Raw genomic sequence first — 55,668 nt, 5'->3', positions numbered from 1 at the left:
CACGCCGACCTCTACCCCGACGCCAAGGGTCAGTAGAATGGTTGCGAGCACGGCCATGAAATCGGCCTTCGAGTAGTTCCAGCTATGTTTCAGGACGCTAAAGTCCACAAGGCTAAGCACCGCAACGATGATCGTTGCCGCCAGCGTGGCTTTGGGCAGGAAGAATACCAGCGGGGTCAGGGCAACGGCGGCAATGGCCAGCCCGACCGCGGTGAACGCACCAGCGGCGGGGGTCTCAGCCCCGGCATCATAATTCACAACCGAGCGCGCAAAGCCGCCGGTAACCGGGTAGCCGCCCGTGAAGGCCGCCCCGATATTTGCAGCCCCCAACCCGATCAGTTCCTGATCCGGATCGATCCGCTGCCGCTTTTTAGCGGCCAGTGTCTGGGCGACCGAGATGGATTCCACGAACCCGATGACCGAGATCAACAGCGCGGGCACCGCCAAATCGCGCAAAAGCTCTGGTGAGAATGATGGCATGGTCAGGGGCGGCAGGCTTTGCGGCACCTCGCCAACAATCCGAACACCCTGATCAGCAAGCCCAAAAGCCCAAACCGCCACGGTCGAGAAAACGACGGCCAGCACGGGGCCCGCTTTGGTCGCAACACCTGCGGCCCCGGCAGACAGACCCAGCCGCATCAACATGGGCTTCATCCCCATGCGAACCCAGAATAGAAAACCCGTAGCGGTCACGCCGATCACCAGCGTTGGCAGGTTGACCTGGCCCAAGTGCTCAAACAACGACAGGACAAGTTCCAGCAGGTTGTGGCCCGACGCGTCCACACCAAGAATGTGCTTCAATTGGCTTGCTGCGATGATGATGCCCGATGCCGTGATGAACCCCGCAATGACCGGGTGGGACAGGAAATTCGCAAGGAACCCCAGCTTGAAGACCCCCATCACCAGCAGAATGACCCCGGACATCAAGGCCAATGTCAGCGCGGCCAGTGCGTATCCCATCGTCCCCTGCGCCGCGACCTCGCCGATTGCAGCGGCGGTCATCAACGAAACGACAGCAACCGGCCCCACGGCCAAGGCGCGGCTGGTGCCAAAGATCGCGTAAAGAATGATCGGCAGGATCGAGGCATAGATACCGGCCTCGGGCGGCAGGCCTGCCAACAGGGCATAGGCCAGCGATTGCGGGATCAGCATGATCGTGACGATCACCGCGGCGATCAGGTCGTTCGACAAGGCCTGCTTATTATAGGCACGGCCCCAGTCGAGGATCGGAAAATAGGTTTTCAGCATCGGAATTGGCCTCATTCCCTTTATTAGAGGCTGGCGGAGCAGCGGGGATTGCTCCGCCAACCATTTCCTCACCCGAAAAAGGGAGATCGGGCAAGGAAGCCTTAGCTGGCAGTGCGCGCCAACTTTGGCATTACCAACTCAAACAAGGTGGTCGATCGTGCGCCGGACCGGCAGTAAGCCAGAACGGGGCCGGGGCTTGTGTTCAGGGCATCTGCGAAACCCTGAATGATCGCGGGGTCCAACGTACCTGGCTCTACAGGTAGATAGGCAAACTGAAGACCCGCCGCCTTTGCCGCCTCGGCGATCTCTGCATATGGCGGCTGGTGCGCTTCTTCACCGTCTGGCCGGTTGCAGATGATCGTGCGGAAACCCAGCTCTTTCAAAGGCTGAACATCGGCAGCAGTGATCTGTGGGCTGACCGAGAGGTCAGCCGTGAGTGCATTGATTTCCATGATTTTTCTCCTGCGGCGCTTAGAGGCCGTTGACTGGAACCTTCAGCATGGGAACACCGTCCTTATCGGTCGGCACCTCACCCGCGCGCATGTTCACTTGAAGCGACGGGATGATCAGTTTCGGCATGTCCAGTTGCGCGTCGCGTTCGGTCCGGAACTTGACGAAGTCTTCCTTGGACTTGCCCTGACCCACGTGGATATTGTGCGCTTTTTCATCGCCCACTGTGGTTTCCCACTCGATGTCGCGACCATTCGGGCCATAGTCGTGGCACATGAACAGGCGAGTCTCGTCCGGCAGGGACAGGACCTTCTGGATCGAGTCATAAAGCGTTGCCGCATCACCACCCGGGAAGTCGGCGCGGGCCGAGCCACCATCAGGCATAAACAGCGTATCACCCACGAAAGCCGCGTTCCCGTAGACATGAACCATGCAGGCCGGTGTATGGCCGGGCGTGTACATCGCGAAGGCAGGCATATTGCCAACCATGTAGGTGTCGCCATCCTTGAACAGCGCATCAAACTGCGATCCGTCACGCTGGAATTCGGTGCCTTCGTTGAAGATCTTACCGAAGGTATCCTGCACGACCATGATCTTGTCGCCGATGCCGATCTTGCCACCTAGTTGCTCCTGGATGTAGGGCGCGGCGGACAGGTGGTCGGCATGGACGTGAGTTTCGATGATCCACTGCAGGTCCAGACCACGTTCCTTGATCACGCGGATCAGCTCGTCTGCGTGGTCATAGGTGATGCGGCCCGCCGCATAGTCGATGTCCATAACGCTGTCGACAATGGCACAGGCGTTCGAGGTCGGATCCTTCACGATATAAGAGATCGTGTTGGTCGCCTCATCGAAGAAGGCGTCAACCTCGGGTTTGATGTCCATATTAACTGGATAGTCAGTCATAATCAGACCCCTTTCGCTTCAGTTGTTATGCGCATTCGCTGCGGCGCGAGTTTGCAGTGTTTTGGCAAGCAGGATGCCCACCACGAGGGCTGCGCAGAAGACGAGTACGTCTACGCTGCCAGTACCAATGGCTGGCAAGGCGCCACCCGGGCAGAAGCCCGCAATGCCCCAGCCAACACCGAAGACCAGCGAGCCGCCGATCAACTTGGCGTCAATGGTCCGGCTGGACGGCACGTGAAACTGCTTGTCACAGACAGGCGCTTCACGGCGCATAACCAGACGGTAGCCGATGAAGGTTACGATCAGCGCTCCGCCCATCACGAAGATCAGGCTCGGGTCCCAAGACCCGGCGATGTCGAAGAAGTTCAGCACCTTGGCCGGGTTGGCCATGCCAGACAGAGAAATACCAAGACCGAAGATCAGGCCGCCGATATAAGACAGGATCAATCGCATGCTCTTATCCTCCGATCACGTGGCGGATGACGTAGACAGTGACGCCAGTGCTGAACATAAACGCCAGTGTCGCCGCGATGGATCGAGGCGACAAACGCGCCATCCCACAGACCCCATGGCCTGATGTACAGCCCGACCCATAGGTCACGCCAACACCCACGATCACACCACCGACTGCCAACATTGGCATCGACACGGGAACCTGGACCGCTGGCATCTCTCCGGTCAGCAGCAGCATCGCCGCCGGACCAGTGATCATCCCAAGGAACAGGGCCAGTCGCCATCCAAGGTCAGAACTGGAACTGGGCGCGACGATCCCGGCCAGAATACCGGTCGCGCCAAAAACACGGCCCATGGTGGCCATCAGGAAAACCGCGGCAAGGCCAATCAGAACACCGCCTGCCAGCGATTGATAAGGCGTAAATGCTGTCTCGATCATTGGGCCACCTCGCAAGTCTTAAAGCCGAAGATGGAATAGATCGGGCAGACGCGAGTGGCCGACACCGTCAGCATCACCAAGCCCACTGCGACGGCGATGATCTGCAGCGCCATATTCTCAAAGATCGCCAAGTCGGCGGCTAAAGCCAGCGCCAGAAGGCTCACACCAATAGCCGCACGTATGACACGGTCTATTGTCCCCACATTTTTAGTCATTGTTCGCTCCGTTTCCGTTGATCTGGATTTAGGCACGGTCCGGCAGCGCTTCAGTGACCAAGTCACCAAACTTGTGAGATAAATGTATAATTACCCGATTTTATGGGAAAAAATCATCATCCCTTACGGCCATACGCACCTTGTACATTGAACTTACACTTATTTTACCTCGGCCAAGGCCTGCAGGTTTTCGCGGTCTAGGATCTCGATCGTCCCTCTGGACTGGGCCACCCAGCCACGCCGCTGAAATTCTTGCAGCTGCCTTGATACCACCTCGCGGGCAGAGCCCAGCTCTGCCGCCAATTTCTGGTGGGTGGTCTTCAGAACACCGCTGTCATCGGCCAAGGTCAAGATCTTCTGCGCCAGTCGGATGTCCAACCGTTTGAAAGCAACCTCGTCAATGATCATGAACAGGTCGGTCATCCGCTTGGAATAGGCATAGAAGACAAAGCTGCGGAACTCTGGTGACCGCGCAAGAAGATCGTCGAACACAGCACGTGGTATCGCCGCTGCTTTCACATCGGTCGCAGCAATGCCTTCAGCTGTATAATCTTCATGCGCCAAAAGGCAGGCCGTCGTCATCACGCAGCTTTCACCGGCAGTGACGCGATACAGAACAATTTCACGCCCGGTATCGGATCGCTGCTGAACCCGAACGGTTCCTTCCAGCAACAGCAGCATATGGTCCGGCGACTTGCCCGGCCCGAAGATCATCGTACCCTCGGAAACCTTGATCACCGTGCTGCGGTCCGCCAGAAAACGCCGCAGGTGGTCGGGCAGGTTAGCCAGCCCTGTGAACCGATCAATCCAACTTTCCAAAGTGACCACCTTCTGTTTCTTCACCTGTAGCATAGGCGTCTTTTTGCTTTAAGGTCGAGAGCCCTAAATGCCACCCCGAATCCTGTAGCATTTCAAGTACTTCCTCTATATATTCAAAAAAGCGATTATTTCTATCTGGGAGGATGTAAATGATTACTCGCAGGCGCTTTCTGCGCACGGCTGCTTCGGCCGGACTCGCCTCACAGCTTCCGCTTCTGTCGCACGCCAGCACCAGCTTTGGCTCGATGATGCTGGACACGGTCAGCGACGGGCATCTTGAACTGCCCGCCAGCTTTCTGATCGGCGAGATGCCGTCAGAAGAGGTCACCCGCATCCTTGCCCAGCATGGCGCTGATGGTGAGATCCTGAAGTCGCCCTGCAACCTGACCCTTGTCCGCGATGGTGAAAACACGGTCCTCTTCGACGCGGGCTCTGGCGCCGGGTTCATGCCCACAGCAGGGGACTTGCTCGACACGCTTGATGCGATCGGCGTCGCGCCTGACGACGTGACCCACGTGATCTTTACCCATGCTCACCCCGATCACCTGTGGGGCGTTCTGGATGACTTCGACGATCCGGTCTTTTTCAATGCCAGCCATCATATTGGCCGGGCCGAATGGGATTACTGGACCAACCCGGAAACCGTGAACACCATCGGAGAGGCACGCGCATCTTTCGCAGTGGGCGCCGCCCGCCGGTTGGAAGCCATCGAAGACGCCATCGACTTCTTTGACGCAGGCGATGAAGTTCTGCCCGGCATCATGGCCGTCGACAGCTCTGGCCACACGCCGGGGCATATGGCGTTCGAGGTCCGCTCGGGCAGTCAATCGGTGATGGTTGTCGGCGACGCCATCGGCAATGGGCACTTGGCATTTGCCAAACCTGAACTTGCGTCGGGTTCTGACCAAGACGCCGAAAAAGGGGCGGCCACGCGACTGGCGCTTCTTGATCGCCTTGCCACGGAACAGATGCCGATGGTCGGGTTCCACCTGCCCCAAGGCGGGTTCGGCCGGGTAGAGCGCCACGACGGAAATTACCGTTTCGTCCCGGAGAGCACCTAATGCGCTGGCTTCTTCTGTCCCTTCTTCCCACCGCCCTTCTGGCGAATGAGGATATTGCCGACCAATACCCCGGATCGGTCCTGTACCAGCATCCGGTAGAGGTTATTCCCGGTGTCTTTTCTGCCATCGGCGCGACGGCCCCGCCCACCTATGAGAACTCTGGTCACAACAACAACCTAAGCTTCATCGTAACCGGCGAAGGCGTGGTCGTTGTGAACAGCGGTGCGTCCTATCAGCTGGCAGAGGCGCTGCATTCTGAGATCAAAGAGGTCACCGACCAACCCGTCGTCGCCGTTTTCACTGAAAACGGCCAAGGCCATGCGATGCTGGGCAACAGCTATTGGGTCGGTCAGGGCGTTCCGGTCATCGCCCACAGCGAAGCCGCGCATGAATTCCAGGAATACGGCGCCCAGACGCAGCAGGCCCACCTGCGCACGATCAAGGAAAAGGCCGACGGTACCGAACTGGTTCAACCGACCGAGATCTTCGATGACGAATATGTCATGGAACTAGGCGAATTCCGGATCGAAGCCCGTTATTTGGGCCCGGCACACAGCCCCGGCGATATCGTTGTCTGGCTGCCGAACCAGTCACTGGTGATCTCGGGCGACATGGCCTTTCACGAGCGCATGCTGCCGATCTTTGAACACACCATGACCGCCGATTGGCTGGAGACCTGGGACACTGAATTCGAGGCGCTGAACGCGACCTATGTCATCCCGGGCCACGGCCATCCGACCAACATGGCGCAGGTGCGCCGGTACACGAAGGGCTACCTAGAGTATCTGCGTGAAAAGATCGGAGCGCATATCGACGAGGGCGGTGATCTGGCAGGGGCCTACTACGTCGATCAGTCACCCTATACCAACCTCGACACGTTTGAAGAACTGGCCACCAAGAACGCAGGCCGCGTGTTCGAACAAATGGAATGGGAATAAGATAAAGAAGGCGGCCTGCGGGCCGCCTTTTTACTAGGCCGTTGAGACTGCGACCCTGCGGGCTGAGATCATCAAACGCTGTGTCATCACCGCGCCAACCCACATAAAGAATACGGCCACCCAAGCGGTGAGCGAGAAGATCGCCCCGCCGGACACACCTGCGCCAACCGCGCAACCACCGGCCAGCATCGCGCCAAAGCCCATAAGTGTCGCGCCGACAAGGTAACGCTCCATCGGGGTGTCTTCGCCAAAGCGTTGAATACGGAACTCTCCGCTTAGCAGGGCCATAAGGCCGGACCCGATGAAAACGCCGGGCACCAGACCAATACCGAACGAGAACTCGATATTCGGGCTGTTGACCAATCCCATCAGGGTATCAGTTGCCGGGCCGGTAAAGGTAACACTGGACACGGGTACCGGATCAAACAGGGTCTGCGAAAGTTGATATGTCAGCACCCAGCCAAGCGCGACCGAGGCCCCGACAATCACAGCGCCCAACATGTGGGTTGGCTGTAGTTTCAAACGAACAGCCGCCCAGAATACTGTCAGCGCAAGCCCGATCAGGGAAACGCTAAGGACGACTGAAGAGGTAAGGCCCGTCAATGCCAACAGGTCGCGGGATGCGCCCCCGTCCACCAACCACAGTCCAGACAGTGTTTCGCGTGCTGGCGCCAACCCGCCACGAAGCGCAGCCTGAGCGACCAGTGTCAGCACAAGCCCGGTCATCAATGCACGAAGGTTACCGGTTGCTGACAAGACCAAAAGGCGGCTGGCACAGCCCCGCGCAAGGATCATGCCGGCACCGAACATCAGGCCGCCAATAATCGCCCCTGACATGCTGCCGGTCGAGGCGATCTGCGACGCGACATCGGTGTCCAGCCAGCCCAACAAGACAGCGCCTTGGGTTGCGGCGACAGCTGCCGTGAAAGCCAGCAACCAAATTGCCAGACGACCGCTTAGGATCCCTTCGGCGAACTCGGCCGTCGCTGCACGCAGGCAAAACCGCGAATGCTGTGCTGCCGCTCCAAAGATCAGCCCAACCACCAGCCCCGCCAAAAGCAAAGCCCAGCCATCGCCAATCGTTTCAATAAAATCGTTGATCATCGTCCGCTCCCGATTCCTTCGGGAATTCTTAAGAAAACAGGGACCAAGTTTCCTTGATCCCCGTCAAATTCGGTGGCCAATAAAGGTGTGAGTTACTGCGCCGCCAAGGGCATACGCGCCAATTGGCACTGGGCCCAGAGGTCTTCCAGCGCCTCGACCAGATGATCAAGGTCCTCAGAGGTGTGAACCGGCGAGGGGGTGATCCGCAGACGCTCGGTTCCCTTGGGAACGGTTGGGTAGTTGATCGGCTGAATGTAGACGCCGAAGTCGTCCATCAGCTTGTCCGAGATGAACTTGCACTTCACCGGGTCGCCAACCATCACCGGAATGATGTGGCTGGGGTTGTCGGTATGCGGGATGCCGATCGCATCCAGACGCGCACGCAATTCAGCAACACGGGCCTGCTGGCCTTCACGTTCGACCGAGCTTTCCTTCAGGTGGCGGATCGAGGCCGCCGCACCTGCTGCAACCGCCGGGGGCAGCGCGGTCGTGAAGATGAAGCCAGAGGCAAAACTGCGTACGAAATCGCACAGTTCGGACGAGGCCGCGATATATCCGCCGACGACGCCAAAGGCTTTGCCAAGCGTGCCCTCAATCACGGTCAGGCGGTCCATCAGACCTTCGCGTTCAGCCACACCACCGCCACGAGGGCCGTACATGCCGACCGCGTGGACCTCGTCCAGATAGGTCATGGCATTATACTGATCGGCCAGATCGCAAATCTCTTTGATCGGGGCGATGTCCCCGTCCATCGAATAGACGGATTCAAAGGCGATCAGCTTCGGCGTCTCCAGCGGCAGCTCTTTCAGCTTTGTCTCCAGATCGGCCAGATCGTTGTGCTTCCAGATCATGCACTTGGCACGACTATGGCGAATGCCTTCGATCATCGACGCGTGGTTCAACTCGTCAGACAGAACAACGCAGCCGGGGATTTTCGAGGCCAAAGTACCAAGCGCCGCCCAGTTCGACACGTAACCAGAGGTGAACAGCAGCGCTGCCTCTTTGCCGTGCAAATCAGCCAGTTCCTGTTCAAGCAGAACGTGGTCATGGGTCGTGCCGGAAATATTCCGAGTGCCGCCAGCCCCTGCACCGCAGCGGTCGATGGCGTCATGCATGGCCGCCAGCACCTTGGGATGCTGGCCCATGCCGAGATAGTCATTGGAACACCAGACCGTCACATCGCGTTTGCCCCCGTCATGGCGATTGATCGCCTTTGGGAAATTTCCGCGATGACGCTCTAGGTCTGCGAAGACACGGTAGTTACCGCTGTCGCGCAGATCATCGAGCGAGGTTTTGAAGAAGGTCTGGTAATCCATAGTTTATTGTCCTGCGGCTTCTCGTGCGATCTCATCCAACAGAGTTTGCACTTCCTGCATCGCGCCCTCGGGCAAGGTCCGATAGCCGATCGACACGTCGCCACCTTGATCGGTAACGAAGATGCCATACGGGCAATGGGCGATATTCATTGGGTCCGCTTCCATCACCTTGCGGGACAGAACGGCAGAGCAGAAGAGGAACGTGTCCGCTGCTGCAAAGATCTCTTTGTCACTGCCAACATCGGCGCCGGTGCGATTAAGCATCTCGCCCACGTGGCTGACATAGTCGATTACAAACCCGCGATCGACGATCGCGCTTTCGACACCAAAGGTGGCATCGTCAAAGCTACCGTCGAAGGGGTAAGTTACTGCCTCACCAGCAAAACCAGCGGTGGCAAAAGTGGCTGCGCAAACGGCGCTCAAAAACATACGTTTCATATTCATATCCTCCTGAACCTATCTGATCGCATTAAACCGGCGGCACCTTGATCCACATCAGATGCCGCCGGAAATCTTCAATTATCCGAACATATCAGAGGTGATTCCGGTGTACCAACCTTCGGATTCCTCATAGGTCGCCTTGCGAAGTTCGGCAGATTCGCCGGTCTTCGAGATGAAGCCACCGGTCGAAGCAATCTTTTCCGGGGTCGCTTCATAGTTCGCGCCTACTTTGATGCCGTCATTGGTGGTGATCAGCGACCAGCAAGTGTTCGAGAACTTCGCCGGGAAGACCTTAGAGCCGGTCAGCGCGCCGCGCACGGCCATGGCGCAAACCTTCGCCTGGCTGTTGGCCGCATAGCCCGATTTCGGCATGTCACCTTGGGCAGCTGCGTCACCCAGAACATGGATGTCCGGGTCGGCTTTGGACGACATATCTGCCGCGTTTACCGGAGCCCAGTTGCCATCGGTCACACCTGCGATTTCAGCAATCTTGCCAGCCTTCATCGCCGGGATCACGTTGCAGACGTCAACTTTGTTCTCTTCACCGTCGATGGTCACGGTCATCGCATCCGGGTTTACCGAAACAGAGTCACCACCAAAGTCCGGACCGATCCAGTCGATCATGCCGTCATAGTGGTTCCCCCAGCCCTCTTGGAACAGAGCCATTTTCGAGAACTTCGGCTTCGGATCGGCCACGATGATTTTCGCGGTCGGGTTATTCTGCTTCAGGAAATGCGCGATCATCGAGATCCGCTCGTACGGTCCCGGAGGGCAGCGATACGGGTTCGGCGGCGCGACCATTGCAAAGGTGCCACCTTCGGGCATCGCTTCCAGTTGCGCTTTCAGCAGTTCGGTTTGCGACCCGGCCTTATAGGCATGGGGCATCTTGTTCTGGGCGCTGATGTCCCAGCCTTCAACCGCACCGTCGACAAAGTCGATACCCGGCGACAGGATCAGCTTGTCATAGGGCAGTTTGCTGCCCCCGGCCAAGGTCACCATATTGGTGTCGCGATCTATGCCGATCGCCCAGTCATGCACGACGTTGATGCCGTATTCCGATGCCAGCTTGCCATAGGAATGGCCGATATCGTTGAATTGTTTGAACCCACCCAGATACAGGTTCGAGAAGAAGCAGGTGTAATACCGCCGGGTCGGTTCGACGAGGGTGACGTCGATCTCACCCTTGCTGTCCTTGGCGATATAACGCGCTGCTGTTGCACCACCGGCCCCGCCGCCAATGACAACAACCTTCGGCTTACCGTGTGCGGCACCCATAACCATCGGGGCCGACATGGACGCCCCCACGGCAACACCTGTGCCAAGGAATTTACGTCTGTTTAATGTCATAGTGCTGTCCTCCCTTTACGCTCTTAAAAATTACTTAGTGCAGTCAGTCTGTGTCCTACTGCTCGGGGTCTTTAAAATATGCTGCAAGCGACGCAATTTCGTCGTCGGATAGGCGACCCGCAATCATTTGCATGACCGGATGCGCCCGTTTTTTTGATTTGTAGGCATGAAGAGCGACGACAAAGTCCTCTTCCGGCCAAAAAGTAATAGATGGGATGCCATCGTCATCGCCATCGATCTGATGGCAAGTGACGCATTCGCTCGATAGGTATTGCCCGTATTCCGGGTCACCCTGAATGGCCAGAATCGCGGGATCAACATCGTGGTCTGTGCCACGTGCAGTCGGATCCGCTTCGGGAATGTCGCGCGGATTGTCCGAAAAGGTCCGCAGATAGGCGATCAAATCCGCCCGTTCATCGACATCTTTCATTCCCCGGAAGTTCATCCGGGTACCCGAAACAAGATTTTTCGGGTTTTCCAAATAGGCATGAAGCTGTTCGGCGTGCCATTCAAGGCCGCCATCCGCAGCACGGATCATGCCCTTAGAATATTTGAAACCTTCAACCGAACCGGCTTTGCGACCGAACAAACCGTTCAGTTGCGGCCCAACTCGGTTGGTGGCGCCGGGTCCAACCTGGTGACAGCTTTTGCAAAGCTTGAAGTGCTTCTCGCCCGCTTTCGCGTCACCAATATTGGCAGCCTGCACAGCCCCGGCAGAGGCTATGCAGAACGTCGCTATGGCAAGGACCCGGCGCATGTCTTAGTTGCCGTTGTTCTTGAGGAATTCGATGACAGCGGCGATATCGGCTTCCTTCTTCAGACCGTTGAACGACATTTTGGTGCCTTTCATGTACTTCCGGGGCGCCGCGAAGAAGGCTGCCAGTTCTTCCTCGGTCCAAGTCTGACCTGCTTCCGCAGCGGCCTTCATCGGCTTGGAATACTTGAAGCCATCGACCGCACCAACGGGCGCACCCACGATCATGTTCAGGCCGGGGCCGGTCTTGTTCTTGGCGCCTTCGCCAACGGTATGACAGGACTTGCACTTCTTGAAGACTTTTTCGCCTGCAGCGACCAACTCCATGTCCAGTGCAGCCATTGCCGGTGCCTCTTCAGCAGGTTCGGCAGCGGCAACTTCTTCCGCGGCCGGAGCTTCGGTCTCGGTCTGCGCCACTTCCTCTGCCTCTGTGCCTTCGTCTTCCGGCGTCACATCCAGAACGGCTGCGCGCATGGTGATCTCGACGCTCTCTTTACAGTCGCTCATGCAAGCAACGTTAAAGATCGGGTACTCGGTCTCGGCACGATCGTCGATGATGAAGCCTTCGGCGTTAGGCAGTTCGACGTCCATAAAGTTTTCGTTCGATAGAACGAAATCATCATCCACCAGGTCGTTCGAATACAGGATATACGCTGTGATCGCGTAAACCTCGTCCGCGGTCAGCGACTGTGCGTTGCCAAACGGCATCGAGCGGTTGACGTAATCCCATACGGTCGACAGGTACGGCCAGTAGGAACCGACAGTTTTCAGCGGGTCTTTGTCCGCCAAAGTACCTTCGCCACCTGCCAGCTTGGGCCAGTTGTCACGACCTTCAGCAAAGTCGCCGTGGCAGATTGCACAAGCTTCGGCAAAGACCTCTTCGCCGGTGAACGCATCACCCGAACCGGCCGGCAGACCGGTTCCATCGGGCGCGATGTCCACGTTCCACGCGGCGATTTCTTCGGGCAGAGCTTCGCGGCCCAGACCGAACTTCTCCGCCAAGGCGGGACCCGCAACCAGCGTCGAGGCCAGCGCAGTAGAGATAATCAGATTACGAGACTTCGACATTTTCCGCCTCTCCGTCTTTATTGACCCACCAGGTCTGAATGCAGTTGTTGTGATAGATCGAGTTCTCGCCGCGCACCTCGCGCAGTTGCGCTTTGGTCGGCTGAACGTAACCTGTGTCATCCATGGCGCGCGATTGCAGCAGCATCTCTTCGCCGTCCCATGTGGTATCCAGATAGAAACGGGTCAGGGCCATTTTCTCGCCCGGCTTCGCCAGACGTGCGGTTTCCCAGGTCTTACCACCGTCTTTCGACACGTCGACACGGGTGATCGCGCCACGACCGGTCCATGCCAGACCAGTGATGACCAGCGGGCCTTTGCCGTGTTTGATCGGCATCTGCGGCGAAGGCGAGGTGATGACGGATTTCGCATCCATCGCCCAGGTCCACTTGCGGCTGGTGCCATCTTCCAGAGTGTCGGTGTACTTCGAGGTCTCTTCGCGGCTTTCAACAGCGTGGTCGGTGACCTCGATGCGGCGCAGCCATTTAACCCACATGTTGCCTTCCCAACCGGGAACAACCAGACGGACCGGGTAACCGTGCTCCATCCGCAGGGCTTCGCCGTTGGCTTTAAACGCCACCAGACAGTCGTCCAGCGCCTTTTCCATCGGGATGGAACGACCGTTCGACGAGGCATCCGCGCCTTCGACATAGACCCACTTGTCTTTCAGGTCACCTGCGGTGTCCAGACCAGCTTCTTCCAGCAAGGTACGCAGGGTCACGCCGGTATATTCCATGTTGTGGACCATACCGTGGGTGAACTGGGCACCGTTCAACTGTGCGCCCGCCCATTCCATGCCGGTGTTCGCCGCGCATTCGCAGAAGTAGACGTGGTTTTCACGCGGGAAGCGTTCCAGATCGTCATAGGTGAAGATCAGCGGCTTATCGACAAGGCCGTTGATCATCAGGCGATAGTCTTCTTTGCGCAGCTCAATCGCACCCGAGTGGTGGCGTTCAAACGCACAGCCCTGCGGGGTGATCGTGCCGTCCAGCGCGTGGATCGGGGTGAAGTTGATCGAGCTGATCGGATCAGCTGTCAGCCATTCAACATTCCGGCGTACGACATCGCTTTCGTACTTGATCGGCAGACCATAGGGGGTCTCGTCTACGCCAGCCCCCAGTTCCTGCGCCCATGGCTGTTTTTCGGTGATCAGCGGGTCGGGACCCGCTGCGCTGGCGGCAGTACCCGCCACGGCCCCGGCGCCTGCTGCGGCAGCGCCTGACAGGAACTGTCTGCGCGAGGGCGCAAAGTCCTTGGTGTCATCGGTCATCTGTCGATTCTCCTGCGGTTTATCTTAGGCGCCCACGACTTGGACGCTGTTGTTCGGATCAAGTTTGACGGTGCCCTGATTGCGGATGTGGTTTTCAACCACCTCCCAAATCATCGGCCCCTCGGTGCCTTCGTTGACGCTGGCCCAGCCGGCGACGACGTAATTCTTGGACGGATCAATTGCCTCGCCCGTTTTCAGAAGGGTCATATCGCTGATGCGGCTGCCCTGCGGTTTGGTGATGTCGATGCGGTAGCCCATGCCACCGATGCGGACCATGTCGCCACCCTGCTGGTAATAGGGGTCCGGGTTGAAGATGTTGTCGGCGACGTCTTCAAGGATCACCTTGATGAACTCACCGGTCATCTCTGTTCGGTAGGCCTGACCGTAAGACATCGAGGTCACGTTCCAGATGTCCTCACGGGTGATCTCGCTGCCCGAAGGCAGGCTTGGGCCCCAACGAACACCCGGCGACATGGCGATATCCGCTTCACGCTCGGTGATCAGGGCGTCACAGATCAGGTCATCCCAGGATCCGTTAAAGTTACCGCGGCGGTACAGCATCGTGTCGGTGGTGCCGATCACTTCGCGCATCGCGCTTTCATACGGCGCGCGCTGCTCGTCGATCAGTTTGGATACGGCTGCATCCGGCGTGATGACGTCCGAGAAGACGGGGATCAGCTTGTGGCGGATGCCCATCATCTTGCCATCGCGAACATCCAGATCGACGCGGCTGACGAACTTGCCGTTCGACCCCGAGGCGATGATGAAAGTGTTCCCGATCTGAACCGGTTCCGGCAGGGCGTCATGGGTGTGGCCCGACAGGATCACATCGATACCCTTCACGCGGCTGGCCATCTTCTTGTCCACGTCGAAACCGTTGTGGGACAGAACGACCACACACTCGGCACCCATGCCGCGTACTTCGTCGACCATCGCCTGCATGTTTTCGTCACGGATCCCGAACGAATACTCCGGGAACATCCAGCCCGGGTTCGCGATCGGCATATAGGGGAAGGCCTGACCGATGACGGCAATCTTCACGCCGCCACGCTCAAAGAATTTGTACGGCTTGAACAGCTCGGCGGGCTCGTCCCACTCGGCATCAAAGATGTTCTGTCCAAGGGACGCGAAAGGCAGGCTTTCGACCAGTTCGGTCACGCGTTCAGAGCCGAGCGTGAACTCCCAGTGGAAGGTCATCGCGTCAGGCTTCAACGCGTTCATGACATTGACCATGTCCTGCGCTTCAGTCTGATAGCAGGTGTAAGAGCCGTGCCAGGTGTCGCCGCCATCCAGCAGCAGCGCATCAGGGCGGTCAGCGCGGATCGCGTTGATCACCGTTGCCATGCGGTCCAGACCACCGATCTTTCCGTAGGTCTTGGCCAGAGCATCAAAATCACCGGCGCTGAGGGCATAATGAGAGGGAGACCCATCCGCGATGCCATAGGCTTTGCGGAAATCCGCGCCGGTGATGTGAGGAACCGCGCCCTTGTTGTCACCAACACCGATGTTGATCGAAGGCTCGCGGAAATACAGGGGCTTTAGCTGGCCGTGGATATCGGTGATATGAATCAACGATACGTTTCCGAAGGTATCGAACTGCAAAAGGTCGTCCTGAGTCAGGGCCTGTTGGGCCGCCAGCTTGGCCCAGTTGCCAAAACCGGAAGTCCCGTACATCGCTGCTGCTGCCATGCTGACCTGCAGAAAATCACGCCGTGAAATCATCTTTCTCTTCCCAGCTAAATTTGTGTCACATTCATATGATTGAATATGTTTAGATACTTAAAACCCGCCCCCAGCTTTCGCCAAGGGCGGGTTCGTTGAGTTTAGTTGCGGACCGAAGGACCTTCGACCGACAGACCGTTACCGCGCGAAGACAGGTACAGCTCCAGTGCCACGAACTCTGGCGAGGCCGGCGCATAGGTTTCTGCACGTGTGTCACGAACGCAGCCTTTGAAACGGTCGTGGACCGTGTTCAGCTTGGCGTTCTTCAGACGATAAGCCGGGAAGCCATTGATCTGGCCTTGGCTCAGGTGGTCTGCACGGATCATGTTGTCATAGTTGTCTTCGTGGCAGTTCGCACAGGACAACTCCAACTGACCGGTCCGGGAGTAGTAAAGCTCTTTGCCCCATTCCCATGTGGACTGAGCCGGACCGTCGATGGCGACGTTCACGGGCATGCCGCGAGATACCGACGCCAGCAGCGCAACGAGGTTGGTCATGTCGCCACCGTTGTACTTGAGCTTTTCAGCCCCCATACGGTCGGTGCGGCATTCGTTGATCTGCATTTCGATCGTGTAGACTTCTTCAGCCTGATCGTTCCACTTCGGATAGACCGCCTTGACCCCTTTCAGGTTCTCCGGCGACTCGTGGCAAGACGCGCACGATTTGCCTTCCGAACCCGCAGCGGCGTCAAACACTTCGCGGCCCATGTCGACAAAGATCATGCCCGGATTGTCGAAGTCATCCATCTGCAAGGCCTGAGTCTCATCCGACCGGAACGTCCAACCGGAATAGATTGTGTCCACGTTTTCCATATGCGCCGGGGCGTCAGTACGGACAACGATTTCAATCTCTTCGTTGACGACCAGATTGTCTTCTTGGCCAGCGCTGGCAGCACCGGCTGCCAGAGCAATTGCTGCAGTCATCGCTGCGACGCTTGTCATCATTTTACGCATATTGCGTTTCCTCCCTGTCAAGCGCTGCTGCTTACGCGATCGCGATGTCTTTGCTGGTATCGTAGACGTCACCGTCATCGTCATACCAAGTGAACTTGAAAGTACCTGCCTCTTTGACCATCGCATCGAATTCGAAATACGGGTTGGTCGAGATCGCGGGCTCCAGAGTGACGTCGATGACCGACTCACCGTTAAACTCGCAAGTGAAGCGGTTGATGATCGAGCGCGGAATGGGGTTGCCCTCTTTATCCTTGCGCTGACCGCTTTCCATCTTGTGGCTGATCAAAGTTTTGATCGTGATCGAGTCGCCTGCAGCGGCTGACTTCGGGACTTTTACGCGGGGTTTTACACCAGATGCCATTTTCTATTCTCCTCTAGCCTTAGCCGCCGCAGCCGCCGATGGTGACCTTAACGGTCGACGATGCTTTGACGAAGCTGCCGTCGCCCATTTTGGCGATGGCCACAACGTCCTGCGTGCCGGCCAGACGAATACGGGTGGAGGCCGACTGCGATGCTGCGGCCGGACCAAAGGTGAACTTGGCGACGCCCGGGGTCGGGTTGCCAAGTGCCAGGATCAGGATTTCAGCGGCGCCGGGTGCGTCGACCGAAATCGGAACGGTGTTACCGTTTTCAGCGATTTCCGGTGCGGTCAGGGTGATGCCACCTTCGCCCGCTTCGGCTCCGCCGGTGAAGGCGTTGATCTGCTCTTCGGCAGCCGCGAGAACGCGCATCGGCAGTGCTGCTACCGTTGCGGCGCCAAAGCCGACAGCCAAGAGATTACGACGAGTGAGTTCCATGTCTATCTCCGGGGGTTATTCTGTAAGGGTCGCCAGATAGGCGACAACGTCTTCGACCTGCTGAGCCGTCAACAGGGGCTCTAGGTCTTCTTCTTTCGCAGCTTTGCCAGTGTAGCCATCGCCCGGGCGGACATATCCGCTCTTCTTGTAAAAGGCTGGCATGATGGTTCCGTCAAACATCATTTTGGCGTTTGCGACGATGCCGCGCAGCTCTTCTTGTGTCCAACGATCACCAGCACCGTCCAGCGACGGGCCTACTTCACCGTGGAAGGGGAAATCTTCCAGTGCGGTTACTTGGTGACAAGCAATGCAGTTACCCAGACCACGAGTGGTCATTACGGTCCGGCCTGCGTCTGCGTTACCCGCCTGCCCGGTGAGGGATTGAGCAACCGCGCCATCGGCGTAGGTTACTGCAGCGGGAGCGACAACCTCGGCAAGCGCAGGAAAAGTTCCCGCCATCACCACCGCCGCCGCAACAAAAGTTCGTTTCATGCGTCCTCCCTAGAACTATCTTCGTGCACCATAGCGTACAATCGAGCTTTCACGCAATAACATATTCACTTACATGATTATGATGTTGGGTTGACTTTAGGTAACTTTCAACGTAGCTGCCGGCGCTCATTTATCTTACGAGCGTGATATTTCTGGAAATTTTCCCCAGTTGTATAGCCTTTTTCCACCACCCAGCTCAAAAGATCCAGTGTCGTACCCTTCTGGAACGCGCCTGGCATCACTGCAACCGCTGCCTCATTTGCCGGAGTATTTTCGCCGACTTCTTCCGGAAAAAAGAGAATCGTCGGCGTGAACATCACGCCCCATTTCATCGCCATATCTTTTTCTGGCAGCGATTCTCCGTCGAAGTCCGTCATCTCGACATCACCGAACAGATTCATCTGCACGACGAAGTAATTGTCCTCGATATAAGCCTCCACATCGGGGTCGGGAAAAACCTCGTTATGCATTTTGGTGCAATAGATGCAGCCACGCTGCTCGACCAGCACCATCAGGCGTTTACCCTCGGCATTGGCCTCGGCCAGATCCTCGGCCATGTCTTTGAACGTATCGCGCATCCACGCGGTTTTGTGCAGCCCGTCATCGCCAAGCTCGACCGCCCAAACGGTCACGGGCGTGAAGACCAGCGCCAAAATCATGAGAATACGTTTCATGTCGTCCTCCCTTTATCAACCAAAGCTCGCAAAAGAGGGAAATACCTCCAACATCCATTGCGCAATAATATTCATTGAATTCGTCGCGATCAGCAGACCGAAGACGATCAGCATCGCCCCCATGAGTTTCTCGATCAAGGGCAGGTGGCGGCGGAAACCAGCCATCCAGCGCATGAACGGTCCGATGAACATCGCAGCCACCACGAATGGCAAGGTCATGCCGGCCCCGTAGGTAAACAGAAGCGTGGCGCCTTTCATAGCGGTCTCGGTTCCTGCGGCCGTGAACAGAATCGCCGCCAAAACCGGGCCAACACAGGGCGTCCAACCAAAGGCGAAGGCCAGCCCAACGAGGTAGGCACCGGCAAAGCTGAGGTTCGAAACCTCTCCTGCATCAGCGCGGAACTGCCGGTAGAGAATGCCGATCCGGATCACACCAAGAAAATGCAGGCCCATGATAATTATCAGCCCCGCCGCGAACCATCGCAGGACATCAAAATATTCGCGCACCATCTGCCCAAAGACAGAGGCCGAGGCCCCAAGCCCCATAAAGACTGTGATCACCCCAAGGGCAAAGCAGATCGCGGCGACGACCGCACGGTTCCGCACAGCGGGTGTAATCGGCGCATCTGCGGATATCTGGCTCATCCCGGTCCCGGCCAGATAGCTTAGATAGAACGGCACGATCGGCAGGATACAGGGGGACAGGAAGGACAACAGCCCGGCAATCGCCGCGCCCCAATACGTGACTTCAAGCATGACGCCAGATGACCTCCCACAACATATTCGAAAAACATGATGTGTTTATTTGATCGACTTGGCAAGCCTTGGAAACGTCGCAGACCTATTCGGCGGGTTGGTGGAACCCTTCAATCAGCTGGCGTAGGCCAAAAGCCGCCCCAAGAACGATCGAAATCAACGTAACCGGGGCGCCATAGCTTAGAACGGCCATCGCCGACAGGCCTTGCCCAATGCTGCACCCCACGGCGATCACGGCCCCGACGCCCATCATGCCAGCACCAAAGATCTGGCGCTTCAGTTCGCGCGGGTCTTCACAGGCCTCCCAACGGAAGTGCCCCTTGATCAGGCTGCCGATAAAGGCCCCAATCCAAACACCGGCCACCGATCCAAGACCAAAGCTAAGCGTCTGACCGGACGCGGTCATCGCATAAAGCATCGCCTCGCCCACCGGGGCAGAGAAGGTGTGCGATTGCACAGACACCGCGCCTAGGCTGGTATGTGCAACCCAAGCCGTACCTCCCCAGCCGGCCATCACAGCCAATCCAACGACAGCGCCCCAGAACATTGCCGGGCGGTCCTCGCGCATTCTTTTTGGCGCGACGGCAAACCCAAGAATCACTAGGCCAATCACGATCCCTGCCATCCCGGCAGGCAAGCTGAAGGATTGTTCGGCCAAAACTGACAGGCTGGGCGTCGCCTCTGCCTGAACCTGAGGGAAGACCCAAATGCGTAGATAGGCCAAAGGCCCGGAAAGGGTTGCATAGGCCGCGAGCCCCATCACCAGCACGATCACGAAGCTACGCAGGTCACCGCCACCCAGCCGCGCCAAGGCGCCATAACCGCAGTTGCCAGACAGGGCCATGCCATAACCGAACAGCAGACCACCAACGATGCTGGCGACTGGGTTCCATTTATCAGACAGAATACCTACCGCCGACAGGTCAATGATACCAAGCCCCACCAGCACATGCACGCCGATCATCGCGACACCGATGGCCACGGCCCACATGCGCAGGCGAATATCGTTGTGAGAATACAGTACGTCTTCCAATGCACCCAAGGTGCAGAAACGCCCCAGTCGAGCGGCCAACCCAAGCAGAATGCCACCGGCCAAGCCGATCAGCAGCACTACGAAACCTTCGTTTGCCAAGTCAAACATTGCCGGGGCCCTCCCTAAGTCCGGCTCGAAAGTAGTACGAGTCTACTTATTCTCCTCGCTACAGAATAGACGATACACCAATTCCATGACCTGTCGCGCACGATCATCGGCCAAACGGTAGTAAATCGTTTTCCCTTCGCGACGAGGCACAATCAGGCCTTCCAGTCGCAGACGCGCCAATTGTTGCGACACAGCCGCCTGACGGGCCGACAACAAGGATTCCAACTCTCTTACAGATTTCTCGCCGCTGGACAGATAGCACAGGGTCATCATCCGCCCTTCGTGCCCGATCGCCTTTAGAAAGCTCGCAGCCGTCGTGGCATTATCCATCATCTTGTCCAGCGTTGCCTCGCTGGTGTCTTCATGAAAGATCGGAAGCGCTGAACGGCGCTGGTCTGAATTGGCGTTGGAATCTTTCATCCACCGCTCCTGTGAACAGAATTCTGTTCGAACATCATACCCAGCATTCCCCAAAACAGGTTATCCCCCATGTATCCCTCGATCCGACTGACTTCCTGACCGTCACGCATAAGGACAAAGGTCGGGGTAAACACCGGACGCGAGCGAAACGAAAGGTCTGCGGGCAGACTTTCAGTAAGGTCGATCCTGCGCAATGGAGCTGCTTGCCCCTCTGGGGTTTTGGGGTAAATCGGGCCAACCTCGGTGTTCCAGCGCATGCAATAGACACAGCCCGGCTCTTCGACCATCACCAATTCGGTGCCGGCCGTCGAGAAAGTCGCGCTTGCGACCCATAGGAATAAGAGTGCGCTGATCTTGCGGATCATGGACAAGGTACCTCTGTTGAAGGACATATTATAATTTTTATATATGTGCCTGCAAGTTTTCTGCTTCAATGCCGAGTTCATGCTCGTTTACTGTTACCGCTATCAGGCCCGGATTGACTTCCCCGATGGCAAACCTGTAGACGATCATGGACCCGGCGCCCTGCCACAAGAGATCACGTCCCTGATGGAGACCAGACCTATGCCCACCGCCCTTGATGCCCTTCGCGAAATGACTGTTGTTGTCGCAGACACCGGCGACATTGACGCCGTTCGCGCCCTGAAGCCCGTCGATTGCACGACCAACCCAAGCCTAGTGCTGAAAGCGCTGCAAAGCCCGGCCTATGCCGAGATGGTCGACCGCGAAATCGCCGCAGGCAAAGCCGAGGGCAAAACCCCTCTTCAGGTTGCCGATTCACTGACCGTTGGCGTTGGCGCCGAGCTTTCCGCGCTGGTCCCGGGCCGTGTGTCGACCGAGGTGGATGCGCGCCTATCCTTCGACGTAGAGGCCTCTTTGGAAAAAGCGCGTGCGATCATCGCCGCTTATGAAGCCCAAGGCATTGGCCGCGACCGCATCCTGATCAAGCTGGCCGCCACTTGGGAAGGCATCCGCGCCGCCCAGATCCTTGAAAAAGAAAATATCCAGTGCAACCTGACCCTGATCTTCTGTCTGGCGCAGGCGGTAGCCTGTGCAAACGCAGGCGTCTTCCTGATTTCGCCCTTCGTGGGCCGGATCACCGACTGGTACAAAAAGGCCGATGGCGTTGAATCCTATGCGCCAAACGAAGATCCGGGTGTTCTGTCGGTGCGCGGCATTTATGACTACTACAAGTCGAACGGCATCGACACGGTCGTCATGGGCGCGTCCTTCCGGTCGAGCGACCAGATCAAGGCGCTGGCGGGCTGCGACCGCCTGACAATCTCTCCGGCGCTGCTGGAAGAGCTTGGCTCTGACGCGTCCGAGCTGCCTCAGGTTCTGTCGGCGGACAATGCGACCGGTGTTGCACCGATCCCGATGGAAGAGGCTGATTTCCGTTGGGCGCTGAACGAAGATGCGATGGCCACCGAAAAGCTGGCCGAAGGCATCCGCAACTTCAACAAGGACCACGACAAGCTGCTGGCCATTCTGGCCGAGCGTCTGGCCGCCTAAAACAAACCGCGGGCCCGCAGCCCGCGTCTAGAATTGGTCTCCCACCCGGATGTGCAGGTGGGAGGCAAAACGCTTACGCCGCCCGGAATTTCCAGACCGTTTTAATCGAAAACCGGGGCTCAGTCGTCTTTTGGAAGAGCGAACGCGGGAAGTTGTCGAAAAGCCTCGCGCAGCGCCACACCCCATCCGCTTGAAACAGCCTCGTAATAGGGGTCGTCCTGCTGAATGCGGAAGACGCGCCCATTCTTCAGGCTGCCTGCTTCATAGGCGTGGACATCCAGCGGCAGGCTGACCGACAGGTTCGCCTTGATCGTGGAATCGAACGAGACCATCAGCAGTTTGATCGCGTCTTCAAAGCTCATATCGGGGTCATAGGCGCGCACAAGGATCGGGCGGCCGTATTTCGTCTCGCCAATCTGGAAGAAAGGCGTATCGAAACTGGCTTCGATAAAGTTGCCCTCGGGGTAGATCATGAACAGCCGCGGAGAGCCCTCTCCGATCTGCCCGCCCAGAATAATCGTCGCGTCAAAAACCGCATCGGCACGCTGCCCTGCGTTTGCATGGACGGCGATGACCTCTTTCAACAGGCTGCCCACCATGTTGGCCACCTGAAACATGGATTCCGCTTCAAGGATACCGGGTTTACGGTCGCCGGGGCCCTTGCTGCGCTCTTCCAGCATGCTGACCACAGCCTGCGTGGTCGCAAGGTTGCCCGCCGTCATAAGCGTGATTGATCGGTCCCCCGGGACTTCCCAGGTGAACATCTTCTGAAAGGTGGAAATATTGTCGACGCCCGAGTTCGTGCGGGTGTCGGACATGAATACCAAGCCCTTCTTCAACATCAGGCCAACGCAATAGGTCATAGAGCCTCCTTCTTCAGGGTCTTTCAATCAGCCTATTGCTGAACCTGCAAGCTAACCTGCAAGGTTTCCTGCCCCGAACCGTGACGAATTCCCAAAATTGGCGCAGCGTCATTGTAATCACGTCCCGTCGCCACACGCACGTAACGGGCATCCGGGCTGATTCCATTAGAGACGTCGAATCCAACCCAGCCCAGCACTTTGGTCCAAACCTCGCACCACGCGTGGCTTGCATCCTGCGCCACCTGCCCATCCATGAACAGATACCCGCTGACATAGCGCGCGGGGTACCCAAGGTGCCGCGCCACCGCGATCATGATATGCGCATGGTCCTGACACACCCCATGCCCAGCGGCCAAGGCCATCTCGGCGGTGGTCTGGCTGTCGGTTTGCCCGATTTCATAGGTCACCAGTTCCGAGATCGCCGCAGACACAGCATGCAGACGGGCCACATCATCCTGTCCTTCGGTTTCATCGCGGACACGGGCCGCAAGTTGGCGAACCTGATTTCCCGGCGCTGTCATCGGAGTAGATTCTTGAAACAGCCACAGCGGGGCGAAACCCGCATGGGTTCCGATCACGCCATTCCGATCTTCAACCTCTACCTCGCCGGTGCTGACGATCTCGATACAGGTGACACCTGTATCGACTTTGACCAACTCGGTGTGGTTGTTGAACTGATCGTCAAAGACCAGCTGTTTCTTGCCGCCTGTGATCTTGGAATCCCAACTCAGCACCGTCTGCCCATGCCCTGTACGGGGGATCAGACGCAGCTGCTGCAACGCATAGTGGACCGGCGTATCATACTGGTAAGTCGTGACGTGGGTGATGGACAGTTTCATGTGTTACCCGGTGAACCTGAAATCCTGCTCGATCAGAGAGGACAGTTTATGGATGTCATCGATGAAATCCCGCAGGAATTCGTGCAAGCCATCCTGAAAGATGCTGGAAATCGTGCTGTCAGACAGGCGCTTGCTAATCTTTTCAGACAGGGCCTGGCTGCCTTGGCGCGCACCATATTCCTGCTCTAACTGATGCAGGTGCTTGTCGATTTGGCTTTGGCAGAACGCCAGCGACCGAGGCATACGTTCATCAAGGATCAGGAACTCTGCGATCCCAAGCGGGGAGGTATCGCCCGCATTCAGCCAGCGATAGGACTGTTCGGCCGAAACCGACCTTAGGATAACCTCCCACTGGGCGTTGTCGATATTGGTGCCAACGAAGGCGGCAGAGGGAAGCAACACATAATACTTCACATCCAGAATACGCGCCGTGTTGTCGGCCCGTTCGATAAAGGTGCCCAGCCGCGCGAAAGAGAAGATATCATTGCGCAGCATCGTTCCATGCAGGGCACCGCGAACAACCGAGGTCCGATAACGGATCGTGGCCAGTACATCATGCAGGTTTCGTTCGCTGACAGGGCGCGCCAACTCTTCCTTCAGCACCATCCAGCATTCGTTCGTGGCCTCCCACACTTCGCTGGAGAGGGCCGTGCGCACCGTTCTGGCGTTTGACCGGGCCTGATCAATCGTCGCCATGATGCTTGAGGGGTTATCCCGGTCCCGCAGCATGTAATTGACCACGTTGCCCGAGGTATAGCTGTCGTATTTCTCGTTATAGCCCTGCGCCATTCCGGCCGTCGTGATGATCGACTGCCATTCGTTCGACCCGTCGTCGGCTGATCGGGTCAGGGCCATACGCCAGCCTGCCTCTAGCAGGCGGGCGGTGTTTTCAGCGCGCTCTAGATAGCGGAACATCCAGAACAGGCCACCAGCGGTCTTGCCCAGCATCATCTGATCAGTCCCCCAGTACCCATGTGTCCTTGGTGCCCCCGCCCTGCGACGAGTTCACCACCAACGACCCTTTCTTCAACGCCACGCGGGTCAGACCACCCGGCGTAATGTCGATCCGGTTCGGAGAGACCAGCACAAAGGGACGAAGGTCCACATGCCGGGGGGCCAAGCCCGCCTTGGTCAGAATGGGCACTGTGGACAGGGCTAGCGTCGGCTGTGCGATATAGTTCGCAGGCTTCGCACGCAGTTTCTTCTCGAAAGCCGCCAATTCTTTCTTGCTGGCCGCCGGACCCACCAACATGCCGTAACCGCCAGAACCGTGAACCTCTTTGACCACCAGCTCTTTCAGGTTCTCCAGCACATGGGCCAGTGCGTCAGGTTCAGAGCAGCGCCACGTCGGCACGTTTTTCAGGATCGCCTGTTCACCGGTATAGAACTCGATGATCTCGGGCATATAAGAATAAAGCGCCTTGTCATCCGCGATACCGGTGCCCGGCGCATTGGCCAGCGTGATGTTTCCAGACCGATAAACATCCATGATCCCCGGCACGCCCAGAAGACTGTCAGGGTTGAAGGTCAGCGGGTCCAGATAGGCGTCATCAACACGGCGATACAGCACGTCAATTGGCTGATACCCTTGCGTTGTTCGCATCGCGACGCGCCCATCCTCGATCCGCAGATCATGGCTTTCGACAAGTTCTGCCCCCATCTGGTCGGCAAGGAAAGCATGCTCAAAATAGGCAGAGTTGTGGATACCCGGCGTCAGCACCGCCACAACCGGCTTGCTGTTTGGCGACCCGCTTGGCGCGCTGTCAGACAGCGACCTGCGCAGCAGCTGCGGATAAGAGGACACCGGGCGCACCTTCATCTTGGTGAACAGCTCGGGGAACATCTGCAGCATCGTTTCGCGGTTTTCCAACATGTAGGAAACGCCCGAGGGCGTGCGCACGTTGTCTTCCAGAACGAAAAACTCGTCCGGGCCGGTCCGCACCAGATCGACACCGACAATATGGGTATAGACCCCTCCCGGTGGGTTCACGCCGATCATCTCGGGTATGAACGCCTCGTTCCCGGCGATGATCTCTTTCGGGATGCGACCCGCACGCAGGATTTCCTGACGGTGATAGATGTCGTGCAGGAAGGCGTTGACCGCGCGCACGCGCTGTTCAATCCCGCGTTCCAGACGTGCCCATTCACGCGCGGCAATGATGCGCGGCACGATATCAAAGGGGATCAGGCGCTCGTCGGCCTCGTCCTGTCCGTAGACATTGAAGGTAATACCGATACGGCGAAAGAAAGCCTCGGCATCCTCGGATTTCTTGCGTAGTCGCTTGATGTCATCGTTGCTGAACCAGTCGTAATAGACTTCGTAAGGGTCGCGGACCTGATCAGGTCCGATCAGCATTTCGTCAAATGTCGGAAGAGTCGTCATAACTCAACTGTTAACGAATACGCGCCAACGGCAAGCGGTGACCAAGAATTAAGCCACTGCAAATCGCATGCGCGCCGATTTTCGGACAAAATGCACAAAATACAGGCAGATATTGAGCGCCCCTTACAGGCCTCGATCTCAGTCGATCTGACGCGCCTCATCCACCAACATGATCGGGATGCCGTTGCGGATCGGAAAAGCCAGATTCGCGGCCTTCGAGACCAGTTCCTGACTGCTTGCGTCATAGGTCAGCGGCCCATGGGTTACCGGGCAGACCAGCGTTTCCAGCATCCGACGGTCGGTTTCGATTTGCTCGCTCATTGCATTACCTCGTCGCTGCCATCGCTGCGCAGCGCAAATTCCAGAAGGGTTATCAGGGTTTCCCGGCGTGTCGACAGCGAGGGCGCCTCTAAAAGCGCCTGTTTGTCCTCGGGCGGAAAGGGGCAGAGCATCGACAAAGAGTTGATCAGCAACTCGTCATCCGCCTGCTTCAGGCTTTCCCAATCGGTATCCAGCTCTCTCGCGCGGAAAAAACGTTCCAGCAGCGGCAGGAAAGAATTGCGGCGGAAACCGGGGTCGTTCTCTGTCGAGCCCAGATCGCGGTCAAATCCGTTCCATTCGACCTCGGCCCGAATATACGGAGAAAACCCGGTGACCTGCTCTTTGCAGCGGAACCGCGAGATACCGGACAGCGTGATCATGTAGCGGCCGTCTTCGGTCTCGGAAAATGCCGTGACGCGACCGGCGCAGCCGATCTGGTGCAGCTTCTCTGGCATCCCGGCGGGGACCTCTTGCGGCTGGATCATCCCGATCAACCGATGAGAGGTCTTCAGCGTGTCATCCAGCATCGCCAAATAGCGCGGCTCAAAAATGTGCAGAGGTAACCGCGCCCGGGGCAACAAAAGTGCACCGGGAAGCGGGAACAATGGGATCGTGTCCGGAAGGTCTGCTGCCGAAACCATGCCCATCAACTTAGTCCGGTTTGCCGTTTAGGCAAAGATCATCGACGACAGCTTGCGACGGCCGGTCAGTGCAATCGGGTCCTGCGGCTGTAGCGCATCGAAGATCGTGAACAGCTGCGCCTTGGCGGCAGCGTCATTCCATTCGCGATCCCGGCGGAACAGTTCCAGTAATTCATCCACAGCTTCCTGAACGTCGCCATTGGCATGCAAGGCCTGCGCCAGGTCGAACCGGGCCTGATGGTTGTCCGCATCCGCATCCACGGCAGCGCGCAGTTCCGCGACAGGGCCCGCGTCTGCGGCTTGCTTGGCAAGCTCGACCTGCGCGCGCGCTGCTTCCAGCTCGGGCGCTTTGGCAATGTCATCAGGGGCGTTCGTCAGCAGTTGCTCGGCGTTCTCGACCTCTTCCAGCGCAAGATGGGCGCGGATCAGGCCACCATAGGCAGCCGCGTTCGAGGGGTCTTCACCAAGGATCGCGGCAAATGTCTGCGCGGCATCGGCGACTTCGCCTGCTTCCAACATGGTTTCGGCGGCCTCGACGGCCTCGGCCAAACCACCGTCGCCGCCAAGGGCCGCAACACGATCAACAAATGCCTGCACCTCGGACCCGGCCACAGCGCCTTGGAACCCGTCGACCGGCTGGCCGTCGTGGAACGCATAGACCGTGGGGATCGACTGCACGCGCATCTGGCCCGCAATCATCTGGTTCTCGTCCACATTGACCTTGACCATGCGCACCTTGCCACCGGCTGCGGTCACAGCAGCTTCAAGCTGCGGGCCAAGCGTCTTGCAAGGGCCACACCACGGCGCCCAGAAATCGACGATGACCGGCACTTCTTTGCTGGCCTCAACCACGTCTGCCATGAACGTTGCTTCCGAGACGTCCTTGATCAAATCAGCGGCGGGGGCGGCAGTGTCCTGACCGAATTCCAGCATGGGGTCATTCCTTCTGAAGTCTGTTTCGACCCCTATATGGCGTGCGCGGGTCCCGGTGCCAAGGCTTGCAAAAGCCAACCACCGGGTTCAGACGCCCGATATAGGTGTTTTTTCCAAATCTGAACGAAGAACCGGCGCCAGCCAGCGACCTTAAAGATCGAAGGTCGCAAAGACCGGGGCGTGGTCACTTGGCTTTTCCCAGCCGCGCGCGTCGCGCAGGATGCGTGAACCATGAGCCGCGGCAGAGATGTCCTTGGACGCCCAGATGTGATCCAGACGACGGCCCTTATCTGCAGCATCCCAATCTTTGGCGCGATAAGACCACCAGCTGTACAGCAGGCCTTCGGGGATATCGGCGCGGGTCACGTCGACCCAATTACCTTCTTCCTGAACATTGCCAAGGTGTTCGACCTCGATCGGTGTGTGGCTGACGATCTTCAGAAGCTGCTTGTGATTCCAGACATCGTCTTCGCGCGGCGCAATGTTCAGGTCGCCCACAAGGATCGACTTTTCGGGGCGGTTGTCTTGGAACCAGTCGCGCATATCGGTCAGGTAATCCAGTTTCTGCCCGAACTTATCGTTCACCTCACGGTCCGGCTTGTCACCGCCCGCAGGGACATAGAAATTGTGGATAACGGTGCCGTTTTCCAGCCGCCCAGCGATGTGGCGGGCATGACCGAGATCGGCGAAATCAAAGGCGCCAGCCTCTTCAATCGGCAGCTTCGACAGGATCGCCACGCCGTTGTAGCCCTTTTGCCCGCGCGCAACCATGTGGCCGTAGCCAAGCTCGGCAAAGCTTTCCAGCGGGATCTTGTCGACCGGGCTTTTGCATTCCTGCAGGCACAGGACATCCGGTCCTTCTTCTTGCAGCAGTTTGCGCACGATGGGTTCCCGCAGGCGGACAGAGTTGATGTTCCATGTGGCAAGGGTAAAGGGCATGTGCGCGGTCCTGTGTCAAAACGTTCCGGCCGACCCTATGTGCGGGGCTCGCGCGGTTCAACCCAAGTCGATACCGTGGACCTCGCAGAAGTCAGTCACCATGTTCTGATGGGGCAGACAATCCTTCGCCAGATACTCTAGCTCTTTGAGCGTAGAAATCCGCCCCAAGACCTCGTTTCGGTGCGGGTGACGGCCAAACTGTTCGGCCACCCACTTGGTAAGCTTCGGGCGTTGGGCGGCCCCTTGGTACATGTGCCGAATGTTCTCGGGGGCCTCGTCCGCCAACGCCGACGCGCGGATGATCAGGTCCTCGGACCGGGCCGGAAGATCGGGCCCCTCGCAATGCGAACAGGCAATCAGATAGAACTGCTTTTCCCAGACATGGGGCAACGCGTCGTAGTGGCCATTCTTAAAGGCCTGCAACACCAACCCCGTCGCCTTGAGGTCCTGCGCAAAAGCCCCCGGCGTGTCCCGCCAGATCGAGCGTGGAAACTGATCCAGCGCAATCACCAAGGCCAGCCGCCCACGCGGTGTGTCGGCCCAGTGATCCAATTGCCCCTCGGCGGCGGCACGGGTCAGATCAGAGAACTGCGCTTCGATCGCTTCATGGGCCTGCCCCTGCATCCGCCATGTCCAGAAGGCGATATGACGGTCCTCGTCTTCCCAGTGACTGTCGTCGGGAAACCAGAATGCCAACACGTCTTCGGGCCCAATCTTCGACCAATCTGTACCGGTCATTCTGAACCTCCGCTTGTTTCGGACCCCGCTTTGGTGCGATCCGCGATGGTCGCGTAGCTGTCCAAGGCGCTGCCCCCCTGCGCTGTCAGGCCATAGACGCCCTTTTCGACGCGCTCGAACCAACCATAGTGGTTATCGGCCATCAGCCTTGTCGCCTTCTCGACACCAGTGGCCTTTGCCACCTTGGCCCCCTTGGTAGGTCCCTGGATATGCAAATGGCGCGCGCAGGCCAGCGCGTCCTGCCGATAGGCGGTGATCAGGTTTTGCTTTTGCGCGCCACCTTCGTTCGGATCGCCCACGCGTCGGGCGAATTCCCTCAATAGCCGTGTCTTTCGCACCTTGGATTGCCGGGGGCGATAAGGGCCCGGATCGCAGTGCACCTCGACAAAGTCATCTCGCAACCGAACGGTGATCAGCCCCAACCCCAAACGCCGGCACAAAGCCACGTTGCTCTTCAACGCGCTTTGAAACCGTTTCCCCGTTCCACGAGGCACCGCCAGATAAACGCAATCGGTCAATGACTGCCGGGCAACGCCCTGATGGAACAAGGACAGGGAAAACCCGGTCTTCAGCTCGACGACCAGCGGGTCATCCCCGTCACGGCAGGCAACGATATCGGCCGCCCCGATCTCTGCCTTGACCTCATAGCCTTGGCCTTCGAGGAAGCTTTTCACAGCCGGGTAAAGATCGGTTTCACGCAATGCCTTGGTCATACCCATTGCTAACCCGCTGCATTCCACAAAAAAAGACCCGGTAAAAATACCGGGTCAGTCCAACAGGGAGGTTCATGCCATTACCCCGGCATGGGGGGCGTAACTCTGTCACGCATTCAAACGATAGCCGCCAGATTCGGTCACAAGAAGGCGCGCATTGGACGGTTCTGGTTCAATTTTTTGCCGAAGACGGTAAATATGTGTCTCTAATGTGTGGGTCGTCACCCCGGCATTATAGCCCCAGACCTCGTGCAGTAGCACATCGCGGGCGACCACGCCTTCCGATGCGCGGTAGAGGAATTTCAGGATATTGGTCTCTTTTTCCGTCAGGCGGATCTTACGGTCATCCTCTGTCACCAGCATCTTGGTGGCGGGTTTGAACGTGTACGGCCCAAGCTGGAAGATCGCGTCTTCCGACTGCTGGTGCTGGCGCAGTTGTGCGCGGATACGGGCCAGAAGGACCGGAAACTTGAAGGGCTTGGTGACATAGTCGTTGGCACCAGCGTCCAGACCAAGAATCGTGTCGGCGTCACTGTCGTGACCGGTCAGCATCAGGATCGGGCATTTCACACCCTGCTTGCGCATCAGGCGACATAATTCGCGGCCATCGGTATCGGGCAGGCCCACATCCAGGATCACCAGATCGTAGATCGCTTCTTTCACGCGCTCCATTGCGGTTGAACCGCTGTCAGCTTCGTAGACATCGAAATCCTCTGTCATGACCAGCTGCTCGCTGAGTGCTTCGCGCAGGTCGTCATCATCGTCTACCAGCAAAATCTTCTGAATGTTCGCCATGCGGTCCTCCATTGAACTCTGATCTGATCTGGCCTTCACGGACGATTTCGGCAAGATTTGCGACAATGCGCTCACGCAAGCGTGTCGTAACACCGCGAAATGTTTCAATTTCCGTCAAAGCAGATTACATCGCGGGGGACAACTGGACGAATTGATGACTTCTTTGCTGCCAACACCAACCGAACGACTGGCCCGCGCATATGCTGATTTGCGCATGGGCCTTCCGGTCGTGTTGCAGGACGATGCAGGTGCGGTGCTGGCCATATCGGCCGAAACCCTGTCAGCAGAACGACTGGCAGATTTCCGGGGAATTTCCGGTGAGCCCACGCTGGTTCTGACCGCGCGGCGGGCCGAGACCCTGAAAGCGCGCTGTTATGATGGCGACGTCGCCCGGATCGTGATCCCGTCGCAAGCCGACCTTGGGTGGATCCGCGCGTTGGCCGACCCGGCGGATGATCTGCTGCACCCGATGAAGGGCCCGCTGGCATCTTGCCGCGAAGGTCAGGTGGACTTGCATCGACTTGCCATCACCCTTGCCAAGAATTCGCAACTTCTGCCCGCGGTGGTCACCTGCCCGCTGCAGGATGCGGCGCAATTCGCAGCCGATCACAATCTGACCTTCCTGAACCGCGATCTGGTTTCGCCGATCCTGTCGCAAACCAGCCCCATGGCCGCAGTCATCCATGCGCGCCTGCCCATGCAGGTTGCCCAAGCAGGTCGGTTGCACATTTTCCGCCCGGAAGACGGGCGCGAAGAGCATTATGCAATCGAAATTGGCCAGCCTGATCGTCACTCGCCGGTTTTAGCGCGGCTGCACTCCGCCTGTTTCACCGGCGACGTTCTGGGGTCTTTGAAATGCGATTGCGGGCCGCAACTGCATGCAGCTTTGGAACAGATGGGCGCGCAGGGTTCTGGCATTCTGCTGTATCTGAACCAAGAAGGGCGTGGCATTGGCCTTGCCAACAAGATGCGTGCCTATTCACTGCAGGATCAAGGCTTTGACACTGTCGAGGCCAACCACCGTCTTGGGTTCGAAGATGACGAGCGCGATTTCCGGATTGGCGCCGCCATCCTGAAAGAGCTTGGCTTTTCGTCGGTTCAGCTTTTGACCAACAACCCCCGCAAGGTCGAGATGATGCGGGCCCATGGGATCGAGGTCGTGGATCGCGTACCGCTGAAAGTCGGAAAAACCCCGCAGAACGCGGGCTATCTGGCGACCAAAGCGGCGAAGTCGGGGCATCTTCTGTGACGCCTGACGACTTGGTCCTGACACCGCGTGGATTGCGATTTAGGGGACAGTATTTCCCCTGCTCCATTGGTCGCGGGGGAATCCTAACCGACAAGCGCGAGGGCGACGGCGCCACGCCGGTTGGGCGCCACCAGATCGTCGGGGTCTATTTTCGGCCCGACCGCATTCCGGCACCCGTGCCCTGGGCCACACCGATTGGCCCCAATGATCTGTGGTCCGATGACCCGGCAGCGCCCGAATACAACCACCACGTCCGCGCACCCTATGCACCCAGTCATGAAGCCCTTCGGCGCAGCGATCCCCTGTATGATCTGGTTCTGATCACCGATTGGAACTGGCCGGACGCAACGCCCGGAAAAGGCTCGGCCATCTTCCTGCACCAATGGCGCCGGCCCGGCTATCCGACCGAAGGCTGCGTGGCCTTCCGTCGCGACCACCTGTTTTGGATCGCCCGCAATCTGTTGCCGGACAGTCACCTGATCGTGCGGGGCTAGATAACTCGCGTCGCACCTCCCGCAGTGCTAAGCTTTGCGCAATCGTGTTTTGCCCGGGCACCCAAATGACCCGTCACCACCTAGTCTTGCTACTGATCTTGCTGTTTCCATTGTCGGCATTCGCCGAGGGTCGGGAACTGCACGTGGTCGCGGCAAGGCAAGGCATTGGGCCGTCGCGCCCCGATCTACCCCCACCAACCGCGCAGGTTTTGATCGATCGCCCCGGCAGCTCTGTTGTACTGGTGCTTCTGGATTCCAGCCCCATAGAATGGTCGGTCACGGCCACCCCGGGCACGATCATTGAGAACATCCTTTTGGGCGGGGAAGAGACGTCAAACAGCCAAGTCCTGTTCTTTGGCACGCCTTTTGTCGGCAACGCCACGCCCGGCATCCCCATGACCCACCACCCTCAAGGCGAGAAATTCAGGGCCCTCATCACCCATTTGACCGACAGGATGGGCACGGAACGGATCAGCAGCTTTCAAGGCGTTCAAGTCGCCCCCAAAGGCGGCTTTGTCGTGGATCGCGTCGACACCAACACAACGGTGTTATCACGAGACTATCTGGCAGACTTGGTCGCGGATACGCATGACCTGCCCAAAGCGCTGCGCGACTGGTTGGGCGGCAAAAACAAGCCCCCCGTCTACGACCTTCGGTTCGAGGAAAACGGGATGTACCTGACGGTCGGCGAGGACACGCGGGTTTTCCCGGTTGACCCAAGGCTGCCAACGCCTGTCTTTCCAAGCGGCTCGGCATTTGATGTCGAAAACGGCGTGATCTACGGGATCACCTTCGGGGGCGAAGGGTTCATCTACAGTGTCGATACGAAGACTGGTGAATGGTCGATCATAGACAGCCTGAACGGCTACGATGCCATGAAGCTGTATTATCATGCCCCGGAACGGCAGCTGATCATGACCGGGGCGTTCTCGCGCCCCGGAGAGATTCGTGTTTACGATCTGGACGGGGGGGTCCGGCACTCGAAGATACTGGTGAACGCGTTTCCGGGCCTGACCGACATCTTCAACTATGGAAACGAGCACGCGCCGTCGTTGATCCCAAAAACCTATGAAGAGGATTGGTTGCTGTTAGAAGCCAACTCGGACGATGAAAATCCGGCAACGCGTGTTTATGCCGTGCACCTTACTACGCAAGAGGTGCGCCTGCTTAGGTTCACCAATCCCTAAGGCGGTTCAACCGTAATCCCGCGCCCCGAAAATGGCGGATCCCACGCGGATATGCGTCGCCCCAAGGACAATCGCCCGTTCGAAATCACCGCTCATCCCCATCGACAGACCTGTCAGCCCATTGCGCGCGGCGATCTTGGCCAAAAGGGCAAAATGCAGCGAGGGTTCTTCGTCGACAGGCGGGATACACATCAGGCCTTTGATGGGCAGGTCCAAGGCCCGAACCTCTGCCACGAAATCGTCCGCCTCGGACGGCAATACGCCAGCCTTCTGCGGTTCTTCCCCGGTGTTGATTTGAAGGAACAGGTCCGGCGAACTGCCGCGGTCCTGCGCTAGATCGGCCAGTTTGCGTGCCAGCTTAGGCCGGTCGACAGAGTGAATCGTGCTGAACAACTCCACCGCCTGTTTCGCCTTGTTGGTCTGCAGCGGACCAAGAAGATGCAGATCGACGCCAGAATACCGCGCCATGAAATCCGGCCATTTGCCTTGTGCTTCCTGCACTCGGTTTTCCCCGAAGATTCGGTGACCCTCTTCCAGAACCGCCTCTACCCGTTCCAATGGCTGGACCTTGGACACAGCGATCAGCGTCACATCTTCCACGTTCCGTCCGGCAGATTTGCAGGCTTTGGCTACTCGCGTCTTGATTTCAGTCAGGCTCACCGTGGCACCTCTATTGCTTGGCTTCCCTCAGCGCTATCACGACGCGCCCGTCAAATTGAAGGGCTAAACGCAAAAGGGCAGGCCCGAGCCTGCCCTGATTAAACATTAAAGGTAAGCCTTAGAAGCTGAACGACATACCAAGTGACCAATGGTCATAATTTTCGCCATCTCCTGAGCCATGGGCATAACCCGCACGGACCTCTGCACCACCGCCGAGATCGTAATTTGCGACCAGCGAGTAGCCTTCGAACGTGTTGTTTCGCCAACTATACGTGCCGCTTTGGTCAATCTGGCCCCAGTTCGCTGAAACTGTCAGATCATCAATGGTGTATCCGACCGCAAGACCAATGTGTTCAAATTTCCAGTCTCCATTGAAGGTACCGGTGAAATCATCGTCATAGTCGTACCGCGAATAGTTTAGGACCGCTTCAAATCCGTTATAGAATTCAGCCGTAACGCTAACACCCCAAATCTCTTGCGTATCATCTGAATCGAAGGGTCCATCACCCTTTTGATACCCGACGCCAAACGTGACATCACCCGCGTTGTGATTGATTGTGTAGCGTCCCCCGATCCCGATAACCGGATCATTGCCGTACTCGTCCAGTTCTAAAGACGTCGCCACGGCGAAACCGTTGCCCGAATAGACATAGCGCAAGATGGTGCCGTTATAAGTGCCGTCGAGACCAGAGTTCCCGCTCCAGCCAGCGTGCTTTTCGGTATCATCAATGGTCAGGCCCAAGTGCGCCTCGCGCATGGCCCAGTCAAAGGCACCGTCGAAATCACCAATGCCTAGGGTGCCAAAGCGGCCTGAAACCCAAATGCGGGCATCGTCAATTGTGCCGTCTGAATTATTGAGGACGTCCAGATCAACCGAAGCGCCAAAGCTAAGGCCATTGTCCGTCTCGCCCCGACCAACAGCTTGGGCATTGATCTCAGTATAAAGATGCGTATCGCCGTCAGGCACGAAAAGAGAACCATCGGACAGATAGAGGAAAAAATCTTCCCCACCGACCAGCCCGGCGTCCGCCTTCATGTTAAGAGAAAGATCGGCAAATGCCGGAGCGGCTAGAACAGTCAAAATAGCACTGGTAGCTAAAATAGGTTTCACGGTGACCCCCAACAGTCTTCGCTGAACTTAAACACAAATTATCTTAGCTGAAAATATCTTCGAATAGAACGCTGTGAGCAACTCAGGCGACAAAGGAATACAAAATTCTAGTGCCTTTGTGATTTTCCCGCACCGCAAAAAGAAAAGAGCGGGCACAAGGCCCGCTCTTCCCTCATCAGAGGAACTCTGAATTAGAAGGACATGGTCAGACCCAGGTCCATAACGGTCTCGCCGTCGACTTCGCCAAAGGCACCGGCTACGGACAGACCGCCGCCCAGGCCGTACGAGAAGCCTACGCCGTAGTCGTTGTCGCCGCCGTTTTCGACGTCGTTAGCTGCAACGGTGATGGTCAGAGCGTCCATTGCGTACGACGCCCAAACGCCAAAGCCATTGTCGGAGCCGTTGTCTGCGTACAGAGCACCAACGGTCAGAGCGTTGGCCGAGTACGAAGCCTGCAGCGCCCAGGAGTCATCATCAAAATCGTCGCTGTTGTAGCCAACTTTTACGCCCAGGCCGTTTGCCGAGTAGCCAACTGCCAGACCGAATTCGTGGTCGCTGTCGTCGCCAAGGTCAGCCGAAACTGCCAGCGAGAACGCGTCCATCGAGTATGCGTAGTTGAAGTTTGCGCCGCCTGCGTTGCGGTTTGCTTCAACGTCGTCATCGATGCCGATGCCGTCGAAGCCCAGGTCAGGCATGCCAACGCCGTCGATTGCGTTGTCCAGCTCACCAACGGTGACGGTGCCGAACGAACCCGAAACGAAGATCTCGGTGTCGGAAACGCGGCCGGTGCCGTCGTGCTCGTCGTCCAGGTCGATCGATGCACCGAAGGTCAGGCCGTTGTCGGAGGTACCCGAACCAACGATGTTGAAGTCGATTTCGGTGTGCAGGTATGCGTCGCCCGAACCGGTGTCTTTCAGACCAGCAACTGCGCCGCCGGTGATGGTGAAGTCTGCAGCCGCGAAGCCTGCGGAAGCAACCAGAGCGGTGGTTGCGAAGAGAACCTTTTTCATGGTTATCCCTCTTTCGTTAAAACTACCTCAACACGGCCGATCCGAGCTGAGTACGGGATGTGTGTCGCTCTTTCAGGTTTGCAATGCAAGGCAGCTATACTTTCGGAGGGCAAAGGGCTTTCGATTGATGCAGCTTTGCCACACCGAAAAAACGGGCCATTTCAGACTGTAAAAGACTCAAGCCCCGAAATTTCTTGTCCCTGCGGGATGGCTCGGCTAGAGATCGGGCAGTCAACAAAGGGGCATTTCCTTATGATCAGTGGTCGTTTCGTGCGTGTAACCGGTGTTTTGATGGCCTGTGTGCTGCTGGCAAACTGCGGTGGGGGCAGCTCTAGCCCGTTCAGCGGTGGCCTGTTTGGCCGCGATCGTGCCGAGGATACCCAGACCACAACTGAAGAGCGTCGCCCCTTCTTCCGGAACGAAGTTAAGGAAGAAAAGCGCGAGACGATTTGGGATCTGTTCCGCAATGACACCGACCCGAATGTGACACTTGAGGTGAACAAGTACATCTGGCGTGCCTCGCTGGATGTTCTGAATTTCCTGCCGATTCAGGCCGTTGACCCGTTCTCGGGCGTGATTGTCACCGGATACGGAACGCCTCCGGGTGGCGGTCGTGCGTATCGTGCGGTTGTCTATGTTCAGGACGCGGCGCTGGATGCGCGGTCGCTGAAACTGTCTATGTCGACTCGCAATGGCCCGGTCAGCGCTGACACCGTTCGCGCGGTCGAAGATGCGATCCTGACCCGCGCGCGCCAGCTACGGATTGCCGACAAGGATCTGTGACCCCGCGTTTGACCGCTGGACCTTGGCCCAGCACAGCATTATCACCACGCCGGGCGCGCTTGCCCGGCGTTTTCTTTGAATAAGGACCCAACCCATGTCCCGCTTTGAACCTCGTGAGATCGAATCCAAATGGCAGGATGCCTGGGATGAGGCCGGTGTTTTCACCGCCCGCCGGGACGAATCGAAGCCGAAATACTATGTGCTAGAGATGTTCCCGTACCCCTCCGGCCGGATTCACATGGGGCACGTACGCAACTACACCATGGGTGATGTGATCGCGCGCTATAAGAATAGCTGTGGGTTCTCGGTTCTGCACCCGATGGGCTGGGACGCTTTCGGGATGCCCGCCGAGAATGCTGCGATGGAACGCGGCGGCCACCCGGCCACCTGGACCTATGACAATATCGCCGACATGCGCGGGCAGATGAAGCCTCTGGGCCTGTCGATCGACTGGTCGCGCGAGTTCGCCACCTGCGACCCGGAATACTATGGCCAGCAGCAGTCGATGTTCATCGACTTCATGGACAAGGGTCTGGTCTATCGCAAGAACGCCGTCGTGAACTGGGACCCGGTCGACATGACCGTTCTGGCAAACGAACAGGTCGAAGACGGCCGCGGCTGGCGCTCTGGCGCTTTGGTCGAACGTCGCGAACTGACGCAATGGTTCTTTAAAATCAGTGACTTCTCGGAAGAGCTTCTGGACGCGCTGGACGGTTTGGACAACTGGCCCGAGAAGGTGAAGCTGATGCAGCGGAACTGGATCGGTAAGTCGCGCGGTTTGCAGTTCGCGTTTGATCGTACCGATGGCGGTGACGCGATCGAAGTTTACACCACACGTCCCGATACGCTGATGGGCGCGTCCTTCGTGGGCATTTCGCCCGATCACCCGATTGCCAAGCAGCTGGAGGCCGAAAACCCCGAGGTCGCCGCCTTCGTTGCCGAATGCCGCAAGGGTGGCACCACGGAAGAGGCGATCGAGACCGCTGAAAAGCTGGGCTATGACACGGGCATCAAGGTCAAGCACCCGCTGAACCCGAACTGGGAGCTTCCGGTCTGGATCGCGAATTTCATTCTGATGGACTATGGCACCGGCGCGATCTTCGCCTGCCCGGCCCATGACCAGCGCGACCTTGATTTCTGCCGCAAATACGACCTGCCGGTCACTGATACATTCTTCGCGCTGGATGACCCCAAGCCTGTCGAGAACGAGGCATTCGTACCGCCGAAGACTGACAAGGTGAAATGGGTGAATCACTTCGCCGGTCTGGATGAGGCAACCGGGGAAGAAGCCATCAACACCACCATCGACTTCGCCGAGAACGCGGGTTGGGGCCAGGGCGTGACCAAGTTCCGCCTGCGTGACTGGGGCTTGTCGCGTCAGCGCTATTGGGGCTGCCCAATCCCGGTGGTCCATTGTGAAGATTGCGGCGTGGTGCCCGAGAAGAAGGAAAACCTGCCGGTCGAATTGCCCAAGGATGTGACCTTCGACAAGCCGGGCAACCCGCTGGACCGCCACCCGACATGGCGCGACTGTGCCTGCCCGACCTGTGGCAAGCCTGCCAAGCGCGAGACCGACACCATGGACACGTTCGTGGATTCGTCTTGGTACTACGCGCGGTTCACCGCGCCGAACGCGGCCACACCAACCAATATGGCGGATGCCGAATACTGGATGAACGTCGACCAGTATATCGGTGGTATCGAACATGCGATCCTGCACCTTCTGTACTCGCGCTTCTTCGCGCGGGCGATGCAGATTTGCGGCCATCTGCCTGAAAAAGCGGTCGAGCCGTTTGACGCGCTCTTCACCCAAGGCATGGTGACGCACGAGATCTATCAAACGCGCGACGAGAACGGTCGCCCGGTCTATCACCTGCCCGAAGACGTCACCGACGGTAAACTTGCTGATGGCACCGAAGTCGAGATCATCCCCTCTGCCAAGATGTCAAAGTCGAAGAAGAACGTCGTCGATCCGGTCAACATTATCGAAGCCTTTGGTGCGGATACTGCCCGCTGGTTCGTCCTGTCCGATTCGCCCCCCGAGCGCGATGTTGAATGGACGGCCTCGGGCGCAGAAGCTGCCTATAAATTCTTGGGCCGTGTCTGGCGCATGGCAAATGACATCGCGGACCTAGAGGGCGAAGGCAAAGGTGACGAAGACCTGCAGCGTGCGATGCACAAGGCGATCCACGAAGTGACCATGGGGATCGAAAGCTTTGGCTTTAACACCTCTGTCGCAAAGCTATACGCCTATGCCAACGCGATCCAAAAATCGAAGGCAGGGGCCGAAACCAAGAAGCTGGCCATGAAAACCATGGCGCAGTTGATGGCCCCGATGACCCCGCACCTTGCGGAAGAGGTCTGGTCGGTACTGGGCGGCGAAGGTCTGGTGGCAACGGCCGCGTGGCCCAAGGCCGACGAGAAGATGCTGGTCGAAGATACGGTAACCATGCCGATCCAGATCAACGGCAAGCGTCGCTCGGAACTGAAGATCGCCAAGGACCTTCCGAAGGAAGAGGTTGAAAAACTCGCGCTGGCCGATGAAGCTGTGATCAAGGCGCTGGCCGGTGGCCAGCCCAAGAAGCTGATCGTGGTACCGGGGCGGATTATCAATGTCGTTGTCTAATCGAAGGGCTTTCCTGTTGGGTCTGGCTGCCCTGCCGTTGGCGGGTTGCGGCTATCAGCCTGCGCATGGCACCCGCGGGGCCGCCAGCGCGGCTCTGGGGAACATCCGCATTCAGGACCCAACCGATGAAGCCGCGTTCGAATTGGTTGAACAGCTGGAACGCCGTCTGTCGGGTGAAGGCAATCCAACGCACGAACTGCGCTACACGATTTCGACCAACCGCCGACGCCTTGCGGTGACGGAAGAGGAAATCACCACCGGCTACAACCTGAATGGCCGGGTCGATTTCCAGATCGTCGATCTGCGGGACCAAAGCATTGCGACGCAGGGGTCGGTCAGCAATTTCTCGACCTATTCCGCGACAGCGAACACCGTAGCCGCAAGAGCATCAGAGCGCGACGCGCGCCGTCGCCTGATGGTGATGCTGGCTGACGACCTGACAGCACGGCTGATCGCCACGGCTGGGACCTGGGCCACATGAAGCTGACGGGTCGGGACGCTGCGCGTTACTTCGCCAAACCGGAACCGCATCGCACCGGCCTTTTGATCTTTGGCTCTGACGCCATGCGCGTGGCGCTGAAGCGGCAAGAGGTCATTGCCGCCTTGGTCGGCCCTCAAGGCGAAGAGGAAATGCGCCTGACCCGGCTTTCGGGCGGCGATCTGCGCTCTGACCCGGCCGCGCTTCTGGATGCGATCAAGGCGCAATGCTTCTTTCCCGGCCCGCGGGTTGTCTTTGTGGAAGAGGTCGCCGACAGCCACATCAAAGCATTCGAGGCCGCGCTTGGCGACTGGCAAGAGGGCGACGCGCAGCTGATCGTCACCGCCAAACAGCTGACCGCCAAATCCAAACTTCGCAAACTGTTCGAGGGCCACTCGAACGCCTATGCCGCCGGCATCTATGACGACCCGCCTTCGCGGGACGAGATCGAAGCAACGCTGCAAAAGGCCGGCGTAACGAACTTGCCTCAGGATGCAATGACCGCGCTGATGGACCTGTCCCGCCAGCTGGACCCGGGTGATTTCCGCCAGACTGTCGAAAAACTGGCGCTTTACAAACGTGGCGATGACAGCCCGGTAAGCGCTGACGACATCACCGCTGTTGCCCCCACCTCGACCGAAGCCGATCTGGATGATGTTTTGCACATCGTGGCAGAGGGCCGGACACGAGAGATTGGCCCGGTTCTTCAGAAACTGGCCGCCCAAGGGGTGCAGCCCGTGGGTCTGTGCATTGGGGCGACCCGGCATTTCCGCACCCTGCACGCCGCCTGTTCGGACCCGGGCGGACCGGGGTCTGGCATGTCCCGCATACGCCCTCCGGTCTTTGGGCCGCGGCGCGACAGGATGGTTCGGCAAGCCCAGAAGTGGGGCACCCATCGGCTGGAACAGGCTTTGGGCATTCTGACGGATACGGATCTGCAACTGCGATCGACCAGCAAGGCGCCAACCATGGCCCTGATGGAACGCGCCCTGATACGGCTGGCCATGCTGGGCGCACGCTAGGTCTGGGCGTCACCTGACTGCCCAAATCTACCGGGTATTTCCCAAAAGATCAGACAAGCACCTGCGCTAACTTAAAATGCCGAGGGACTCGCAGATTTCCGCTTGCAGTTGGGTCAGAGTTGAGTTCGGCCCACGAACCGCCTATTTGAAAGCAATCTTACGAACGAAAGGCGCGCCCCTTGGCCAACCACCTGTATAAGAACGACCTGCCCGACGGGCTGGACCTTGGCCCGATTGTGGCCATCGACTGTGAAACCATGGGGCTGAACCCGCACCGTGACCGGTTGTGCGTGGTGCAGATGTCAGGCGGCGACGGCAACGCGCATCTGGTCCAGATCGAAAAGGGCCAGACCGAAGCTCCGAACCTGACCCGTATGCTGGCCGATCCGAATGTGCTGAAGCTGTTCCACTTCGGACGTTTCGACATTGCAGCGCTGCAAAACGCGTTTGGGGTGGTGACCGCACCGGTCTACTGCACCAAAATCGCGTCGAAGCTGATCCGCACCTATACGGACCGTCACGGGTTGAAGAACCTGCTTCAGCAATTGCTGGAGATCGACATCTCGAAGCAGCAGCAAATGAGCGATTGGGGCGCGGAAGAACTGACCGATGCGCAGCTGGAATATGCGGCCTCGGACGTTCTGTACCTGCACCGGCTGAAAGAACAGCTGGATGCGCGGCTGGAACGCGAAGGGCGGACCGAGATGGCGCAGGCCTGTTTCGACTTCCTGCCGATGCGCGCGCAGCTGGACCTGGCCGGATGGCCTGAACAAGACATTTTTGCACATTGAGCCAATGACTGAGACTAAGAAACCATTTCTGGAAGTGGGCGCCCGCGTATTGCGGCGCGAGGCCGAGGCCGTAAAGATTCTGTCGGAAAGTCTGGATGACAGCTTCAACGAGGCCGCCGAACTGATCCTGCGTGCCACTGGGCGCGTGATAGTCTCGGGCATGGGGAAATCCGGCCATATCGGGCGCAAGATCGCGGCGACTTTGGCATCCACCGGGACGCCTGCGCATTTCGTACACCCGGCTGAAGCCAGCCACGGCGACCTTGGCATGCTGGCCAAAGGCGATGTGGCGCTGGTTCTTTCGAACTCGGGTGAGACACCCGAACTGGCCGATATCGTCGCCTATACTCGCCGCTTTCAGATCCCGCTGATCGGGGTCGCGGGGCGCGCGGATTCAACCTTGATCCGCGAATCCGATGTGGCGTTGTTGCTGCCAAAGGCCGAAGAAGCCTGTGACAAGGGGATCGTGCCTACGACCTCGACCACGATGACGCTTGCGCTTGGTGATGCACTGGCGATTGCCCTGATGGAGCATCGCGACTTTACCCCGGCGCATTTCCGGGTCTTCCACCCGGGCGGCAAGCTGGGTGCGCAACTGTCGAAAGTTCGCGACCTGATGCACAAGGACGTGCCGGTGGTCGCCAGCGGCACCCAGATGGCGGACGCCCTGCTGGCAATCAGCCAGAAAGGCTTTGGCGTTGTTGGCGTGACCGACGAGGCGAACACGCTTCAGGGGATCATCACCGACGGCGACCTGCGACGTCACATGGACGGCCTGCTGGACTGCTCTGCCGATGACGTCATGACCCGAGCACCACTGACCATCGAACCCGATGCGATGGCAGAAGAAGCGCTGGCCCTGATGAACGAACGCAAGATCACCTGCCTGTTTGTGGTCGACCCCGATGGCGACGGACAGCCCGAAGGTATCCTGCATATCCACGACTGCCTGCGTGCAGGGGTGGCATAAGGGTGCGGTCTTACGACAATACCTACTCGCGCTTCATCGCGCTTGCGAAGGTGTTGTTGCCCATCGCGGCCCTAGCGATTCTGTCGACGATCTTTCTGATCTCGCGCAATGTGGATCCAACGGCCTCGATTCCCTTTGCGCAGGTCGACGTGGAACAGCTGCTGCGCGATCAGGGGGTCAGCTCTCCGGTCTATGCAAGCCTTTCGGGGGCCGGGACCGCGATCAACTTTCAGGCCACGCGCGTCCTGCCATCCACTGATGAGACCGAAGAAACGCGTGCCGAAGATGTTCGCCTGCTTCTAAGCTATCCCGATGGTGTGGTGGTGAATGCAAAGGCTGATCAGGCACTTTTCACCGATGAAAGCCAGATCGCCCGGCTAAGCGGTGCCGTCGAGATCACCACCTCGGAGGGATGGACCATGACCACCCGCGAATTGCTGTCCGATCTGGAAAGCGCGTGGCTGAGATCCGCCGATACCGTGAACGTGACTGGCCCATTCGGAGAGCTTGTGGCAGGAAAAATGGATATTCACGAAACCAATTCCGACCCTGTGGCACATGTTGTAGATTTCATTGACGGGGTGAAGCTGATATACACACCGCAACCAGACGGGGACCCGAAGTGAAGTTTTTCAGTACTGCCATTCTCGCTGCCACATTAATTCTGGGGGCCGCCGCTGGCTGGGCTCAGTCCGCCAACATCAATTTTGGCGAAGCCGCACATGATGACACCAAACCGGTAGAAATCGTGGCAGACAGCTTGAGCATGGACCAGAACACCGGCAGCGCCGTGTTCGAAGGCAACGTTCTGGTCGTTCAGGACACGCTGCGCCTATCTGCCGACCGGATCGCAGTCGCCTACGTCATGGAAGACGGCGAGATGACCGGGGACATCGACACGATGACGGCAACGGGCAATGTCCTGTTGGTCAACGGCGAAGAAACCGCCAAGGGTGCACAGGCAATCTATACCGTTCAGGAAGAGGTGATCGTTCTCACTGGGGACGTCCTTCTGAACCAGGGCCGCAGCGCACTGTCCGGACAGAAGCTGGTCGTCAATCTGGATACCGGCAATGGCGTCATGGAAGGCCGTGTGCGCACCGTTCTGCAACCCCGGGCCAAATCTGAATGAGCGACATTCCCACACTAAGCGTGGCCGAAGGTCAGGCGGGGCTGAAGGTCAGCCAGCTGCGTAAAAGCTATCGCAAGCGCCCGATCATTCGCGACGTCAGCCTAGAGCTGGGCCGCGGCGAAGTTGTGGCCTTGCTGGGCCCGAACGGGTCGGGCAAGACGACCTGTTTCTATGCGATTGCGGGTCTGATCCGCGCAGAGGGCGGCACGGTCGAAATCGACGGGCGCGATGTCTCGAACCTGCCGATGTACCGCCGCGCGCGGCTTGGCGTCGGCTATCTGCCGCAAGAGGTCAGCATTTTCCGCGGACTTTCCGTCGAAGACAACATCTTGGCCATTCTTGAGATTCACGAGCCCAACCCCCACCGCCGCCGCGAACGGCTAGAGGAACTTCTGTCAGAGTTTTCCATCAGTCACCTGCGTCGCGCGCAGGCACTGGCCCTGTCTGGTGGTGAACGTCGCCGAGTGGAAATCGCGCGCTGTCTGGCCGCTGATCCAAAGTACCTTCTGCTGGACGAACCCTTTGCCGGGGTCGACCCGATCGCAGTTGGAGAGATTCGCCATCTTGTGGCCGAGCTGAAGAATCGAGGAATCGGTGTGCTGATCACCGACCACAACGTGCGCGAGACGCTGGAAATCGTCGATCGCGCCTATATTTTGCATGACGGCAAGGTTTTGATGAGCGGCACCACCGACGAGGTCGTGCAAGACGAAAACGTTCGCCGTGTCTATCTGGGTCAAAGCTTCCGGATATCCTGAGAATTCCGACTGTTATTGGAAGGCAGGCGACCTAGCGGCGGTATCGTCAACCAATCAGCAACGCCCGAATTCGCCTAAATCTGCATATTAAAAACGGCTTTCAAATCGGCGGAATGCTGCGCTGCTGCGTATGCAAGGCGTTGACATCCCATGCCAATCTGACGCCAAATAGAGTCGATGCAAAAGCATTCCATCAACCCCCGCATACCAGCGTCGAAAACCTGTTCGACGACACAGATTTTCTTAATCTGCGCCTAGGCACCTTTTGTCTTGGTTGGTTGACCCATGCGGATGGGCTGATTGGCCCAACACCAGAAATTTGGAGGTCACATGCAATACCAAATCACCGGAAAGCAGTTGGACATCGGCGCAGCACTTCAGACCCACGTCAAAGAAGAGCTGGGCGGTATCGTCGACAAATACGCAGAACGGCCCACAGACGCTTCCGTGATTTTTTCGCGCAACGCACATGAATACGTGTGTGAGACCATTGTGCACCTCTCGACAGGCATGACCGCACAGGCCAAGGCCCATGCGACAGAGATCTATGCCGCGTTCGAAGGGTGTCTTGATAAAATGGAAAAACAGTTGCGCCGTTACAAGCGTCGCCTGAAGGACCATCACCGCGATCGAGCAAACCCGATTGAACTTATGGAAGGTTCCTCTTATATCCTCGCCGGCGGCGACGAGGCTGGGGATTCGGAACCAGAGTCCCTGCAGCCCATCATTGTCGCTGAGATGGAAACCAAGATCGCATCCCTGTCTGTGGGTGAGGCGGTCATGCAAATGGAATTGAATGGCGACTCTGTGCTCGTCTTCCGAAATGAGAAGACAGGCAGCGTAAATGTGGTCCACCGCCGCGATGATGGAAACATCGGGTGGATAGACCCGCGCTAACAAAGCGCACATCGAGCAGCGCCAGAAAAGTAGGCAAATGGAACTTTCAACTATTCTGCGACCCGAGGCGGTCAAGGTGATGGGCTCTATGTCCAGTAAGAAACGCCTGTTTCAGGAACTGGGCGAGGTTGCGGCCTCGGCCTGTAGCCTGAACGCCTCGGTGATCATCGACGCCCTGCAAGACCGCGAGGCCCTTGGGCCGACCGGTGTTGGTCACGGCGTGGCGCTGCCCCATGCCCGTATGGACGGGCTGGACAAGGTCTTCGGTGCATTCGTTAAGCTGGAAACGCCATTTGACTATGGGTCGGTCGACCGCCAGCCGGTCGATCTGATCTTTGCGCTGTTCGCCCCGCAGGATTCAGGTGTGGATCACCTGAAGGCCTTGGCTCTTGTCTCGCGCAACCTGCGTGACAGCCAGCTTTGTGCCAAACTGCGGGCCAATGACGACCCGTCAACTCTGCACACGGTTCTTACCGAAATGGTACCGTCGCAGGCCGCCTAGGTCTGTTTCCAGGGTCCAAACCCAAACGCCATGTAATCCCTTTGGTAGGCCGCGCGAGTCGCGGCCTCTATTTTTTTGTCATAGATCTCGGACAAAGGGATCGGGCCATCCTCTTCAAACGCGGGCGGCGGGCCTGCCTTGAGACCCGCAGACTGGCACAGATAGGTCATGTCGACCGCTAGGCTTGGCCCCCGTGCCACAAGATAGGGCGGGGCGACGCTGGAAATGGCCCGCAGACCTTCATGTTGAAGATCCCACTCTGCTGGCACCCGAAAGGGCGTCTGCCCCGACAGGTTGCTGGCCACAAACCCCAGAAAACCCATGAAGGCGGTCTTGTGGGTCGCCGCATCATAATCTTTGGTCGGTGTGCCCTCGGGCAATGGCAGCCCGAACTGGTCACGCAGGGCTGCGCGGATTTCGGGTAGGCAGGCCTCTCCGGGGGTCAGGATGTTCTGACAGAAGGCGCGATGGGCATAAGCCACCGGGTGGCGCACGAAGGTAAAACTGCAGTGACCCTGATGGCGGCGCCTCCATTTGCGCAGGGTTTTCTGCTTGAAGCCCCGAAGCAGTTGATCCGGTGCGGCACCATCCAGCGATGCAAGCCAGCTTTCCACCCCCGGGTCCGGTCGGCCGTTTACCGGTTGGAACAAAACTCCGCTGTCTCGCGCAGCGACATAAGCCCCAACCTGCCCACCCCGGGTAGGTGCTGCTGGCGCTGCATCGGCCATAAGACCTCCGATTGCCTCCAACACTTCGGGATTGGTCAGCTTTTCACGCAAGCTGCCGGGATTCTGGCGCTTGGTCTCACGAGAGATCGCATCCAGCCGCCCTTCGACGCCCAAGAAATTCAGCAGGCCATTCATCACGTCCAAAGAGCCGACATCGGTGAAGTCCAACCGAAAGGCTGTCTGACCCGCTTTCTGGAGCCCGGCCTCCAGCCCTGCGTAATAGCTGGCAAGCTCGGTTCGGTATGCCTCGAACGCCGTCGGAACTAAGGTGATCTTGGCTGCCTTACGATGATTGACGTTGGACAACCGCCATTGGCCCGTCGTACGCGCGATCTGCAGCGACACATAGCTTTCCAATGGGTCGCGGCGCAGGATGATCTTGCCACAAGCAGGATCAGCCAGAACATGAGACAAGATCCGCGGGTCGTGATCCGAAAAGAATCGGAACCCCGCCAGCCCGTCCTGATTGCGAATAGCGTCCAGCAACTCGAAAGGGTTTTCGTTCCGGTCGGTCAGGGTGACGCCGCACAGCGCAATCGCACCCTTCTTGCCGGCAAAATGTGGATTGAAGGCTTCACCGACCGAAGTAACACCGGGGGCCGCGTTCAGGTTGGCCTCGAGGAAATTCGACCCCGTCCTCATGTCGCCAAGGATCGCGAAATACTCGAAACCCGCCATGCGCTATTTCGCTGCCACTTGCTGTGGGTCTTTGCTGTGGAATTGGCGCAGCGCCATTTCCTGCGGGAATGTCCCCAGAAGCTGAATCTGCATACCCGCATTTCTAAGGTTGATCAGGAAGTCGTCGAACCCTTCCAAGTTCTTCAGTCGCGGGATTTCTGTCAATTGGCGCTGACTACGCAGGCCCAGATCGCCGGTTAGCAGCTGAAGGTGATCTGCTGGCGCATTCAGGAAATCGGTCAGCGACCAGATGCGGACACGCGCGTGGCAATGGGGCGATTGAAGGATTTCCAGCTGGCTGGCCTCGACACGCTGAAGGTAGGCGGCCTTTTTGCGCGCTTCTTCGGCATCCAGCCCCGCGTGAAACAGGGGCAGCGCCCAGGTACCCGTGATAACCGAAAGCTGCGCATTCGGATCATCCGCGATGAACCGCAAGATTGCTTGGTTGTCGCGCGGGCTGAACTGAAAACTCTGCCGCTCACCCCGCAGGTTCCACAGAAGGTTCGTCAGGAAGGACTTGGGGTTATGATCCCGAAGACCGGCATCCGAGGTCAGCCCACCTTTGACTGTCGTTGCCCCAGCGCTGAACTCTGCCCCTTCGGGAGCAAACAGATGACCATGCGCATGACCACCTGCGACCCGTGCCAGCCAACCTTCAAAGTCTTCAAAGATGTCTGTGAATCCCTGAAACACCGAATAGGGCGCAGCCGTAAGCCGGTTACTGACCGCCTGACAGGGGAAGCGGCTGGTCATATACAGCCCGCGACGACCCTGATGGCGCAGCAGGCGCGACTGTGCGAACACCCTCTCAATCTTGCCCGGGTTGGGATCAGCGGCTGGCTTTCTTGACGCAGCGGGGCGCAGGAATTCGCGATACAGGCGATTGGCATTGGGCCAAACTTTGCGCACCATGAAACAGTCAGAGTTTCGCAGCAACTGTAGATGGTCATCATAGAAGACGTGCGGCTTGCCGTGGAAATCGAACTTGGACAGGGTCAGCGAACGGCTTTCCACATCCCGCCCGTAGTAACGCACCAAGGTCTGGAAATAACTTTCGTCCGGAATCCAGACCCGCTTGAAATAGGTGTCGAACTCTGCCCGGCGTGGCCCTTCCAGAATCGAGGTCAGTGTGCTGCGCGTCAGGCACCACCATTGAGACCCCAGATGCGGGATCAGCCCGCGCGGAATCTTGCGCCGAAACCCGATGCGCCGTTGCAGCGCAACGTAACGGTCAAAGAAACGCCTATGCCGTTTCCACGAAAACGGGAAGCGCAGGTGGAACCGTTCTTCATCCAGCCCGCCAATCGTCCAGCGCACGTCGCGCGTGGTGACGGATTCAATGAAATCGGTCTTGGGGTGTTGGGCCAGATAGTCTCGCAGCTCGCTGACCGGGCGCAACGGCAGGCAGGATCCCGACGCCAACATCACATGCTGCACCTCGGGGTGTTTCTCTAGCAACGCTTCAGACGCCTTCAGTGTCGCCGACACCAATGTCCACGTGCCCCAGTCGACCCGGACCCGGTCCACGAAAGAGACAAGTTTTACGCCCGAGAGGCTACGCACGAAGTTCTCGTAATCTTCCAACGGAGTGGACTTGTCGCAATGGATCATTACCGGACAGCCGTTTTGCGCAAAATAGCGCGCCACGGTCGAGGCCCGGTCAAGCGCTGTATGCGCCAGCATGATCACGCCAACCGTCATATCCAGCTGCCTTTCGACATCAGGCCCAAAACCTCTAGCTGGCGCCAACTGACATAGCGTTCGGACCATGGGGTCCACAGGCTTTCGTCAGCCGACATTTTGGCCCCATACGCACGGTATTCGCGGCTGTCCTTGTAGTGCTGATTGCGCACGACCTCTTCAGCAGCGCGCGCAGGAAAGTCGCCGGTGAACTTGGCATGCATCAACACGCCCGAAATCCGCTCGCCGCCTTGGGTGTCATAGGTCAGGTTCAAATCCCGCGGCAGCAACGCATGGGTGGAACTGGCATAGACATAGGACCTGTTCCACTTCACCAGCGGGATCTTGTTCAACGCCGGGGCCTGATCGGCATTATCCGGGAAGAAGGCACGTGCCCGGGGGCCGCCTTGAATCCACAGGTTCTGATAGCGCTGGTTCACCGAGACACTGTAATTTCCGGCATCAAACCAACAGGCCTGATCGAAGGGGTTCTCGCCTTCTTCTGTGTTGACCTGTTGCAAAGGCTCTTTCGGGTACATGTCCAAAAGCATGGTGCCGAAAGCTTTAACGTTCAGTGCATCCATCCAATCGGTCAAAGCGCGCAGCGGGCGCGTGTCGCAGAAGGGATAGACCAGGAATTCGTCGGCATCGACAACCAGCGCCCAATGCCCATGGGCATAACGTAGCAGCAGCCAATTGATCCAATCCATGCCGAACCGCGCTTCGGAATAGCTGGCGCGGGAGGTCCAGATAGACACATCGGGCTGCGCCTCTAGATACTCGCGACTGCCGTCGTCTGACCCGTTATCGACAAAGAAGAAATGCCCAATCCCAAGGCGTCGATAATAGCTCAGGAAATAGGGCAGGCGCGCGCGTTCATTGCGCAGGGTGCAGAACAGAAGAAGGTCATTGGGCTGAACGCGGGCAACACGGGTCGAAACAGGAGTCAGTTCTTTGCGTTTGCGCATTGCGCGCAGACGCCACCGTTTGCGACGCAGTCGCAGCCTGTATGTTGACCAACCTGCCAAACGGCTCCTCCGGTCAGGGTTTTGTCTGTCACGCGCCCTTAGCCTTGCTCAGGACGATCCGGAAGTGCCCTTCCCAATCTGGAAGGTTGTCAGGCAACCGGAGTGTGGGGCGCGCTACCGACCATGCCTCAATTACTTGGCGCCAAGAATAGGGGTCGTCGGGCGACAGGTAAACGGGGAATTCTGGCAGAGTCTCACTCATAACTGGGATATTGCTGGCCAAAACAGGCACGCTAAGCGCTGCAGCCTCCAACGGGGGCAATCCGAAACCCTCGGCGAAGCTTGGAAATAGCAAACCGCGCGAACCTTTAAGCAAGGTAGCCAAAGGCCCGTCCTCCAGTGCGGAACGCTCGATCAGAGGATATCCAGCGGCCTTCATCGCATCCAGCCGCTGCAGCACATCGTCATTCCGCCAGCCACGGCGACCAAGAACATAAAGCGCAGGCGTTTCGGGGCTCGGGCCCATGGCCTCCCACACATCCAGTAGCAGATCATGGTTCTTACGCGCCTCAATCGTGCCAAGGATCACGTAATAGGGGCGATCCGGCGTCAGGTCTGCGGGCAAGGCTTCGGGGATCAGAGGCTCGACCCCCAAGGGGGCAATCACCGCCGGTAACCGGTGGCGCAAGTGGCGAGCAAGGTCCTTTTGCGTGGATTCCGCGCTATAGATCACCCGATCTGCATATCGTGCGACGGCGGAAAGCTTGTCGAGGAATACCTCTGGCTGCCCCTTGGCGACATATTGAGGAAAGTCGAGAGGGATCGCATCGTGCAGAAGCACCGAGATCTTCGCGCCCTCAATTTCGCGCAGCGCGCCAAGCGTTGTATCGTCCAAATTGCTATGACCAACATTGAAGACCGAAGTGCCCGCCGGCACATGTTGCCTTAACATCCGCGCCAACCCCGTCCGACGGCACCGCGCCACTGCATTGCGGCGCAGATAGGCCAGCGCCTGACGATACTCTAATGACCCTCTCCGGCGTACTCGGCCTAACGGATCAAGCGCGCCCCAAGGTCGCCCTTCGTCGATGCGGCTCAGAACGTCTGGCCCTGAACCATCGGGCAACAGAAGGTAGCCAAGCGGTGTTTTCACCAGAAGAAACAGGGGAACAGGCTCTGCCGAAAGATGCCGCAGATAGGCCAGTTCGACCCGATCCACACCCGTCAACGCGCCACGGCCGACCCGGCTGATCAACCGGGTCAGGTCAAGAAGCCGCGCAGGCGGGTTACTTGTCGTAGTGGCCGTTCTGGTGCCAGCGCCAGGCATCTTTGATCATCGTCTCCAGGGTCGAGCGGGTCGGCTTCCAACCCAGCTCACTTTGGGCCCGCGAACTGCCAGAGACAAGACACTGCGCGTCACCCGCCCGTCGCGGCCCTTCGACATGAGGAACCGGCCGGTTGGTAACCGATTGGCTGTGGGTCAGAACTTCTCTCACTGAAAATCCGGTCCCGGTGCCAAGGTTGAATACGCGGCTGCCCTTATCCGCGGCCAACCATTCAATTCCCTTCACATGCGCCGCGACCAGATCCATCACATGGACATAGTCGCGAATGCATGTGCCATCGGGCGTATCATAGTCGGTCCCAAAGACGGTCAGCTCTCCGCGCTTCCCCTCGATCGCGTCCAGCATCAGCGGAATCAGATGGGTTTCGGGCTGGTGGAATTCACCAACCTCGCCTTCGGGATCAGCACCGGCCACGTTGAAATACCGGAAGATCACCGATTGCAGACCGTGGCTGAACTCGAAGTCCTTCAGCATATCCTCGATCGCGCGCTTTGAGGCGCCATAGGCGTTCAAAGGCATTTGGGCGCTGTTTTCATCCAGAACCACCCCGTCCTGATCGCCAAAGGTCGCGCAGGTCGAAGAGAACACAAAGTGCTTGCACCCGGCGGCAACGGTCGCCTCGATCAGGTTCAATGACCCCGACACGTTGTTGCGCCAATACATCCCCGGTTCACGCATCGCCTCACCCACCTGGCTAAGGGCCGCGAAGTGCATCACGGCGGCGGGTTGCCACTTGGTAAAGACCTCGTCCAGCCGGGCACGATCCAGCAGGTCGCCGACCTCAAGTGGGCCGAACTTCACCGCCTCTTCCCAGCCGGTCGAGATATTGTCGAAGGTGACAGGCGTATAGCCCGCCGCCTTCAGCACTTTGCAGGCGTGCGAGCCGATATAGCCCGCACCACCGGTCACAAGGATGTTTGTCATGATGGCTTATTGTGCCGCGATATCGGCGATATTCAACTCTTCAAGGAAACCGGCAAGCTCGTCCCGCAGTTCTTTGCGCGCCAGACCAAAGGCAACAGTGGCCTGCAGGAAGCCAGCTTTGGAACCACAGTCATAGCGGCGGCCCTCAAAGCGCAGTCCGTGAACACCTTCACCCAGAATCTCATCCGCGATGGCGTCGGTCAGCTGGATCTCTCCGCCTGCGCCTTCTTTCATCTTGGACAGGTTGTACATGATGCGCGGCGTCAGGATATAACGACCGATCACGGCAAGGTTGGACGGTGCTTCGTCCGCCTTCGGTTTCTCGACCATCCCGCTTACAGTGACACGGTTGCCGTCTTCGCGGCTGTAATCCAGCACACCGTAGGAAGACACGTTCTCGGGCGGAACTTCCATGGCAGCGACCATATTGCCGCCAGTTTCCTGATAGGCCTCAACCATCTGCTGCAAGCAGGGCTTCTCGGCCGCGATCACGTCATCGGGCAGCACGACGGCGAAAGGTTCGTTGCCGATCAGGCGACGGGCGCACCAGACCGCGTGGCCCAGACCAAGAGCGCGCTGCTGGCGGATATAAGCAATCGCGCCAGAGGGCATGTTGGTGTCTTCAAGGATGTCCAACAGCTTGGTTTTACCCTTGCTGCGCAGTTCGGCCTCTAGTGCTGGGGCGCTGTCGAAATAATCCTCAAGCGCGGATTTCCCTCGCGCGGTGACAAAGATGAATTCTTCAATCCCGGCGGCGCGGCATTCGTCGATCGCGTATTGGATCAGCGGACGGTCCACCAGGGTCATGATTTCTTTCGGCACCGATTTGGTTGCTGGCAAGAACCGCGTTCCAAGCCCTGCTACCGGGAAAATTGCCTTGCGTACCGTTCGCGTCATCGGTTTCAGCCTTTGTACTTTCGTCATGTCTAAGCCCTTCCTCGTAACAGAGCGCCGTGCACGGGGAAGGTCGTTCCCTTCATTCCCGCATAGCTCGCCTTGCATTTCAACCCCGCGCGCCTGATTTCCTCGCAGTTGCAGAAATTTTACGCACTCTCAGTCCGAGAAGTTTTCAGCCACTCGGGTAATTTCTTTCTTAAGCCGAGAGGAAAAGCCTGTCATTTGGGCAAGCGGATTGGTGCGACCTGTCCGTCCGAATAGGCCACCTGTCTGAATCCACAGGCCATCAGGGGTGAAGAAACGTCGATGGTACAAGGTCGAGGAGCTGAACAGGAACAGGCTGACGGGTGTGTCGTCCAAAGCCAATGGCCGTGCCTCTTCCAGCTTTGCGCGACGCTGCCAGACACGCCCACCCAGATAGGTCGGGGCCTTGGGTGTATGGCTGACGAAGGGCAGGAATTCGGGCAGATCGGGCCACGCTGTCTGAACCGGGACCAAAGCGTGGCTTGATCCCTCGGACACGCCCTTGTCATAGTCCTTCATCAGCCGCGTCACGTCTTCTGGTCCGATGGGTCCGGTTTGCATCATCCGCAAAAGCCGCTGCCGGTGACACGCCCGCAATCGAGCAAGGGCTGAAGTATCCCCAGCATGACGACGCAGAAAGATGGCTTCGCTTTTCCCAATCTGCGCCAGGCTGCGGGGTACGCGGCCCTGCCCCCTTTGCGCGTTCGGTGCCCCGGCATGATGAACCTGAGCCGATGGGGTCGGCACGACAAGTTGCCCCGCCTTCGCCAAGCGCTGCGTCAGGTCTGTTTCATCAAGGTAGTAAGCAAAACTGGGATCAAACCCGCCAAGGTCGCGCAGGATATCCGCGCGAAACGCCATATTGGTACCCATGACAGTCGGCACCCCACGATCCCAGATCAGATCGTCGGTCACAGCGCCGCCGGTCCACTCGAAAGAGATTCCATTGCTGGAGCGCACCCAGCCACCAGTGCCCGCGGCACCAGTGGCCTTCAGGCCCGCGACCAGCCGCCCCAACCACGGGGGGTCGGCAATCGCGTCGTCATCTAGAAAGGCGATGATCTCTCCGGCCGCGGCGGAAATGCCCTGATTGCGGGCGATGGACAGGCCGCCCTCTGCCTGATCCAAAAGCTTCATCTGGTCGTGGAAAGGCAAGTCGTGGACCGCCTTAGCCCCTTGGGCACAGGCCACGACAATCACCTCGAACGGTCGGTAAGTCTGAAATCGGAGCGCTTTAAGGCAAAGCGCCAATGCCTCGGGGCGGCCGTGGCTTGCGACCACTACACTGACCCGAG

The 55,668-nt window shown here is 58.3% G+C and carries 62 protein-coding genes (2 of these 62 only partly in view); 17 read left to right on the top strand and 45 right to left on the bottom strand.

What is annotated here, in order from left to right:
- The 7 genes from CLM58_RS03265 to CLM58_RS03235 all read right to left on the bottom strand — a co-directional run.
- Positions 1–1,248, bottom strand: the 5' portion of a protein-coding gene (locus tag CLM58_RS03265) for a SulP family inorganic anion transporter (RefSeq protein WP_229666186.1). 471 nt of this gene lie to the left of the window's left edge; the window shows 1,248 of its 1,719 coding nt (coding positions 1–1,248); the start codon lies at positions 1,246–1,248; its stop codon lies off the left edge, out of view.
- 101 nt (positions 1,249–1,349) lie between these two features.
- The gene (locus tag CLM58_RS03260; protein WP_095594455.1) at positions 1,350–1,700 is read right to left on the bottom strand and encodes a TIGR01244 family sulfur transferase; all 351 of its coding nucleotides are present in this window, start codon (positions 1,698–1,700) and stop codon (positions 1,350–1,352) included.
- Between the two features lie 19 nt (positions 1,701–1,719).
- Entirely contained in the window at positions 1,720–2,604 is an 885-nt protein-coding gene (locus CLM58_RS03255) for an MBL fold metallo-hydrolase (RefSeq protein ID WP_095594454.1), read from the bottom strand.
- A gap of 18 nt (positions 2,605–2,622) precedes the next feature.
- Complete coding sequence (locus tag CLM58_RS03250; protein ID WP_095594453.1) at positions 2,623–3,057, bottom strand: YeeE/YedE family protein; 435 nt, start codon at positions 3,055–3,057, stop codon at positions 2,623–2,625.
- Positions 3,058–3,061: 4 nt separating this feature from the next.
- The gene (locus CLM58_RS03245) at positions 3,062–3,496 is read right to left on the bottom strand and encodes a YeeE/YedE family protein (RefSeq protein WP_095594452.1); all 435 of its coding nucleotides are present in this window, start codon (positions 3,494–3,496) and stop codon (positions 3,062–3,064) included.
- A complete protein-coding gene (locus CLM58_RS03240; RefSeq protein WP_095594451.1) occupies positions 3,493–3,711 on the bottom strand; it encodes a YgaP family membrane protein in 219 nt (72 codons plus the stop codon). The genes CLM58_RS03245 and CLM58_RS03240 overlap by 4 nt, the downstream gene beginning before the upstream one ends.
- Before the next feature lie 159 nt (positions 3,712–3,870).
- Positions 3,871–4,563, bottom strand: a complete 693-nt coding sequence (locus CLM58_RS03235) for a Crp/Fnr family transcriptional regulator (RefSeq protein WP_095594450.1) — start codon at positions 4,561–4,563, stop codon at positions 3,871–3,873.
- Positions 4,564–4,679: 116 nt separating this feature from the next.
- Between CLM58_RS03235 and CLM58_RS03230 the strand changes: the two genes are divergently transcribed.
- A complete protein-coding gene (locus CLM58_RS03230) occupies positions 4,680–5,591 on the top strand; it encodes an MBL fold metallo-hydrolase (protein WP_095594449.1) in 912 nt (303 codons plus the stop codon).
- Complete coding sequence (locus CLM58_RS03225; protein ID WP_095594448.1) at positions 5,591–6,529, top strand: MBL fold metallo-hydrolase; 939 nt, start codon at positions 5,591–5,593, stop codon at positions 6,527–6,529. Before CLM58_RS03230 ends, CLM58_RS03225 begins: the two co-directional genes overlap by 1 nt.
- 33 nt (positions 6,530–6,562) lie before the next feature.
- Here CLM58_RS03225 and CLM58_RS03220 read toward each other — a convergent pair whose 3' ends face one another.
- The 17 genes from CLM58_RS03220 to CLM58_RS03140 form a co-directional block, all read right to left on the bottom strand.
- Entirely contained in the window at positions 6,563–7,633 is a 1,071-nt protein-coding gene (locus CLM58_RS03220) for a YeeE/YedE family protein (protein WP_095594447.1), read from the bottom strand.
- Positions 7,634–7,725: 92 nt separating this feature from the next.
- On the bottom strand, positions 7,726–8,949 hold the full coding sequence (hemA, locus tag CLM58_RS03215; RefSeq protein WP_095594446.1) for a 5-aminolevulinate synthase: 1,224 nt from the start codon (positions 8,947–8,949) through the stop codon (positions 7,726–7,728).
- A 3-nt stretch (positions 8,950–8,952) separates the two neighbouring features.
- Positions 8,953–9,387 carry a DUF302 domain-containing protein gene (locus CLM58_RS03210; protein WP_095594818.1) on the bottom strand — a complete coding sequence of 145 codons (435 nt, stop codon included), beginning with the start codon at positions 9,385–9,387 and terminating at the stop codon, positions 8,953–8,955.
- 81 nt (positions 9,388–9,468) lie between these two features.
- Positions 9,469–10,737: an NAD(P)/FAD-dependent oxidoreductase gene (locus CLM58_RS03205; protein WP_095594445.1), complete on the bottom strand. Its 1,269-nt coding sequence runs from the start codon at positions 10,735–10,737 to the stop codon at positions 9,469–9,471.
- 55 nt (positions 10,738–10,792) lie between these two features.
- Entirely contained in the window at positions 10,793–11,494 is a 702-nt protein-coding gene (locus CLM58_RS03200; protein ID WP_095594444.1) for a c-type cytochrome, read from the bottom strand.
- A 3-nt stretch (positions 11,495–11,497) separates the two neighbouring features.
- A complete protein-coding gene (locus tag CLM58_RS03195) occupies positions 11,498–12,559 on the bottom strand; it encodes a c-type cytochrome (RefSeq protein WP_095594443.1) in 1,062 nt (353 codons plus the stop codon).
- Positions 12,543–13,826: a sulfite dehydrogenase gene (gene soxC / locus CLM58_RS03190; RefSeq protein WP_095594442.1), complete on the bottom strand. Its 1,284-nt coding sequence runs from the start codon at positions 13,824–13,826 to the stop codon at positions 12,543–12,545. The genes CLM58_RS03195 and soxC overlap by 17 nt, the downstream gene beginning before the upstream one ends.
- Before the next feature lie 24 nt (positions 13,827–13,850).
- Positions 13,851–15,548 (bottom strand): thiosulfohydrolase SoxB, encoded by a 1,698-nt coding sequence (gene soxB, locus CLM58_RS03185; protein ID WP_095594441.1) that lies wholly within the window; start codon positions 15,546–15,548, stop codon positions 13,851–13,853.
- Positions 15,549–15,649: 101 nt separating this feature from the next.
- The gene (soxA, locus tag CLM58_RS03180) at positions 15,650–16,501 is read right to left on the bottom strand and encodes a sulfur oxidation c-type cytochrome SoxA (protein WP_095594440.1); all 852 of its coding nucleotides are present in this window, start codon (positions 16,499–16,501) and stop codon (positions 15,650–15,652) included.
- Positions 16,502–16,532: 31 nt separating this feature from the next.
- Positions 16,533–16,862: a thiosulfate oxidation carrier complex protein SoxZ gene (gene soxZ / locus CLM58_RS03175; RefSeq protein WP_095594439.1), complete on the bottom strand. Its 330-nt coding sequence runs from the start codon at positions 16,860–16,862 to the stop codon at positions 16,533–16,535.
- 19 nt (positions 16,863–16,881) lie between these two features.
- Entirely contained in the window at positions 16,882–17,298 is a 417-nt protein-coding gene (gene soxY / locus CLM58_RS03170; protein WP_095594438.1) for a thiosulfate oxidation carrier protein SoxY, read from the bottom strand.
- A gap of 15 nt (positions 17,299–17,313) precedes the next feature.
- On the bottom strand, positions 17,314–17,790 hold the full coding sequence (gene soxX, locus CLM58_RS03165; protein ID WP_095594437.1) for a sulfur oxidation c-type cytochrome SoxX: 477 nt from the start codon (positions 17,788–17,790) through the stop codon (positions 17,314–17,316).
- Positions 17,791–17,897: 107 nt separating this feature from the next.
- Positions 17,898–18,464 carry a thioredoxin family protein gene (locus CLM58_RS03160; RefSeq protein WP_095594436.1) on the bottom strand — a complete coding sequence of 189 codons (567 nt, stop codon included), beginning with the start codon at positions 18,462–18,464 and terminating at the stop codon, positions 17,898–17,900.
- 15 nt (positions 18,465–18,479) lie between these two features.
- Positions 18,480–19,220, bottom strand: a complete 741-nt coding sequence (locus CLM58_RS03155) for a cytochrome c biogenesis CcdA family protein (RefSeq protein ID WP_095594435.1) — start codon at positions 19,218–19,220, stop codon at positions 18,480–18,482.
- 85 nt (positions 19,221–19,305) lie between these two features.
- Positions 19,306–20,361, bottom strand: a complete 1,056-nt coding sequence (locus tag CLM58_RS03150; RefSeq protein WP_095594434.1) for a YeeE/YedE family protein — start codon at positions 20,359–20,361, stop codon at positions 19,306–19,308.
- Positions 20,362–20,403: 42 nt separating this feature from the next.
- On the bottom strand, positions 20,404–20,781 hold the full coding sequence (locus CLM58_RS03145) for an ArsR/SmtB family transcription factor (protein WP_095594433.1): 378 nt from the start codon (positions 20,779–20,781) through the stop codon (positions 20,404–20,406).
- The gene (locus tag CLM58_RS03140; protein WP_233132966.1) at positions 20,778–21,173 is read right to left on the bottom strand and encodes a thioredoxin domain-containing protein; all 396 of its coding nucleotides are present in this window, start codon (positions 21,171–21,173) and stop codon (positions 20,778–20,780) included. The genes CLM58_RS03145 and CLM58_RS03140 overlap by 4 nt, the downstream gene beginning before the upstream one ends.
- Before the next feature lie 52 nt (positions 21,174–21,225).
- Here CLM58_RS03140 and tal point away from each other — a divergent pair, with 52 nt between their 5' ends.
- Positions 21,226–22,293: a transaldolase gene (tal, locus tag CLM58_RS03135; RefSeq protein WP_229666185.1), complete on the top strand. Its 1,068-nt coding sequence runs from the start codon at positions 21,226–21,228 to the stop codon at positions 22,291–22,293.
- A 119-nt stretch (positions 22,294–22,412) separates the two neighbouring features.
- Here the strand turns inward: tal and CLM58_RS03130 are convergent, their stop codons facing one another.
- The 11 genes from CLM58_RS03130 to CLM58_RS03080 all read right to left on the bottom strand — a co-directional run bounded on the left by CLM58_RS03130 (position 22,413) and on the right by CLM58_RS03080 (position 31,458).
- Positions 22,413–23,156, bottom strand: a complete 744-nt coding sequence (locus CLM58_RS03130; RefSeq protein ID WP_095594431.1) for a proteasome-type protease — start codon at positions 23,154–23,156, stop codon at positions 22,413–22,415.
- 32 nt (positions 23,157–23,188) lie between these two features.
- Positions 23,189–23,995 (bottom strand): transglutaminase family protein, encoded by an 807-nt coding sequence (locus CLM58_RS03125; RefSeq protein WP_095594430.1) that lies wholly within the window; start codon positions 23,993–23,995, stop codon positions 23,189–23,191.
- A gap of 3 nt (positions 23,996–23,998) precedes the next feature.
- Positions 23,999–24,943: an alpha-E domain-containing protein gene (locus CLM58_RS03120; protein WP_095594816.1), complete on the bottom strand. Its 945-nt coding sequence runs from the start codon at positions 24,941–24,943 to the stop codon at positions 23,999–24,001.
- A 7-nt stretch (positions 24,944–24,950) separates the two neighbouring features.
- Positions 24,951–26,378, bottom strand: coding sequence for a circularly permuted type 2 ATP-grasp protein (locus CLM58_RS03115; RefSeq protein WP_198950943.1), 1,428 nt, complete (start codon positions 26,376–26,378; stop codon positions 24,951–24,953).
- 138 nt (positions 26,379–26,516) lie between these two features.
- Positions 26,517–26,699, bottom strand: coding sequence for a Trm112 family protein (locus tag CLM58_RS03110; protein WP_095594429.1), 183 nt, complete (start codon positions 26,697–26,699; stop codon positions 26,517–26,519).
- Positions 26,696–27,340 (bottom strand): LON peptidase substrate-binding domain-containing protein, encoded by a 645-nt coding sequence (locus tag CLM58_RS03105; RefSeq protein ID WP_095594814.1) that lies wholly within the window; start codon positions 27,338–27,340, stop codon positions 26,696–26,698. The genes CLM58_RS03110 and CLM58_RS03105 overlap by 4 nt, the downstream gene beginning before the upstream one ends.
- 27 nt (positions 27,341–27,367) lie before the next feature.
- Positions 27,368–28,273, bottom strand: coding sequence for a thioredoxin family protein (locus CLM58_RS03100; RefSeq protein ID WP_095594428.1), 906 nt, complete (start codon positions 28,271–28,273; stop codon positions 27,368–27,370).
- A 150-nt stretch (positions 28,274–28,423) separates the two neighbouring features.
- Positions 28,424–29,212, bottom strand: a complete 789-nt coding sequence (locus CLM58_RS03095; RefSeq protein ID WP_095594427.1) for an exodeoxyribonuclease III — start codon at positions 29,210–29,212, stop codon at positions 28,424–28,426.
- 57 nt (positions 29,213–29,269) lie between these two features.
- Entirely contained in the window at positions 29,270–29,950 is a 681-nt protein-coding gene (locus CLM58_RS03090) for a DUF924 family protein (RefSeq protein ID WP_095594426.1), read from the bottom strand.
- Positions 29,947–30,663, bottom strand: coding sequence for a DUF2161 domain-containing phosphodiesterase (locus CLM58_RS03085; protein ID WP_188720543.1), 717 nt, complete (start codon positions 30,661–30,663; stop codon positions 29,947–29,949). Before CLM58_RS03085 ends, CLM58_RS03090 begins: the two co-directional genes overlap by 4 nt.
- A 108-nt stretch (positions 30,664–30,771) precedes the next feature.
- Complete coding sequence (locus CLM58_RS03080) at positions 30,772–31,458, bottom strand: response regulator transcription factor (RefSeq protein WP_095594812.1); 687 nt, start codon at positions 31,456–31,458, stop codon at positions 30,772–30,774.
- A 154-nt stretch (positions 31,459–31,612) separates the two neighbouring features.
- On the opposite strand from CLM58_RS03080, the gene ribA reads away from it, so the two are divergent.
- From ribA to CLM58_RS03065, 3 genes are all read left to right on the top strand, one after another.
- Positions 31,613–32,707 (top strand): GTP cyclohydrolase II, encoded by a 1,095-nt coding sequence (gene ribA, locus CLM58_RS03075; protein WP_095594425.1) that lies wholly within the window; start codon positions 31,613–31,615, stop codon positions 32,705–32,707.
- A complete protein-coding gene (locus CLM58_RS03070; RefSeq protein WP_095594424.1) occupies positions 32,704–33,201 on the top strand; it encodes a L,D-transpeptidase family protein in 498 nt (165 codons plus the stop codon). Before ribA ends, CLM58_RS03070 begins: the two co-directional genes overlap by 4 nt.
- 65 nt (positions 33,202–33,266) lie before the next feature.
- The gene (locus tag CLM58_RS03065) at positions 33,267–34,388 is read left to right on the top strand and encodes a hypothetical protein (RefSeq protein ID WP_095594423.1); all 1,122 of its coding nucleotides are present in this window, start codon (positions 33,267–33,269) and stop codon (positions 34,386–34,388) included.
- 6 nt (positions 34,389–34,394) lie between these two features.
- On the opposite strand, the gene CLM58_RS03060 is transcribed toward CLM58_RS03065, so the two are convergent.
- From CLM58_RS03060 to CLM58_RS03050, 3 genes are all read right to left on the bottom strand, one after another.
- Positions 34,395–35,048, bottom strand: coding sequence for a YggS family pyridoxal phosphate-dependent enzyme (locus tag CLM58_RS03060; RefSeq protein WP_095594422.1), 654 nt, complete (start codon positions 35,046–35,048; stop codon positions 34,395–34,397).
- A gap of 118 nt (positions 35,049–35,166) precedes the next feature.
- Entirely contained in the window at positions 35,167–36,159 is a 993-nt protein-coding gene (locus CLM58_RS03055; protein ID WP_188720514.1) for a porin, read from the bottom strand.
- A 191-nt stretch (positions 36,160–36,350) separates the two neighbouring features.
- Positions 36,351–37,169, bottom strand: a complete 819-nt coding sequence (locus CLM58_RS03050; protein WP_095594420.1) for a porin — start codon at positions 37,167–37,169, stop codon at positions 36,351–36,353.
- 252 nt (positions 37,170–37,421) lie between these two features.
- On the opposite strand from CLM58_RS03050, the gene CLM58_RS03045 reads away from it, so the two are divergent.
- The 11 genes from CLM58_RS03045 (at position 37,422) to CLM58_RS02995 (ending at position 47,128) form a co-directional block, all read left to right on the top strand.
- Positions 37,422–37,952, top strand: coding sequence for a DUF3576 domain-containing protein (locus tag CLM58_RS03045; RefSeq protein ID WP_095594811.1), 531 nt, complete (start codon positions 37,422–37,424; stop codon positions 37,950–37,952).
- Positions 37,953–38,046: 94 nt separating this feature from the next.
- A complete protein-coding gene (gene leuS / locus CLM58_RS03040; protein WP_095594419.1) occupies positions 38,047–40,578 on the top strand; it encodes a leucine--tRNA ligase in 2,532 nt (843 codons plus the stop codon).
- Positions 40,565–41,059 carry an LPS assembly lipoprotein LptE gene (lptE, locus tag CLM58_RS03035; protein ID WP_095594418.1) on the top strand — a complete coding sequence of 165 codons (495 nt, stop codon included), beginning with the start codon at positions 40,565–40,567 and terminating at the stop codon, positions 41,057–41,059. The genes leuS and lptE overlap by 14 nt, the downstream gene beginning before the upstream one ends.
- Positions 41,056–42,078 carry a DNA polymerase III subunit delta gene (holA, locus tag CLM58_RS03030; RefSeq protein WP_095594417.1) on the top strand — a complete coding sequence of 341 codons (1,023 nt, stop codon included), beginning with the start codon at positions 41,056–41,058 and terminating at the stop codon, positions 42,076–42,078. Before lptE ends, holA begins: the two co-directional genes overlap by 4 nt.
- A gap of 179 nt (positions 42,079–42,257) precedes the next feature.
- Positions 42,258–42,869, top strand: coding sequence for a ribonuclease D (locus tag CLM58_RS03025; RefSeq protein WP_095594416.1), 612 nt, complete (start codon positions 42,258–42,260; stop codon positions 42,867–42,869).
- A gap of 4 nt (positions 42,870–42,873) precedes the next feature.
- Positions 42,874–43,839 carry a KpsF/GutQ family sugar-phosphate isomerase gene (locus CLM58_RS03020; RefSeq protein WP_095594415.1) on the top strand — a complete coding sequence of 322 codons (966 nt, stop codon included), beginning with the start codon at positions 42,874–42,876 and terminating at the stop codon, positions 43,837–43,839.
- A gap of 2 nt (positions 43,840–43,841) precedes the next feature.
- Complete coding sequence (gene lptC, locus CLM58_RS03015) at positions 43,842–44,465, top strand: LPS export ABC transporter periplasmic protein LptC (RefSeq protein WP_158221839.1); 624 nt, start codon at positions 43,842–43,844, stop codon at positions 44,463–44,465.
- On the top strand, positions 44,462–44,971 hold the full coding sequence (lptA, locus tag CLM58_RS03010) for a lipopolysaccharide transport periplasmic protein LptA (protein ID WP_229666184.1): 510 nt from the start codon (positions 44,462–44,464) through the stop codon (positions 44,969–44,971). Before lptC ends, lptA begins: the two co-directional genes overlap by 4 nt.
- A complete protein-coding gene (gene lptB / locus CLM58_RS03005; protein WP_095594413.1) occupies positions 44,968–45,729 on the top strand; it encodes an LPS export ABC transporter ATP-binding protein in 762 nt (253 codons plus the stop codon). Before lptA ends, lptB begins: the two co-directional genes overlap by 4 nt.
- A 330-nt stretch (positions 45,730–46,059) precedes the next feature.
- Complete coding sequence (hpf, locus tag CLM58_RS03000; RefSeq protein WP_095594412.1) at positions 46,060–46,626, top strand: ribosome hibernation-promoting factor, HPF/YfiA family; 567 nt, start codon at positions 46,060–46,062, stop codon at positions 46,624–46,626.
- Between the two features lie 37 nt (positions 46,627–46,663).
- Positions 46,664–47,128, top strand: coding sequence for a PTS sugar transporter subunit IIA (locus CLM58_RS02995; RefSeq protein ID WP_095594411.1), 465 nt, complete (start codon positions 46,664–46,666; stop codon positions 47,126–47,128).
- On the opposite strand, the gene CLM58_RS02990 is transcribed toward CLM58_RS02995, so the two are convergent.
- From CLM58_RS02990 to CLM58_RS02960, 7 genes are all read right to left on the bottom strand, one after another.
- Positions 47,125–48,534 carry a nodulation protein NodH gene (locus CLM58_RS02990; RefSeq protein ID WP_095594410.1) on the bottom strand — a complete coding sequence of 470 codons (1,410 nt, stop codon included), beginning with the start codon at positions 48,532–48,534 and terminating at the stop codon, positions 47,125–47,127. The genes CLM58_RS02995 and CLM58_RS02990 overlap by 4 nt on opposite strands.
- A gap of 3 nt (positions 48,535–48,537) precedes the next feature.
- Positions 48,538–50,235 carry a DUF5927 domain-containing protein gene (locus CLM58_RS02985; RefSeq protein WP_095594409.1) on the bottom strand — a complete coding sequence of 566 codons (1,698 nt, stop codon included), beginning with the start codon at positions 50,233–50,235 and terminating at the stop codon, positions 48,538–48,540.
- Positions 50,232–51,182, bottom strand: a complete 951-nt coding sequence (locus tag CLM58_RS02980) for a glycosyltransferase family 2 protein (RefSeq protein ID WP_373286806.1) — start codon at positions 51,180–51,182, stop codon at positions 50,232–50,234. Before CLM58_RS02980 ends, CLM58_RS02985 begins: the two co-directional genes overlap by 4 nt.
- 88 nt (positions 51,183–51,270) lie before the next feature.
- The gene (locus tag CLM58_RS02975) at positions 51,271–52,509 is read right to left on the bottom strand and encodes a glycosyltransferase family 4 protein (protein ID WP_095594407.1); all 1,239 of its coding nucleotides are present in this window, start codon (positions 52,507–52,509) and stop codon (positions 51,271–51,273) included.
- A complete protein-coding gene (gene galE / locus CLM58_RS02970; protein ID WP_095594406.1) occupies positions 52,469–53,452 on the bottom strand; it encodes a UDP-glucose 4-epimerase GalE in 984 nt (327 codons plus the stop codon). Before galE ends, CLM58_RS02975 begins: the two co-directional genes overlap by 41 nt.
- A 6-nt stretch (positions 53,453–53,458) precedes the next feature.
- The gene (gene galU / locus CLM58_RS02965; protein ID WP_095594405.1) at positions 53,459–54,349 is read right to left on the bottom strand and encodes a UTP--glucose-1-phosphate uridylyltransferase GalU; all 891 of its coding nucleotides are present in this window, start codon (positions 54,347–54,349) and stop codon (positions 53,459–53,461) included.
- A gap of 156 nt (positions 54,350–54,505) precedes the next feature.
- Positions 54,506–55,668: the 3' portion of a glycosyltransferase family 2 protein gene (locus tag CLM58_RS02960; RefSeq protein ID WP_095594404.1), read on the bottom strand. Its footprint extends 13 nt past the window's final position; the window shows 1,163 of its 1,176 coding nt (coding positions 14–1,176); its start codon lies beyond the right edge, outside the window — the gene reads right to left on this strand; the stop codon is at positions 54,506–54,508.

This window comes from Actibacterium pelagium, assembly GCF_002285415.1.
Classification (GTDB): domain Bacteria; phylum Pseudomonadota; class Alphaproteobacteria; order Rhodobacterales; family Rhodobacteraceae; genus Actibacterium_B; species Actibacterium_B pelagium.
This window is presented reverse-complemented; position numbering and strand designations above follow the sequence as displayed.

What these genes read in the sequence shown, in the direction of transcription:
- CLM58_RS03260 (WP_095594455.1), bottom strand. Translation starts at nt 1,700, where the DNA reads ATGGAAATCAATGCACTCACGGCTGACCTCTCGGTCAGCCCACAGATC.
- CLM58_RS03255 (WP_095594454.1), bottom strand. Translation starts at nt 2,604, where the DNA reads ATGACTGACTATCCAGTTAATATGGACATCAAACCCGAGGTTGACGCC.
- CLM58_RS03250 (WP_095594453.1), bottom strand. Translation starts at nt 3,057, where the DNA reads ATGCGATTGATCCTGTCTTATATCGGCGGCCTGATCTTCGGTCTTGGT.
- CLM58_RS03245 (WP_095594452.1), bottom strand. Translation starts at nt 3,496, where the DNA reads ATGATCGAGACAGCATTTACGCCTTATCAATCGCTGGCAGGCGGTGTT.
- CLM58_RS03240 (WP_095594451.1), bottom strand. Translation starts at nt 3,711, where the DNA reads ATGACTAAAAATGTGGGGACAATAGACCGTGTCATACGTGCGGCTATT.
- CLM58_RS03235 (WP_095594450.1), bottom strand. Translation starts at nt 4,563, where the DNA reads ATGCTACAGGTGAAGAAACAGAAGGTGGTCACTTTGGAAAGTTGGATT.
- CLM58_RS03230 (WP_095594449.1), top strand. Translation starts at nt 4,680, where the DNA reads ATGATTACTCGCAGGCGCTTTCTGCGCACGGCTGCTTCGGCCGGACTC.
- CLM58_RS03225 (WP_095594448.1), top strand. Translation starts at nt 5,591, where the DNA reads ATGCGCTGGCTTCTTCTGTCCCTTCTTCCCACCGCCCTTCTGGCGAAT.
- CLM58_RS03220 (WP_095594447.1), bottom strand. Translation starts at nt 7,633, where the DNA reads ATGATCAACGATTTTATTGAAACGATTGGCGATGGCTGGGCTTTGCTT.
- hemA (WP_095594446.1), bottom strand. Translation starts at nt 8,949, where the DNA reads ATGGATTACCAGACCTTCTTCAAAACCTCGCTCGATGATCTGCGCGAC.
- CLM58_RS03210 (WP_095594818.1), bottom strand. Translation starts at nt 9,387, where the DNA reads ATGAAACGTATGTTTTTGAGCGCCGTTTGCGCAGCCACTTTTGCCACC.
- CLM58_RS03205 (WP_095594445.1), bottom strand. Translation starts at nt 10,737, where the DNA reads ATGACATTAAACAGACGTAAATTCCTTGGCACAGGTGTTGCCGTGGGG.
- CLM58_RS03200 (WP_095594444.1), bottom strand. Translation starts at nt 11,494, where the DNA reads ATGCGCCGGGTCCTTGCCATAGCGACGTTCTGCATAGCCTCTGCCGGG.
- CLM58_RS03195 (WP_095594443.1), bottom strand. Translation starts at nt 12,559, where the DNA reads ATGTCGAAGTCTCGTAATCTGATTATCTCTACTGCGCTGGCCTCGACG.
- soxC (WP_095594442.1), bottom strand. Translation starts at nt 13,826, where the DNA reads ATGACCGATGACACCAAGGACTTTGCGCCCTCGCGCAGACAGTTCCTG.
- soxB (WP_095594441.1), bottom strand. Translation starts at nt 15,548, where the DNA reads ATGATTTCACGGCGTGATTTTCTGCAGGTCAGCATGGCAGCAGCAGCG.
- soxA (WP_095594440.1), bottom strand. Translation starts at nt 16,501, where the DNA reads ATGCGTAAAATGATGACAAGCGTCGCAGCGATGACTGCAGCAATTGCT.
- soxZ (WP_095594439.1), bottom strand. Translation starts at nt 16,862, where the DNA reads ATGGCATCTGGTGTAAAACCCCGCGTAAAAGTCCCGAAGTCAGCCGCT.
- soxY (WP_095594438.1), bottom strand. Translation starts at nt 17,298, where the DNA reads ATGGAACTCACTCGTCGTAATCTCTTGGCTGTCGGCTTTGGCGCCGCA.
- soxX (WP_095594437.1), bottom strand. Translation starts at nt 17,790, where the DNA reads ATGAAACGAACTTTTGTTGCGGCGGCGGTGGTGATGGCGGGAACTTTT.
- CLM58_RS03160 (WP_095594436.1), bottom strand. Translation starts at nt 18,464, where the DNA reads ATGAAACGTATTCTCATGATTTTGGCGCTGGTCTTCACGCCCGTGACC.
- CLM58_RS03155 (WP_095594435.1), bottom strand. Translation starts at nt 19,220, where the DNA reads ATGCTTGAAGTCACGTATTGGGGCGCGGCGATTGCCGGGCTGTTGTCC.
- CLM58_RS03150 (WP_095594434.1), bottom strand. Translation starts at nt 20,361, where the DNA reads ATGTTTGACTTGGCAAACGAAGGTTTCGTAGTGCTGCTGATCGGCTTG.
- CLM58_RS03145 (WP_095594433.1), bottom strand. Translation starts at nt 20,781, where the DNA reads ATGAAAGATTCCAACGCCAATTCAGACCAGCGCCGTTCAGCGCTTCCG.
- CLM58_RS03140 (WP_233132966.1), bottom strand. Translation starts at nt 21,173, where the DNA reads ATGTCCTTCAACAGAGGTACCTTGTCCATGATCCGCAAGATCAGCGCA.
- tal (WP_229666185.1), top strand. Translation starts at nt 21,226, where the DNA reads ATGCTCGTTTACTGTTACCGCTATCAGGCCCGGATTGACTTCCCCGAT.
- CLM58_RS03130 (WP_095594431.1), bottom strand. Translation starts at nt 23,156, where the DNA reads ATGACCTATTGCGTTGGCCTGATGTTGAAGAAGGGCTTGGTATTCATG.
- CLM58_RS03125 (WP_095594430.1), bottom strand. Translation starts at nt 23,995, where the DNA reads ATGAAACTGTCCATCACCCACGTCACGACTTACCAGTATGATACGCCG.
- CLM58_RS03120 (WP_095594816.1), bottom strand. Translation starts at nt 24,943, where the DNA reads ATGCTGGGCAAGACCGCTGGTGGCCTGTTCTGGATGTTCCGCTATCTA.
- CLM58_RS03115 (WP_198950943.1), bottom strand. Translation starts at nt 26,378, where the DNA reads ATGACGACTCTTCCGACATTTGACGAAATGCTGATCGGACCTGATCAG.
- CLM58_RS03110 (WP_095594429.1), bottom strand. Translation starts at nt 26,699, where the DNA reads ATGAGCGAGCAAATCGAAACCGACCGTCGGATGCTGGAAACGCTGGTC.
- CLM58_RS03105 (WP_095594814.1), bottom strand. Translation starts at nt 27,340, where the DNA reads ATGGTTTCGGCAGCAGACCTTCCGGACACGATCCCATTGTTCCCGCTT.
- CLM58_RS03100 (WP_095594428.1), bottom strand. Translation starts at nt 28,273, where the DNA reads ATGCTGGAATTCGGTCAGGACACTGCCGCCCCCGCCGCTGATTTGATC.
- CLM58_RS03095 (WP_095594427.1), bottom strand. Translation starts at nt 29,212, where the DNA reads ATGCCCTTTACCCTTGCCACATGGAACATCAACTCTGTCCGCCTGCGG.
- CLM58_RS03090 (WP_095594426.1), bottom strand. Translation starts at nt 29,950, where the DNA reads ATGACCGGTACAGATTGGTCGAAGATTGGGCCCGAAGACGTGTTGGCA.
- CLM58_RS03085 (WP_188720543.1), bottom strand. Translation starts at nt 30,663, where the DNA reads ATGACCAAGGCATTGCGTGAAACCGATCTTTACCCGGCTGTGAAAAGC.
- CLM58_RS03080 (WP_095594812.1), bottom strand. Translation starts at nt 31,458, where the DNA reads ATGGCGAACATTCAGAAGATTTTGCTGGTAGACGATGATGACGACCTG.
- ribA (WP_095594425.1), top strand. Translation starts at nt 31,613, where the DNA reads ATGACTTCTTTGCTGCCAACACCAACCGAACGACTGGCCCGCGCATAT.
- CLM58_RS03065 (WP_095594423.1), top strand. Translation starts at nt 33,267, where the DNA reads ATGACCCGTCACCACCTAGTCTTGCTACTGATCTTGCTGTTTCCATTG.
- CLM58_RS03050 (WP_095594420.1), bottom strand. Translation starts at nt 37,169, where the DNA reads ATGAAAAAGGTTCTCTTCGCAACCACCGCTCTGGTTGCTTCCGCAGGC.
- CLM58_RS03045 (WP_095594811.1), top strand. Translation starts at nt 37,422, where the DNA reads ATGATCAGTGGTCGTTTCGTGCGTGTAACCGGTGTTTTGATGGCCTGT.
- leuS (WP_095594419.1), top strand. Translation starts at nt 38,047, where the DNA reads ATGTCCCGCTTTGAACCTCGTGAGATCGAATCCAAATGGCAGGATGCC.
- lptE (WP_095594418.1), top strand. Translation starts at nt 40,565, where the DNA reads ATGTCGTTGTCTAATCGAAGGGCTTTCCTGTTGGGTCTGGCTGCCCTG.
- holA (WP_095594417.1), top strand. Translation starts at nt 41,056, where the DNA reads ATGAAGCTGACGGGTCGGGACGCTGCGCGTTACTTCGCCAAACCGGAA.
- CLM58_RS03020 (WP_095594415.1), top strand. Translation starts at nt 42,874, where the DNA reads ATGACTGAGACTAAGAAACCATTTCTGGAAGTGGGCGCCCGCGTATTG.
- lptB (WP_095594413.1), top strand. Translation starts at nt 44,968, where the DNA reads ATGAGCGACATTCCCACACTAAGCGTGGCCGAAGGTCAGGCGGGGCTG.
- hpf (WP_095594412.1), top strand. Translation starts at nt 46,060, where the DNA reads ATGCAATACCAAATCACCGGAAAGCAGTTGGACATCGGCGCAGCACTT.
- CLM58_RS02995 (WP_095594411.1), top strand. Translation starts at nt 46,664, where the DNA reads ATGGAACTTTCAACTATTCTGCGACCCGAGGCGGTCAAGGTGATGGGC.
- CLM58_RS02990 (WP_095594410.1), bottom strand. Translation starts at nt 48,534, where the DNA reads ATGGCGGGTTTCGAGTATTTCGCGATCCTTGGCGACATGAGGACGGGG.
- CLM58_RS02985 (WP_095594409.1), bottom strand. Translation starts at nt 50,235, where the DNA reads ATGACGGTTGGCGTGATCATGCTGGCGCATACAGCGCTTGACCGGGCC.
- CLM58_RS02980 (WP_373286806.1), bottom strand. Translation starts at nt 51,182, where the DNA reads ATGCGCAAACGCAAAGAACTGACTCCTGTTTCGACCCGTGTTGCCCGC.
- CLM58_RS02975 (WP_095594407.1), bottom strand. Translation starts at nt 52,509, where the DNA reads ATGCCTGGCGCTGGCACCAGAACGGCCACTACGACAAGTAACCCGCCT.
- galE (WP_095594406.1), bottom strand. Translation starts at nt 53,452, where the DNA reads ATGACAAACATCCTTGTGACCGGTGGTGCGGGCTATATCGGCTCGCAC.
- galU (WP_095594405.1), bottom strand. Translation starts at nt 54,349, where the DNA reads ATGACGCGAACGGTACGCAAGGCAATTTTCCCGGTAGCAGGGCTTGGA.